Annotated in this window: 47 protein-coding genes, 1 pseudogene and 1 riboswitch (2 of these 49 running past the window's edge); of the genes and pseudogenes, 18 read left to right on the forward strand and 30 right to left on the reverse strand. The window is 62.9% G+C overall.

Annotated elements, in window-relative coordinates; all coding sequences use genetic code 11:
* The 3 genes in view from LMH93_RS24595 to asd are tightly spaced (at most 44 nt apart) and all read left to right on the forward strand, a layout consistent with a single transcriptional unit that may run on beyond the window.
* Positions 1-807, forward strand: partial view of an HDOD domain-containing protein gene (locus LMH93_RS24595; protein ID WP_003249505.1) — the 3' portion only. It extends 729 nt beyond the left edge of the window; only the last 807 of its 1,536 coding nucleotides appear in the window; its start codon lies off the left edge, out of view; it ends in the stop codon at positions 805-807.
* 44 nt (positions 808-851) lie between these two features.
* Positions 852-1,661 carry a rhodanese-like domain-containing protein gene (locus tag LMH93_RS24600; RefSeq protein ID WP_230064698.1) on the forward strand — a complete coding sequence of 270 codons (810 nt, stop codon included), beginning with the start codon at positions 852-854 and terminating at the stop codon, positions 1,659-1,661.
* A gap of 9 nt (positions 1,662-1,670) precedes the next feature.
* On the forward strand, positions 1,671-2,534 hold the full coding sequence (asd, locus tag LMH93_RS24605) for an archaetidylserine decarboxylase (protein ID WP_003249501.1): 864 nt from the start codon (positions 1,671-1,673) through the stop codon (positions 2,532-2,534).
* A 76-nt stretch (positions 2,535-2,610) separates the two neighbouring features.
* Here the strand turns inward: asd and serB are convergent, their stop codons facing one another.
* Entirely contained in the window at positions 2,611-3,825 is a 1,215-nt protein-coding gene (gene serB, locus LMH93_RS24610) for a phosphoserine phosphatase SerB (RefSeq protein ID WP_003249498.1), read from the reverse strand.
* Between the two features lie 134 nt (positions 3,826-3,959).
* Between serB and LMH93_RS24615 the strand changes: the two genes are divergently transcribed.
* Positions 3,960-5,417, forward strand: a complete 1,458-nt coding sequence (locus LMH93_RS24615; RefSeq protein ID WP_004576414.1) for an AhpA/YtjB family protein — start codon at positions 3,960-3,962, stop codon at positions 5,415-5,417.
* Between the two features lie 262 nt (positions 5,418-5,679).
* Here the strand turns inward: LMH93_RS24615 and LMH93_RS24620 are convergent, their stop codons facing one another.
* From LMH93_RS24620 to LMH93_RS24660, 9 genes are all read right to left on the reverse strand, one after another.
* Positions 5,680-6,390 carry a PqiC family protein gene (locus tag LMH93_RS24620; protein ID WP_003249494.1) on the reverse strand — a complete coding sequence of 237 codons (711 nt, stop codon included), beginning with the start codon at positions 6,388-6,390 and terminating at the stop codon, positions 5,680-5,682.
* 172 nt (positions 6,391-6,562) lie between these two features.
* Positions 6,563-8,821: a DNA topoisomerase IV subunit A gene (gene parC / locus LMH93_RS24625; protein ID WP_230064699.1), complete on the reverse strand. Its 2,259-nt coding sequence runs from the start codon at positions 8,819-8,821 to the stop codon at positions 6,563-6,565.
* Positions 8,822-8,831: 10 nt separating this feature from the next.
* A complete protein-coding gene (locus LMH93_RS24630; RefSeq protein ID WP_003249490.1) occupies positions 8,832-9,350 on the reverse strand; it encodes a retropepsin-like aspartic protease family protein in 519 nt (172 codons plus the stop codon).
* A complete protein-coding gene (locus LMH93_RS24635) occupies positions 9,347-10,333 on the reverse strand; it encodes an esterase-like activity of phytase family protein (RefSeq protein ID WP_019752632.1) in 987 nt (328 codons plus the stop codon). Before LMH93_RS24635 ends, LMH93_RS24630 begins: the two co-directional genes overlap by 4 nt.
* A complete protein-coding gene (gene parE, locus LMH93_RS24640) occupies positions 10,330-12,234 on the reverse strand; it encodes a DNA topoisomerase IV subunit B (RefSeq protein ID WP_003249486.1) in 1,905 nt (634 codons plus the stop codon). The genes LMH93_RS24635 and parE overlap by 4 nt, the downstream gene beginning before the upstream one ends.
* Positions 12,235-12,269: 35 nt before the next feature.
* Complete coding sequence (locus LMH93_RS24645; protein WP_230064700.1) at positions 12,270-12,878, reverse strand: YqiA/YcfP family alpha/beta fold hydrolase; 609 nt, start codon at positions 12,876-12,878, stop codon at positions 12,270-12,272.
* 240 nt (positions 12,879-13,118) lie between these two features.
* A complete protein-coding gene (cpdA, locus tag LMH93_RS24650) occupies positions 13,119-13,919 on the reverse strand; it encodes a 3',5'-cyclic-AMP phosphodiesterase (RefSeq protein WP_004577397.1) in 801 nt (266 codons plus the stop codon).
* A gap of 85 nt (positions 13,920-14,004) precedes the next feature.
* Complete coding sequence (locus LMH93_RS24655) at positions 14,005-14,457, reverse strand: DUF1249 domain-containing protein (RefSeq protein WP_003249480.1); 453 nt, start codon at positions 14,455-14,457, stop codon at positions 14,005-14,007.
* Positions 14,448-15,065: an NUDIX domain-containing protein gene (locus tag LMH93_RS24660; RefSeq protein WP_230064701.1), complete on the reverse strand. Its 618-nt coding sequence runs from the start codon at positions 15,063-15,065 to the stop codon at positions 14,448-14,450. The genes LMH93_RS24655 and LMH93_RS24660 overlap by 10 nt, the downstream gene beginning before the upstream one ends.
* Before the next feature lie 185 nt (positions 15,066-15,250).
* Between LMH93_RS24660 and LMH93_RS24665 the strand changes: the two genes are divergently transcribed.
* Positions 15,251-15,997 carry an RsiV family protein gene (locus LMH93_RS24665; RefSeq protein ID WP_003249476.1) on the forward strand — a complete coding sequence of 249 codons (747 nt, stop codon included), beginning with the start codon at positions 15,251-15,253 and terminating at the stop codon, positions 15,995-15,997.
* Here LMH93_RS24665 and cytX read toward each other — a convergent pair.
* Complete coding sequence (gene cytX, locus LMH93_RS24670; RefSeq protein WP_003249474.1) at positions 15,966-17,249, reverse strand: putative hydroxymethylpyrimidine transporter CytX; 1,284 nt, start codon at positions 17,247-17,249, stop codon at positions 15,966-15,968. The two genes, LMH93_RS24665 and cytX, sit on opposite strands and share 32 nt — an antisense overlap.
* Before the next feature lie 165 nt (positions 17,250-17,414).
* Entirely contained in the window at positions 17,415-19,295 is a 1,881-nt protein-coding gene (gene thiC, locus LMH93_RS24675; RefSeq protein ID WP_003249473.1) for a phosphomethylpyrimidine synthase ThiC, read from the reverse strand.
* A gap of 153 nt (positions 19,296-19,448) precedes the next feature.
* Positions 19,449-19,555, reverse strand: a riboswitch (TPP riboswitch).
* A 160-nt stretch (positions 19,556-19,715) separates the two neighbouring features.
* Between thiC and LMH93_RS24680 the strand changes: the two genes are divergently transcribed.
* Complete coding sequence (locus LMH93_RS24680) at positions 19,716-21,152, forward strand: TolC family outer membrane protein (RefSeq protein ID WP_064613788.1); 1,437 nt, start codon at positions 19,716-19,718, stop codon at positions 21,150-21,152.
* Between the two features lie 114 nt (positions 21,153-21,266).
* On the opposite strand, the gene waaA is transcribed toward LMH93_RS24680, so the two are convergent.
* Together waaA and LMH93_RS24690 are read right to left on the reverse strand one after the other, a co-directional pair.
* Entirely contained in the window at positions 21,267-22,538 is a 1,272-nt protein-coding gene (gene waaA, locus LMH93_RS24685) for a lipid IV(A) 3-deoxy-D-manno-octulosonic acid transferase (protein ID WP_003249462.1), read from the reverse strand.
* 11 nt (positions 22,539-22,549) lie between these two features.
* Complete coding sequence (locus tag LMH93_RS24690; protein ID WP_003249460.1) at positions 22,550-23,440, reverse strand: LysR family transcriptional regulator; 891 nt, start codon at positions 23,438-23,440, stop codon at positions 22,550-22,552.
* A gap of 86 nt (positions 23,441-23,526) precedes the next feature.
* On the opposite strand from LMH93_RS24690, the gene LMH93_RS24695 reads away from it, so the two are divergent.
* The 4 genes from LMH93_RS24695 (at position 23,527) to LMH93_RS24710 (ending at position 26,959) form a co-directional block, all read left to right on the forward strand.
* Entirely contained in the window at positions 23,527-23,859 is a 333-nt protein-coding gene (locus tag LMH93_RS24695) for a DMT family transporter (RefSeq protein ID WP_004577390.1), read from the forward strand.
* Positions 23,860-23,947: 88 nt separating this feature from the next.
* The gene (locus LMH93_RS24700; protein ID WP_003249456.1) at positions 23,948-25,123 is read left to right on the forward strand and encodes an NAD(P)/FAD-dependent oxidoreductase; all 1,176 of its coding nucleotides are present in this window, start codon (positions 23,948-23,950) and stop codon (positions 25,121-25,123) included.
* Positions 25,120-25,932, forward strand: coding sequence for an aldo/keto reductase (locus LMH93_RS24705; protein WP_100773442.1), 813 nt, complete (start codon positions 25,120-25,122; stop codon positions 25,930-25,932). The genes LMH93_RS24700 and LMH93_RS24705 overlap by 4 nt, the downstream gene beginning before the upstream one ends.
* A gap of 58 nt (positions 25,933-25,990) precedes the next feature.
* Complete coding sequence (locus tag LMH93_RS24710) at positions 25,991-26,959, forward strand: hypothetical protein (protein WP_003249451.1); 969 nt, start codon at positions 25,991-25,993, stop codon at positions 26,957-26,959.
* 81 nt (positions 26,960-27,040) lie between these two features.
* Here LMH93_RS24710 and hldE read toward each other — a convergent pair whose 3' ends face one another.
* The 3 genes from hldE to LMH93_RS24725 all read right to left on the reverse strand — a co-directional run bounded on the left by hldE (position 27,041) and on the right by LMH93_RS24725 (position 31,592).
* Positions 27,041-28,462: a bifunctional D-glycero-beta-D-manno-heptose-7-phosphate kinase/D-glycero-beta-D-manno-heptose 1-phosphate adenylyltransferase HldE gene (gene hldE, locus LMH93_RS24715; protein WP_003249449.1), complete on the reverse strand. Its 1,422-nt coding sequence runs from the start codon at positions 28,460-28,462 to the stop codon at positions 27,041-27,043.
* 130 nt (positions 28,463-28,592) lie between these two features.
* Entirely contained in the window at positions 28,593-30,401 is a 1,809-nt protein-coding gene (gene msbA, locus LMH93_RS24720) for a lipid A export permease/ATP-binding protein MsbA (protein ID WP_100773441.1), read from the reverse strand.
* Between the two features lie 15 nt (positions 30,402-30,416).
* A complete protein-coding gene (locus tag LMH93_RS24725; protein ID WP_004576601.1) occupies positions 30,417-31,592 on the reverse strand; it encodes an O-antigen ligase family protein in 1,176 nt (391 codons plus the stop codon).
* Positions 31,593-31,692: 100 nt separating this feature from the next.
* Between LMH93_RS24725 and LMH93_RS24730 the strand changes: the two genes are divergently transcribed.
* The gene (locus LMH93_RS24730) at positions 31,693-32,298 is read left to right on the forward strand and encodes a hypothetical protein (protein ID WP_003249444.1); all 606 of its coding nucleotides are present in this window, start codon (positions 31,693-31,695) and stop codon (positions 32,296-32,298) included.
* Between the two features lie 2 nt (positions 32,299-32,300).
* Here LMH93_RS24730 and LMH93_RS24735 read toward each other — a convergent pair whose 3' ends face one another.
* The 9 genes from LMH93_RS24735 to putP all read right to left on the reverse strand — a co-directional run bounded on the left by LMH93_RS24735 (position 32,301) and on the right by putP (position 43,055).
* Entirely contained in the window at positions 32,301-33,392 is a 1,092-nt protein-coding gene (locus LMH93_RS24735; protein ID WP_230064705.1) for a glycosyltransferase, read from the reverse strand.
* A 37-nt stretch (positions 33,393-33,429) separates the two neighbouring features.
* The gene (locus tag LMH93_RS24740) at positions 33,430-34,203 is read right to left on the reverse strand and encodes a glycosyltransferase family 2 protein (protein WP_033725379.1); all 774 of its coding nucleotides are present in this window, start codon (positions 34,201-34,203) and stop codon (positions 33,430-33,432) included.
* A gap of 65 nt (positions 34,204-34,268) precedes the next feature.
* Positions 34,269-35,225, reverse strand: coding sequence for a glycosyltransferase family protein (locus tag LMH93_RS24745; RefSeq protein ID WP_003249439.1), 957 nt, complete (start codon positions 35,223-35,225; stop codon positions 34,269-34,271).
* Positions 35,226-35,273: 48 nt separating this feature from the next.
* Complete coding sequence (locus tag LMH93_RS24750; RefSeq protein ID WP_230064707.1) at positions 35,274-36,677, reverse strand: PIG-L deacetylase family protein; 1,404 nt, start codon at positions 36,675-36,677, stop codon at positions 35,274-35,276.
* Complete coding sequence (locus LMH93_RS24755) at positions 36,674-37,570, reverse strand: antimicrobial resistance protein Mig-14 (protein ID WP_012053880.1); 897 nt, start codon at positions 37,568-37,570, stop codon at positions 36,674-36,676. The genes LMH93_RS24750 and LMH93_RS24755 overlap by 4 nt, the downstream gene beginning before the upstream one ends.
* On the reverse strand, positions 37,570-38,700 hold the full coding sequence (locus LMH93_RS24760) for a glycosyltransferase (protein ID WP_003249433.1): 1,131 nt from the start codon (positions 38,698-38,700) through the stop codon (positions 37,570-37,572). The genes LMH93_RS24755 and LMH93_RS24760 overlap by 1 nt, the downstream gene beginning before the upstream one ends.
* Positions 38,684-40,441, reverse strand: a complete 1,758-nt coding sequence (locus tag LMH93_RS24765; protein ID WP_003249431.1) for a carbamoyltransferase family protein — start codon at positions 40,439-40,441, stop codon at positions 38,684-38,686. The genes LMH93_RS24760 and LMH93_RS24765 overlap by 17 nt, the downstream gene beginning before the upstream one ends.
* A 192-nt stretch (positions 40,442-40,633) precedes the next feature.
* Positions 40,634-41,470: a 23S rRNA (adenine(2030)-N(6))-methyltransferase RlmJ gene (locus LMH93_RS24770; RefSeq protein WP_003249430.1), complete on the reverse strand. Its 837-nt coding sequence runs from the start codon at positions 41,468-41,470 to the stop codon at positions 40,634-40,636.
* A gap of 106 nt (positions 41,471-41,576) precedes the next feature.
* Positions 41,577-43,055, reverse strand: a complete 1,479-nt coding sequence (gene putP / locus LMH93_RS24775; protein WP_003249420.1) for a sodium/proline symporter PutP — start codon at positions 43,053-43,055, stop codon at positions 41,577-41,579.
* 355 nt (positions 43,056-43,410) lie between these two features.
* Between putP and putA the strand changes: the two genes are divergently transcribed.
* The gene (putA, locus tag LMH93_RS24780) at positions 43,411-47,364 is read left to right on the forward strand and encodes a trifunctional transcriptional regulator/proline dehydrogenase/L-glutamate gamma-semialdehyde dehydrogenase (RefSeq protein WP_003249419.1); all 3,954 of its coding nucleotides are present in this window, start codon (positions 43,411-43,413) and stop codon (positions 47,362-47,364) included.
* Positions 47,365-47,901: 537 nt separating this feature from the next.
* On the opposite strand, the gene LMH93_RS24785 is transcribed toward putA, so the two are convergent.
* Positions 47,902-48,585: a hypothetical protein gene (locus LMH93_RS24785; protein WP_279913276.1), complete on the reverse strand. Its 684-nt coding sequence runs from the start codon at positions 48,583-48,585 to the stop codon at positions 47,902-47,904.
* Positions 48,586-48,726: 141 nt separating this feature from the next.
* On the opposite strand from LMH93_RS24785, the gene LMH93_RS24790 reads away from it, so the two are divergent.
* Entirely contained in the window at positions 48,727-50,529 is a 1,803-nt protein-coding gene (locus LMH93_RS24790; RefSeq protein ID WP_185279783.1) for an acyl-CoA dehydrogenase, read from the forward strand.
* On the opposite strand, the gene LMH93_RS24795 is transcribed toward LMH93_RS24790, so the two are convergent.
* The 3 genes from LMH93_RS24795 to LMH93_RS24805 are packed head-to-tail and all read right to left on the reverse strand — an operon-like array spanning position 50,526 to position 53,422.
* Entirely contained in the window at positions 50,526-51,458 is a 933-nt protein-coding gene (locus LMH93_RS24795; protein ID WP_230064709.1) for a DMT family transporter, read from the reverse strand. The two genes, LMH93_RS24790 and LMH93_RS24795, sit on opposite strands and share 4 nt — an antisense overlap.
* 2 nt (positions 51,459-51,460) lie before the next feature.
* Entirely contained in the window at positions 51,461-52,417 is a 957-nt protein-coding gene (locus LMH93_RS24800) for a hypothetical protein (protein ID WP_047604643.1), read from the reverse strand.
* Between the two features lie 24 nt (positions 52,418-52,441).
* Positions 52,442-53,422 carry a hypothetical protein gene (locus LMH93_RS24805; protein WP_047604642.1) on the reverse strand — a complete coding sequence of 327 codons (981 nt, stop codon included), beginning with the start codon at positions 53,420-53,422 and terminating at the stop codon, positions 52,442-52,444.
* A gap of 125 nt (positions 53,423-53,547) precedes the next feature.
* On the opposite strand from LMH93_RS24805, the gene LMH93_RS24810 reads away from it, so the two are divergent.
* From LMH93_RS24810 to mdtD, 5 genes and pseudogenes are all read left to right on the forward strand, one after another.
* Entirely contained in the window at positions 53,548-54,405 is an 858-nt protein-coding gene (locus LMH93_RS24810; RefSeq protein ID WP_047604641.1) for a LysR family transcriptional regulator, read from the forward strand.
* An 8-nt stretch (positions 54,406-54,413) separates the two neighbouring features.
* Positions 54,414-54,515: pseudogene (locus tag LMH93_RS30005) on the forward strand (hypothetical protein); the annotation flags it as partial.
* Positions 54,516-54,546: 31 nt separating this feature from the next.
* Positions 54,547-55,989, forward strand: a complete 1,443-nt coding sequence (locus LMH93_RS24815; protein WP_004576608.1) for a TldD/PmbA family protein — start codon at positions 54,547-54,549, stop codon at positions 55,987-55,989.
* Entirely contained in the window at positions 55,989-57,308 is a 1,320-nt protein-coding gene (locus LMH93_RS24820) for a TldD/PmbA family protein (protein ID WP_230064710.1), read from the forward strand. The genes LMH93_RS24815 and LMH93_RS24820 overlap by 1 nt, the downstream gene beginning before the upstream one ends.
* Positions 57,309-57,417: 109 nt before the next feature.
* On the forward strand, positions 57,418-57,671 hold the 5' end (the start) of the coding sequence (gene mdtD / locus LMH93_RS24825; RefSeq protein ID WP_003249408.1) for a multidrug transporter subunit MdtD. Its footprint extends 1,174 nt past the window's final position; the window shows 254 of its 1,428 coding nt (coding positions 1-254); the start codon lies at positions 57,418-57,420; its stop codon lies beyond the right edge, outside the window.

The following is a 57,671-nucleotide window of genomic DNA, read 5'->3' on the forward strand; positions in this document are numbered from 1 at the left end:
GCCGAGCCCGGCCTGCGGCGCTGGTTCAACCAGCCGGCCAATACCGTACTGCTGGCCAACAACCTGGCCCTGGCGGCACAGGTCGGCTGGGACAACCCGCACCTGCTGCGCTGGCAACTGCTGACCGCGCTGTACCTGCAAACCTCGCTGGAAGATGTGCAGCAGCAGGTGCACCAGCAGGCTGCCGCCAGCGCCCGCCGCCACGCTCGGCATGCCCTGTTCCACCCGGCCGAGGCCTTGATCTGGCCGTGGCACCAACGCCGCCCTCACCCGGACATGCTGGCCCCGCCACCGCCCAGCAGCGACGACCTGGCTCGCTGGCGCACGCTGTGCCAGCACCTGCTGGCCCAACCCAGCCCGTTCACCAACACCGTGCACCTGGCCACGCAGGCCCGTGAGGCCCTGCTGGCCTGCGGCATGCAACGCATCATGCTGCTTAGCCTGGACAAGGCCAGTGACTACCTGCGCGTGCAGCAAATTGCCGGCCTGCCCAAGGAGGCCGGTGCCCTGGCCCTGCAGGTATCGCAGAACAAGCTGCTGCAAAAGCTGCTGAGTCAGGCCGGGCAGCTGCGCATCACACCGGAAAACCACAGCCAGTTCTCGGCGCTGTTGCCCGCCCCGCTGCGCACCTTGTTCCGCAGCGAACATGTACTGCTTCGCTCGCTGGCAGCCAACGACCAGGTGCTGATGCTGCTGGTGGCCGACCAGGGCTGCCGGCCTTTGGCCGATATCAGCGTGCAAGCCTTCGGCAAGACCGCGCAATGCATCGAGCGGGCCTTGTCGGTGTTTACCAACCGCAAGGGTTGAGCCTTGCGCTACAATCGCCCCTCTTTCCACACTGGAGACCGTGGATGACCGACTTTTCCGGCCTGCCCCTGGTGATCGAAGCTGCAGACCTGCTGCCACGCCTGGATTCGCCGCAGCTGATCCTGGTCGACCTGAGCAGCGCCAACCGCTATGTCAGCGGGCATATCCCCGGCGCGCGCTTTGTCGAAGGCAAGCGCACCCAGCTCGGCCAGCCCCCGGCGCCCGGCCTGCTGCCAGCCCTGGGCGAGCTCGAAAAACTGTTCAGCGAACTCGGCCACCGCGCCGATGCCGTGTATGTGGTGTACGACGATGAAGGCGGCGGCTGGGCCGGGCGCTTCATCTGGCTGCTCGATGTCATCGGCCACAAGCGCTACCACTACCTCAATGGCGGTATCCAGGCCTGGCCGGCAGACAAACTGTCCACCGAAGTGCCTGCCATTGGCAACGCCCCGGTGCACCTGCACATAGACAGCGCACCCACTGCCACCCGCGAGTACCTGCAAAGCCGCCTGGGCGCCGATGACCTGGTCATCTGGGACGCACGCGGCCCGCAGGAATTCAGCGGCGAAAAAGTGCTGGCAGCCAAAGGCGGCCACATCCCCGGCGCGATCAACTTCGAGTGGACCGCCGGCATGGACTTCAACGACCACCTGCGCATCCGCCAGGACATCGCTGAAGTCCTCAAGCAACTGGGCATCACCCCTGACAAGGAGGTGATCACCCACTGCCAGACCCACCGCCGCTCCGGTTTCACTTACCTGGTGGCCAAGGCCCTCGGTTACCCACGCGTCAAGGCCTACGCCGGCTCGTGGGGCGAATGGGGCAACCACCCGGACACGCCTGTAGAAGTCTAAGGAACCTGCATGAAATCCCGTCTGTTCATCATCAGCCAGTACCTGCTGCCGCACCACCTGCTGTCGCGGCTGGCCGGCTGCATCGCCGAGTGCCGCGTGCGCTGGTTCAAGAATGCCTTCACCGCATGGTTCGCCAAGCGCTACCAGGTGAACATGAGCGAGGCGCTGGTCGAAGACCTGAGCGCTTACGAGCACTTCAATGCGTTCTTCACCCGCGCCTTGAAACCTGGTGCCCGTCCGCTGGACGAAACCCCGGGCGCCATCCTGTGCCCGGCCGACGGTGCGGTCAGCCAGCTTGGCCCGATCGAGCACGGTCGTATCTTCCAGGCCAAAGGCCACGGTTTCAGCGCGCAAGAGCTGCTGGGCGGTGATCCGGCCATGGCCGCGCCGTTCATGGGCGGCGAGTTTGCCACCATCTACCTGTCGCCCAAGGACTACCACCGCGTGCACATGCCGCTGGCCGGCACCCTGCGCGAAATGGTCTATGTGCCGGGCCGCCTGTTCTCGGTCAACCAGACCACCGCAGAGAATGTCCCCGAGCTGTTCGCTCGCAACGAGCGCGTGGTCTGCCTGTTCGATACAGAGCGTGGGCCAATGGCTGTGGTACTGGTCGGCGCGATGATCGTCGCCTCGATCGAAACGGTATGGGCCGGGCTGGTCACGCCGCCCAAACGTGAGCTGAAGACCTTCCGCTACGACGAAGCCAGCCGCACGCCGATCCACCTGGAGAAAGGTGCCGAACTAGGCCGCTTCAAGCTGGGTTCGACCGCCATCGTGCTGTTCGGGCCGGAGCAGGTGAAGTGGGCTGAGAGCCTGGGTGCGGGTTCTGCAGTGCGCATGGGGCAGCAGCTGGCGGCGCCTGTGCAGGCTTGATTCGAGCCATATGAAAAAGGCCCTGCATATGCAGGGCCTTTTTCGTTGGGCCGCCATGCGGCCCCGGATTCGCGGATCAGCCGCGGGCGTCGCGATCACGCAGGCCCAGCAGATACAGCACCCCGTCCAGCCCCAAGGTGGAAATCGCCTGCTTGGCCGACTGGCGCACCAGCGGCTTGGCACGAAACGCCACGCCCAAACCGGCCAGCGACAGCATCGGCAGGTCATTGGCACCATCGCCCACGGCGATGGTCTGCTCCAGTTGCAAGCCTTCGTCACTGGCCAGCTTCTTCAACAAATCGGCCTTGCGCTGGGCATCGACAATCGGCTCAACAGCCACGCCCGTCACCTTGCCATCGACCACTTCAAGTTCGTTGGCGAACACATAGTCGATACCCAGGCGCGCCTGCACCTGACGAGCGAAATAGGTAAAGCCACCGGACAGAATCGCGGTCTTGTATCCTAGGCGCTTGAGCTCGGCAAACAGGTTCTCGGCACCCTCGGTCAGGCGCAGCGATGCCCCGATCTCGTCCAGTACCCCCACATCCAGGCCCTTGAGCAGCGCCATGCGCTCTTTGAAGCTGGCGCGGAAGTCCAGTTCACCGCGCATGGCGCGCTCGGTGATCGCCGCCACCTGCTCACCCACACCCGCCGCCTTGGCCAGTTCGTCGATGACTTCGGCCTCGATCAGCGTGGAGTCCATGTCGAACACCGCCAGGCGGCGGTTACGGCGGAACAGATCGTCCTTCTGGAAGGCGATGTCGACGCTCAGCTCTTCAGCCAGGGCAAAGAAGTCGGCACGCAGGGCCTGGGCATCGCTCGGTACACCGCGCACGGAGATCTCGACGGCTGCCTTACCCTTGTCGGTTTCGGCATCCAGTGCCACCCGGGCCGACAGGCGCTCGATACGCTCGATGGTCAGGCCGTACTGGCTGATCACCGCACTCACCCGCTGCAGTTGCTCGGGAGTGATCTTACGGCTGAGCAGGGTAACGATGTGGCGCGCTTCGCCATGCCCATCAGCCCAATGCTGGTAGTCCGCCTCGGAAATCGGCGTGTAACGGGCCTGCAGGTTCAGTTCGTGGGCTTTAGCCTGCACGCTTTGCAACAGCGCGGTAGCCACTTCGTTGTCCGGGATGTCGACCAGGATGCCAAACGACAAGGTGCCGTGCATGACCGCCAGGCCGATGTCGAGGATACTCACACCGCCCTGTAGCAGGACGCCGGTGATAGCCGCAGTGAGACCGGGACGGTCCTCACCGGTGATGTTGATCAGGACGATTTCGCGCACAACCTGGCTCCGACTTCGATGAAAAATGCGCATTCTACCGATTTTCCATGACCATCGGGCGCCAACGATACTTTGCCGACAAAACCCGGCTCGCTATACTCCCCCCACTTTCATGCCATTAAGAGCCGAGCTCTGTGAACCGGCCCACGCCAGTCAAACCAGACAATTTCTTCCTGATGATCTATCGCGCCCTGAGTCAACGTCGCGTGCCGCTGGCACTGCGCATCGCCTGCACCAACATTTTCCTGGTGGCGCTGGCGCTGGTGATCTACGCCTGCGTGATGGGCCTGCAGTTCAAGCAGGCCATGCATGAGCAGGCCGATGCCTTGGGCCAGAGCCTGACCACCCAGACGGCCACATCGGCCACCGAGCTGCTGGTGTCCAATGACATCCTCAGCCTCAACGTGCTATTGGGCAACCTGGTTAAAAACCCGCTGGTGGCCCATGCCGCAATCTACAGCGTGGATAACCGCATCCTCGCCGAAGCGGGCCAGCGCCCGCGCAACAGCCTGCTGGGCGAGGCCGAAGGCCTGTACCAGACCAAAATCACGTTCCAGGACGTGACGGCCGGGCAGCTGCGCATCAGCCTGGACATGAGTCAGTTCCAGCAACCGATGCTGATCAGCCTGCAGAGCATGGGCATTCTGGCCGCTATCCTGCTGGCCCTGGCCTTGGCCCTCAGCTTGCGTCAGGGCCGCTTCATCACCCTGCCACTGCTGCAACTGCGGGTATGGCTGCGCGACCCGCAGCCCTATACCCCGGCCACCGACCGCCAGGACGAAATTGGCGACATCGCCCGCCAGCTGCATGCACGCCTGGCCCCGCCTCCGCCCCCGGAGCCGGAGCCTGAGGAAGAAGACGACGAGCAGTTCGACGACCTGCCCGCCGCTGCCCCGGCACCCAAGGCCGTACCGCGCGCCAAGGCTGCCCTGGAAGACGAGGATGACGACGAGGCCTTCGCCGGCCTGCTGGACGACGACACTGCACCCAAGGCCGCCGCAGAGGTCGAGTCCGACGAGCCGCAGTACAGCGCCGTACTTGCCGTGCAGCTGGGCTCGCAGGAGCAACTGCGTCGCCTGCCACGCACACGCCTGGCCGAGCTGACCGAGCGCTACCGCGATTGCCTGGAGCACGCAGCCTCGCTCTACGACGGTGAAACCCACACGCTGAACGACGGCAGCACCTTGGTGCTGTTCCACAGCCGCGAGTGTGGCGAGGACTACCTGACCAACGCCATTTGCTGTGGCGAACTGTTGCGCGCCCTGGGCCACGCCCTGCAGATCGAGGTAGCCGACAGCGGCATTACCCTGCAACTGCAGCTAGGCCTGGTCTTGGGCAACGACCTGCATGGGCTGGAACTGGTTGACCTGTTGATGGCCGAGAAGGTCCAGGATGCCCTGGCACTGTCGCAGCACAGCCGTAACCTGTTGCTGGTAGAGCGGCAGATCAACGATGACGCCCTCATTCGCCAGCGTGCGCGTATTCGCCCGATCGCCAGCCCCGAAGGCGCCTGCTGTGTGGAGCGACTGATGGAGCCCTACCCGTCAATGCTGGAACGGCAACTGGCACGCATGCATGAGCACCGCGCCTGACAGGCATACGCTGCATCTACAGCGCATGTCTTGAGCCAGGCTGGTTTCCTTGCGATCACGTGCCTGGCGCAAGATCTAGCCAATAGCGCCCCCCGGTAGGAGCGGGTTTACCCGCGAATACGGTGGCGGCGGCAACGGTGAACGGCGGGTGGAAATTGGTCAGCAGGGCCGGCCTCTTCGCGGGTAAACCCGCTCCTACGAAGACCGGCAGATACAAAAAAGCCCGCAGCGAATGCGGGCTTTGTCGTATCTGGCCGTTTGATCAGAACCGATAAACTTCCATATCGGTGCGAATCGGCGAGGCCATCGGGATTTTGGGTTTCTCCGGCCCCTTCTTCACCTGCGTCGGTGCAGCGGGCTTTTTCGGTGCTTCTTCGGCAATCGCCGGCTGGTTGGCCAGCGGCTTCACCGCCGTGCTCAGCTGTTCCGCCAGCTTCTGCAGCAGTTGGCCCTGAGCCTGCACCTGCGACGACTCACTGCCCTCGTGCTGCTGCTCGAGGTGAATGATACGGTTGTCACGCACACGGCCACGGCGGTCAAGCAGACGCCACTGGGCATCCAGGATGGCCGGCTGGTTCTTGCCCGAGTCCAGGCGTGTAATCGACAACAGCACTTGCACGTCCGGGCTGAAGCCTGCGGTCGCCGGGGCCAGTACTACGCGTTGGCTGTCCAGGCGCCAGGCCAGTTGACGCACCAGCAGCTGGTCGATATCCGATGAAAGGCTGCCAGCCCAACGACCGTCGGTCGCCGCGCTCAGGCTGCCATCAGGTTGACGCTGCAGAAACGTCTCACGCTGAAGGTAATCGGCCACCGATACCGGGCCGAGTACCACGGCCATGCCCGCACTCTGCGACGGCTGGCCAGGATCACCACTGTCGAGCTGATACAGGGCAACCGGCTGATGCATGGTGCACCCGCCAAGGCCCAGCAGGCCAGTCATCAACAGCGCAAATGGAAGGCGCAGAAATTTCATCATCCCATCCAGGCGGCTGCCACAAGGCACACCGCAGTGATACATGTAGATTCAAACGGGCACACGGCCACGCCGGCACCGCAAGGGGCATATCATCCGCGAAATAACCGTCCGACTCCAGCATTTCTGCCCGAAACGGCGTTGAAATTGCCGTTCCAGACATTACAACCGGTTATGTCGGCACTTCCACCTGCAACCCATCGACGCGCTGGAACCCGCGTGGCAGCTTGCTGCCGCGCCGACCGCGCTCGCCCTTGTAGTGCTCCAGGTCGTCCGCCTTCAAAGACAGGGTACGCTTGCCGGCTTGCAATACAAGGGTCGCGCCTTCGGGAATCACCGCCAGATCGGTAACAAATTCTTCACGGCTGGCCACCCGGTCACCCGGCACGCCAATGATCTTGTTGCCCTTGCCTTTACCCAGCTGCGGCAAGTCGCTGACCTTGAACACCAGCAAGCGGCCTTCGGTGGTCACGGCCGCCAACCAGTCCTGCTCGCGATCAGCCACTGGACGCGGGGTCATGACCTTGGCCCGGTTGGGCAAGCTGAGCAGGCCTTTGCCGGCCTTGTTCTTGGCCTGCAGGTCTTCACCCTTGACCACGAAGCCGTAACCGGCATCCGAAGCCACCACGTACAGCGCATCGTCGTCAGGCAACAACACACATTCGAAAGTCGCCCCCGGTGGCGGCGTCAGACGTCCAGTCAGCGGCTCGCCCTGGCCACGCGCCGATGGCAGGCTGTGGGCCGCCAGCGAGTAGCTGCGGCCGGTGGAATCGATGAGCACGGCAAACTGGTTGGAGCGCCCGGCCGCGGCAGCCTTGAATCCGTCGCCGGCCTTGTAGGAAAGGCCAGTGGCGTCGATATCGTGGCCCTTGGCGCAGCGCACCCAGCCCTTCTCCGACAGCACCACGGTGACGGGCTCGGTCGGCATCAGCTCGTTTTCCGACAGGGCCTTGGCTTCGGCACGCGCTACGATCGGCGAGCGACGATCATCGCCATAGGTTTCGGCATCCTTGATCAGCTCGCTGCGCACCAGCTTGCGCAGTTTGGCCTCGCTCCCCAGCAAGGCCTGCAGCTTGGCTTGCTCCTTCAGCAACTCATCCTGCTCACCGCGGATCTTCATCTCTTCCAGGCGCGCCAACTGCCGCAGGCGGGTCTCGAGGATGTAGTCAGCCTGGATCTCGGTCAGCTCGAAACGTTCGATCAGGGCCTGCTTGGGGTATTCCTCAGTACGGATGATGTGGATCACTTCATCCAGGTTGAGGAATGCGGTGAGCAAACCGTCCAACAGGTGCAGGCGCCTCTCGACCTTATCCAGACGGTGCTGCAGGCGGCGACGAACGGTATTGGTGCGGAACTCCAGCCACTCCACCAAGATGGTTCGCAGGTTTTTCAACTGCGGCCGGCCGTCCAGGCCGATGATATTCACGTTGACCCGATAGGTGCTTTCCAGGTCGGTGGTAGCGAACAGGTGCTGCATCAGCTCGTCGACATCGACGCGGTTGGATCGCGGGATGATGACAATACGGCACGGGTTCTCGTGGTCCGACTCGTCGCGCAGGTCGGCGACCATCGGCAGCTTCTTGGCCTGCATCTGCGCGGCAATCTGCTCCAGCACTTTGGCCCCGGAGACCTGGTGCGGCAGCGCAGTGACGACGATGTCGCCATCCTCGACGCGGTACACGGCACGCATGCGGATCGAGCCGCGGCCGCTTTCGTACATCTTGAGAATTTCAGCCCGCGGCGTGACGATCTCTGCCTCGGTCGGGTAATCCGGCCCCTGGATGTGCTCGCACAACTGCTCGATGGTTGCCTTGGGCTCATCGAGCAGTCGCACACAGGCACTGGCGACCTCTCGCAGGTTGTGCGGCGGCACGTCGGTGGCCATGCCCACGGCGATACCGGTGGTACCGTTGAGCAGGATGTTGGGCAGGCGCGCAGGCAGCACGGCCGGCTCCTGCAATGTGCCGTCGAAGTTCGGCACCCAGTCCACGGTGCCCTGGCCGACTTCGCTGAGCAGCACTTCAGCGTAGCGTGACAGCCGCGCCTCGGTGTAGCGCATGGCGGCGAACGACTTCGGATCATCCGGCGCCCCCCAGTTGCCCTGGCCATCGACCAGGGTGTAGCGGTAGCTGAACGGCTGCGCCATCAGCACCATGGCCTCGTAGCAGGCCAAATCGCCATGGGGATGGAACTTGCCGAGCACGTCACCGACGGTACGTGCCGACTTCTTGTGCTTGGCATCGGCATCGAGCCCCAACTCGCTCATGGCGTAGACGATGCGGCGCTGCACCGGCTTCAGGCCGTCGCCGATATGCGGCAAGGCACGGTCCATGATCACGTACATGGAGTAGTTGAGGTAGGCCTGTTCGGTGAAGTCAGCCAGCGAGCGGCGTTCTACGCCGTCCAGGCTGAGTTCCAGTGAGTCGCTCATGCGGGCCTCGTCATTTCAGGTTCTGGCGCAGCAGCATGGTGCCACCGCGCTGGGTAAATTCAAGTTGTTGCAGGGCACTCATGCCCAGCAGTACGGTGGCCCCATCCAGGCCCGGCACCACGATGGCGCGTACGTTCTGCAGGCGGATATCGCCCAGTTGCAGGCTGGTCAGGCGCGTGCGGTAACCTTCAGTACGGCCATTGGCGGTGCTCAGTAGCACCGGGCTACCGCGCTCCAGGCTCAGTTCATGAGCCAATGCCTCCGGGATCGCCACATCGGTGGCGCCGGTGTCGAGCATGAAATGCACCACCTGGCCGTTGATGGCACCATCCACCACGAAGTGGCCCTGGCCATTACTCAGCAGGCGCACTTCGATAAAGCCTTGACCATGTTCGGATTGCACCTGGCTGTTGGGATTACGCTGGCTGTCTTCCCACTGGCCGAAAAAACGCGTGGCAAGAAACAGCGCCGCCGCCCAAGCGACGATCATCAGCAACTTGCCCGCGCGCTTGCCCGGCGCCTGGCTCATGGTTTGGCGCTCCAGCCACCTTCCGGTGCGTCGAAGCGCCAGACGACTGGGCGGGTTTCACCGTCGGCACGGGCGCCGTTGTTGTTGTCCAGGCCAATCCAGGCGCCCTTGGCATCGATCACCAGTGCTTCGGCCAGGCCAAACGGCTGCGCGTAGCGCCGTGACTCGACCAGCGCATCAGCAGCGAACGACCAGCAACGCTCGACCTTGCCACTGTCGACATCACGTCGGCACACCCGGTAGGCGTTGCGTTCGAGGGTAAACAGCTTGCCCTCGAACCAGGCCAGGTCAGCGAAGTCGCGCGACAGGGCCCTGGCATTGGGCATCTGCGCGGGTTGCATTTCGACCCCCGCCTCGCTCAGCAGCACGCAACCACGCCCGCAGGTCCAGACCGACTGCTGGCGCTCGATAGCCAGCAGGCCACGGCGCTCACGCTCGGCAGCCAGCCACAGGCGGTCACCCGCGGGGTTGATCGCCAGGCCTTCGAACAGGGCATTGAAGTTCAGCAGCATGCCGCTTGCCCGGGCCTGGCGCACCATGGCCGAGTCGATCCTCAACCAGTCCGGCTCGCCTTCCAGCGGCAATTGCAGCACCGCGGCATGCGCCTCGCTGACCAGATAGAGGTTACCCGCCTGATCACAGGTGATACCTTCGAAATCCAGCTCGCCACCGCGAATGTACGATGCCGCCCAATTGCGCGACTTCAACCCCCATGGGAGGCCGCTTTCCGGGACAGCCGGCGGGGTGAAGGTCAGCGGCTGCGCGCGCCAGGTGGGGTTCTGCTGATCGAAGCGGTAGATACGGTCGTCGTCACGGTCGGACACGCCCCACAACCCGCCCCGGCATTCCACCAGCCCCGACAGGTTGCCACCGCGCATACCGTCGATCGGGTGCTCGGCTGTCATCTTCAGCTCTGGCCAGTTGCCCGCCAGGGAAGGCAGGGCAACCAGCGCCAGGCAAACGGCAAGTACTTGCCGAATCAAACCATGACCTCGGCCAGGTTGCCCTTGGTTTCCAGCCAACTCTTGCGGTCACCGGCGCGCTTCTTGGCCAGCAGCTTGTCCATCAGCTCGCAGGTGGCTTCTACGTCGTCCAGGGTCAGCTGCACCAGGCGCCGGGTATTCGGGTCCATGGTGGTTTCGCGCAACTGCGGCGGGTTCATCTCGCCCAGGCCCTTGAAGCGTGTTACCTGCGGCTTGCCGCGCTTCTTCTCGGCCACCAGGCGGTCGAGGATGCCGTCACGCTCGGCTTCGTCGAGGGCGTAGTAGATTTCCTTGCCCAGGTCGATGCGGTACAGGGGCGGCATGGCCACGTAAACGTGCCCAGCTTCGACCAGTGCCCGGAAGTGCTGAACAAACAGCGCACACAGCAATGTGGCGATGTGCAGACCATCGGAGTCAGCGTCGGCGAGGATGCAAATCTTGCCATAGCGCAGCTGCGCAAGGTCGGTTGCCCCCGGATCGACGCCAATGGCCACGGCAATGTTGTGCACTTCCTGGCTGGCCAGGACTTCGCCACCGTCCACTTCCCAAGTGTTGAGGATCTTGCCGCGCAGCGGCAGGATGGCCTGGAACTCCTTGTCCCGCGCCTGCTTGGCCGAACCACCGGCCGAGTCACCCTCGACCAGGAACAACTCGGCACGCATCGGGTCCTGGCCCGCACAGTCGGCCAGCTTGCCGGGCAATGCCGGGCCCTGTGTGATGCGCTTGCGCTCGACCTTCTTGCTGGCCTTGAGGCGGCGACCGGCGTTGCTGATGGCCAGTTCTGCCAGTTGCATGCCCAGCTCGGGGTGGGCGTTGAGCCACAGGCTGAAAGCATCCTTGACCACACCGGAGACGAACGCGGCGGCCTCGCGCGATGACAGGCGCTCTTTGGTCTGCCCGGAGAACTGCGGGTCCTGCATCTTCATCGACAGTACGAAGGTGATGCGCTCCCAAACGTCTTCCGGCGCCAGCTTCACCCCGCGCGGCAGCAAGTTGCGGAACTCGCAGAACTCACGCATGGCATCCAGCAGGCCCTGGCGCAGGCCGTTGACGTGGGTGCCGCCCTGGGCGGTGGGGATCAGGTTGACGTAGCTTTCCTGAATGCTGTCGCCGCCTTCGGGCAGCCACAGCAAAGCCCAGTCAACCGCTTCCTTGTTACCCGCCAGGCTGCCACAGAACGGCTCGTCGGGCAGGCGCTGGAACTCGTTGACCGAGTCGACCAGGTAGGAGCGCAGGCCATCCTCGTAGTGCCATTCCACCTTTTCGCCGCTGGCCTTGTCCTCGAAGCTGACCAGCAGCCCCGGGCACAATACCGCCTTGGCCTTGAGCACGTGCTTGAGACGGCTGATGGAAAACTTGGGCGAGTCGAAGTACTTCGGGTCTGGGCTGAAGTACACGCTGGTGCCGGTGTTGCGCTTGCCGACCGAGCCGACCACTTCCAGCTCGCTGGCCTTGAAGCCATCGGCAAAGGTCATCTGGTATTCGTTGCCGTCACGCTTGACGCGCACACGCACCTGCGTCGACAAGGCGTTGACCACCGAGATACCCACCCCGTGCAGGCCACCGGAAAACTGATAGTTCTTGTTGGAGAACTTGCCGCCGGCGTGCAGCTTGGTGAGGATCAGCTCGACCCCGGACACGCCCTCTTCCGGATGGATGTCCACCGGCATGCCGCGGCCGTCGTCGCTGACTTCCAGCGAGTGGTCGGCATGCAGGATGACCTGCACCGAACGCGCGTGGCCGGCCAGTGCTTCGTCGACACTGTTGTCGATGACTTCCTGGGCCAGGTGGTTGGGGCGGCTGGTATCGGTGTACATGCCCGGCCGCTTGCGGACCGGATCAAGGCCCGAGAGGACTTCGATGGCGTCTGCGTTATAGGCGCTAGCGCTGGGATTGGCCATAGGGTCTCGTCGTCAGTCTGGTGAATGCAAAAAAGTCAAAATACAGAAAAATCGAGCGCCGCATACTGCCCACGGGCAATGCCGGCGAAGGCCAGCAGTGCCGGCAGGCGCTCGGCGAAGCCCTGGAAGCTGTGGTCGCCACCGGCCTGGATACGCAGGGCACAAGCACGGTAATAGCGCTCGGCGTGGCGATAGTCCAGGGTTTCATCGGCGGTCTGCAGCCACACTTGATAGCGGTCTGCATCGGCCGGGGCCGCGACTTCCAGTTCGGCCAGGGCCTGAACGTGATCGTGGGTCAGTTCCCAGGTTTCACCGCTGTAATGGTTGCGCTGGGTGCCCAGGTAACCGTCGAAATGCTTGTGCGGGGTTACCGCCGGGTTGACCAGCAGGGCCTTGAGGCCATGGCGCTCGGCCAGATGGGTGGCATAGTAGCCGCCGAGCGAACTGCCCACCAGCAGTGGCGCACCCAGTTCGGCGATGGCCGCTTCGAGCTGGACCATGGCTTGCCGTGGGTGGTGGTGCAGGCCCGGCACTCGCAGCTGGTCGGCCAGGCCGAGCTGCTGCATGACAGCCTCCAGCTGACGCGCCTTGGTCGAAAGCGGCGAGCTGTTGAAGCCATGGATATAGAGGATGGAACCCGACATGCTGCCCCCGGAATCTGTGGCTTCGCGCCTGATAATGCGGGCGCAGGGACGCGCAGTGTAGCGCGTTCGCCGGGTTTTGGCGCCGCACAGGGGTTTTAGCAACACATTCTTCAACAGCTTTGAGAGTGCCTGGGGCGCTTTGCGCCCTATCGCGACACAAGGCCGCTCCCACAGGGGTACGCGATCTCCTGTGGGAGCGGCCTTGTGTCGCGATAGGGCTGCGCAGCAGCCCCAAAATCATCAATAGCCAGGGCTATCGAAGTCGAGCTGCACCTCGAAATCCAGCGCCCGCTCCACCCCGGTTTCCAGCCGCCCGTCGGCATGCAGGCGCAACCAGCGGTACCCCGGATGCTCTTCGCTCACCTGAAAGTCTTCGCTGCGCGCCGCGAACTGAATGCAGGTCGACGGCGTGGCCAACAGGCGCCGCCCCCCTCGGACCTCATCCCATTCCTGATGCACATGCCCCCATAGCAAAGCCCGTACCTGTGGATATCCTTCAACGATATCGAACAGCGCCTGGGCATTGCGCAAACCGATCGGCGCGATCCAGGCGCAGCCGATGTCCACTGGCTGATGGTGAAAGCACACCAGGCAATGCCGTTCGCCAGCCTCTTTCAAGGCGGCTTCCAGCACGGCCAGTTGGTCATCTTGCAGAAACCCGTGGGTAGCACCGTGCACGGCGGTGTTGAGCATGACCACCCGCCACGCGCCGATATCAGTCACCGCCTGCACCAGCTCCGGCGCCACCTGCGCCATCACCTGAGCCTCGTCATGGTTACCCGGCAGCCAGCGCGTGGGCACGGCAAACGGTGCGGTCAGCTCACGAAACGCTTCATAGGATGCCACGCTGGCATCCTGGGACAGGTCGCCCGTGCACAGCAGCAAGTCGACAAGCGGCTGCTCGCGCCGCACCTGGGCCACCACGTGGCGCAGGCTGTCTCGGGTCTTGAGGCCCAGCATGCTGCCAGCCGGGTCGGCGAACAGGTGGGCATCGGTCAGTTGCACCACATGCACGGGGCGGGATTGGTCTGGCGGCGACAACGGCCATCTCCTCGAATGGATTCAGCGGGAATTATGGCTGTGCGACGGTGACGAGCAAACACCCGCAACCGACTCACGTCACAATTCAGCGAACACTTGCCAGTTCGTGGCCGCAGGCCAGGCAGTGGCTGAGCCATTCACCCAGGAACAGGTTGAGCTGGGCCTTTTCGTCCGGCTGGTGCATGGCATCGTTCGGATACGGGTAGATGCTGCGCAGGCGCCGGGTGTGTTCGGCGCTGACCACTTCGGCCATGCGCGCATCGTGATACACCTGCACTTCCAGGTGTGGCACTGGCAACCAAGGCAGGCTGTGTTCCTGGCGCACATGCAGGGTGGTGGTGTACGGGCAGGCCAGCACCACGTCGAGCACCAGCACGCCAAGCATCTGGTCACCCTGGGTCATGCCGATGCGGCGCGAGCTCTGGGTGGTGCGCATGTCGGGCAACAAGCGCATCAGCCGGGCGTAGTTGGCCTCGCAGGCTGCCTGCAGCCCGACCAGGTCGACTCGATAGCGCTCGCGCAGCAGGTTCACTTCCACATACCTCTTACTTCGTCACGGTTCAGCGCCAGCCATTGCAGGCCAATGATGGTGGCCGCATTGCAGATGCGCCCGTCGCGCACCGCCTGCAGGGCATCCTCGAACGCCCACACGCGTACGCGAATGTCTTCGCCCTCTTCCTCCAGGCCATGCAGCCCTCCCGCGCCCTCGCTGCTGCAACGGCCGAGGAACAGGTGAACGTATTCGTCACTGCCGCCAGGCGACGGGAAGTAGCGGGTCATCGGCCACAGGGCGCTGAACGTCAGGCCTGCTTCTTCTTCAGCCTCGCGATGGGCAACTTCCTCGGGCTGCTCGTCTTTGTCGATCAGCCCGGCAACCATCTCGATCAGCCAGGGGTTGGCGACCTTGTCCAGTGCGCCCACGCGGAACTGTTCGATCAGCACCACTTCATCGCGCGCAGGGTCGTACGGCAGCACGCATACCGCATCGTGGCGCACAAACAGCTCGCGACTGATCTCGCGCCCCATGCCCCCGGCAAATAGCTCGTGGCGCAGGCGTAACTTGTCGAGCTTGTAAAAGCCCCGGAAGCAATTGGCCCGCTCGATGATTTCGAAGCCCTTGGGCACAGCGTTCAACGCGTCTGACATGGAAATCCTCATTACCTCGAATACTGCTTCGCGCCATCCTACTCCGCACGCCTGTTGGTTTCACCCCTTTCCAGCAACCGCTGGCGCACTCGGGACAGCAGCCCTTCACTCTGTTAGCTTAGTGGCGAACTGAAGGCCGCGCAGACGGTCAAAGGCCGACTTTTCCCTGTTCTGCAAGGATCATCATGACACTTGTCAAACTGACTTCCGTGGCCGTGCTGGCACTCGCTCTGGGCGCCTGCCAGAGCCTGTTCACGCCCAACTACCGGGCCCCGCTCGAGGTCAAGCGCGACGCCTGGGAGCATGTCAAACCCGGCTGCAGCGAGAGCGACTGCCCGCTGGTGAACATCGACATGATCCACTTCCCGGCCCTGCCCAAGCTCGACGGCATCGTCGAAAAACGCCTGCTGCAACTGACCGAAGACAATCAGCATGGCACCGCACCAGCCACCCTGCAGGCCTACGAACAGCAATATCTGGCCAGTGCCGACAAACGTAACAGCAGCTACTTGCAAGCCAAGGTACGCGAGCAGCATGACGGGCTGGTGATCATCGAGTTGTCCAGCTACCTGGACAGCGGTGGCGCCCACGGCATGCCCGGGCGCGGCTTCATCAACTATTCACGCAAGCTGGACAAGGTGCTGACCCTGCAGGACATGCTGGTGCCCGGCCAGGAAGACACCTTCTGGAAAACCGTCGAAGAATCGCACCGTGCCTGGCTGATGAGCGTGGGAATGGACAAGGATGCCGAGTTCGTCAAGACCTGGCCGTTCAAGAAATCGCCGCACGTCGCCCTGACGTACGGCGCGGTAGTGGTCAAGTACGAGGTCTATGCCATCGCGCCCTATTCCATGGGCCACGTGGAACTGAAGATCCCCTACCCGCGCCTGAATGGCGTACTCAAGCCTGAACTGTTTCCCGGCCGCGGCTGAGGCTTAGCAGCCCATGCAGCACACCTGCCAGCAGCAATGCGGGCAGGGTAGCGCCCAGTTCCGGCGCCTTGGCGGCAATCAGGTGATAGGCCACCGCCCCGGCAAACCAGGCCACCAACGCCTGCCAGTGCAAGCCATTGACCTGCGCTGGCAGACGGCGTCGACGGACCACGTAGTGGTCCATCAGCACCACGCCGAACAGCGGTGCGAACACCGAGCCGATCAGCAACAGGAAGTTTTCGTACTGTGCCAGTGGCGCCAACAGGGCGATCAGGGTGCACAACACGCCGATGGCCAGCGCCAGGTGCTCGACCTTCAGCGGTAGCAGCACACCGGTGGAAACCGCCGCCGAGTGGATGTCGGCGAAGGCCTTTTCCGACTCGTCCAGCAGAATAAGCAGCAGCGGAATCCCCATGCCGGCGCCTGCCAGGGCCAGCAGCAGGGCATTGACTTCGCCACTGGCGGCGAACGCCAGCGTGTACGCCACGCCCAGGCTCATCAGCCAGGTGTTGCCGATGAAGTAGCCAACGACCGTGCCGCCGAACACATGCTTGCCATTGCGGGCAAAGCGCGAGTAGTCAGCGATCAGCGGCAGCCAGGACAGCGGCATGGCGATGACGATATCGAAGCCAACTGCCAGCGACATCGAACCATCCCCGGCACGGTTCCACAGCTCCGCCAGGTCAGCCTTGGCGAACAGGTTCCAGGTCAGCCACAGGCAAGCGCCCAGCAACAACCAGATCCCCCAGGCGCGCAGCACCTTGCGCACGAAGGCCAGTGGCCCGCTGACGGCCAGCAGGGTGGCCAGGGCACCGAAGCACAGCGTCCAGAGCATGGGGCTGTTCCAGGCACTGTCCTCACCGAACGCTCGCGCCCCCAGCAAGCTGGCAGCATCGCGCATGACGATAATCTCGAAAGCGCCCCAACCCACCAGTTGCAGCAAGTTGAGCAGCGCCGGCAAGCGCGCGCCATGGCTGCCCAGGCTGAGTTTCAGGGTGCCCATGGCGGACAGACCGGTGTCGCTGCCGATAACCCCCGCCGCACCCAGCAACAGCACACCGACACCGGTGCCCAGGGCGATGGCCAGCACGGCGCCAGCAAGGCCCAGGCCTGGCGCCAGCATGGCGCCGACCTGCAGCACCATCAGGCCGATGCCGAGGGAAAACCACAGTGAAAACAGGTCGCGAGCACCGAAGATGCGCTGCTGGATGGGGATTGGATGGTCGGGAGAGAACTGGCTGGGTGATGTCATGGTTGGCGCTCGCCGGCAATATTGTTGGTGTTCCTGGCGAGGACTTCGTCCTCGTATCGCGACGCAAGGCCGCTCCCACAAAAACCACGCAGGCTTCGAGGCTTGCGCGGTCCTTGTGGGAGCGGCCTTGCGTCGCGAAAGGGCCGCAAAGCGGCCCCAGCGTGCTTAGACTTTGTGGTACAGCTGGCTGCCTTCCTGGCGGAACCGCTCGGCCTGCTCACGCATGCCTTGCTCGACCGTCACATCCACGGCCTCGATCTTGGCAGCGTACTCACGCACTTCCTGGGTGATCTTCATCGAGCAGAACTTCGGCCCGCACATCGAGCAGAAGTGCGCGACCTTGGCCGATTCCTTCGGCAGGGTCTCGTCGTGGAAAGCGCGGGCGGTGTCCGGGTCGAGGCCCAGGTTGAACTGGTCTTCCCAACGGAACTCGAAACGCGCCTTGGACAAGGCGTTGTCGCGAATCTGTGCACCCGGGTGGCCCTTGGCAAGGTCGGCGGCATGCGCGGCGATCTTATAGGTGATGATGCCGGTCTTGACGTCGTCCTTGTTCGGCAGGCCCAGGTGCTCCTTCGGCGTGACGTAGCAGAGCATGGCGCAACCGAACCAGCCGATCATCGCCGCACCAATGCCCGAGGTGATGTGGTCGTAACCCGGCGCGATGTCGGTGGTCAGTGGGCCGAGGGTGTAGAACGGCGCCTCGTCGCAGCACTCCAGCTGCTTGTCCATGTTCTCTTTGATCAATTGCATCGGCACGTGGCCGGGGCCTTCGATCATGCATTGCACGTCGTGCTTCCAGGCAATCTTGGTCAGCTCGCCGAGGGTTTCCAGCTCACCGAATTGCGCGGCGTCGTTGGCGTCGGCAATCGAGCCAGGGCGCAGGCCGTCGCCCAGCGAGAAGCTGACGTCGTAGGCCTTCATGATTTCGCAGATTTCGTCGAAGTGGGTGTACAGGAAGTTTTCCTTGTGGTGCGCCAGGCACCACTTGGCCATGATCGAGCCACCGCGGCTGACGATGCCGGTGACGCGCTTGGCGGTCAGGGGCACATAGCGCAGCAACACACCGGCGTGAATGGTGAAGTAGTCCACGCCCTGTTCGGCCTGCTCGATCAGGGTGTCGCGGAACAGTTCCCAGGTCAGGTCCTCTGCCACGCCGTTGACCTTTTCCAGGGCCTGGTAGATCGGCACGGTACCGATCGGCACCGGCGAGTTGCGAATGATCCACTCGCGGGTTTCGTGGATATGCTTGCCGGTGGACAGGTCCATGACCGTGTCCGATCCCCAGCGGATGCCCCAGGTCAGCTTGGCCACCTCTTCCTCGATCGAGGAACCCAGGGCGCTGTTGCCGATGTTGCCGTTGATCTTCACCAGGAAGTTGCGACCGATGATCATCGGCTCTACTTCCGGGTGGTTGATGTTGGCCGGAATGATCGCGCGGCCACGGGCGATTTCCTGGCGAACGAATTCAGGGGTGATTTCTTTCGGGATGTTGGCACCGAAGCTGTGGCCGGCATGTTGCTCATTCAGCAGGCCGGCGGCGCGGGCCTCCTGCAGCTTCATGTTTTCGCGGATGGCCACGTATTCCATTTCGGCGGTGATGATGCCCTGACGGGCATAGTGCATCTGCGAGACGTTGGCGCCGGCCTTGGCACGACGCGGGTTGCGCACATGGGCGAAACGCAGCTTGGCCAGCTCTGCATCGTTCAGGCGCTGCTGACCGAAGTCGGAGCTCAGGCCTTCCAGGCGCTCGGTGTCACCGCGGGCTTCGATCCACGCCGAACGCACATCGGCCAGGCCTTTGCGCACGTCGATGATCACGTCGGGGTCGGTGTACGGGCCAGACGTGTCATACACCAGCACCGGGGCGTTGGACTCGCCGCCGAAATCGGTCGGGGTGTCATCCAGGCTGATTTCACGCATGGGGACGCGGATGTCCGGGCGCGAGCCTTCGACATACACCTTGCGCGAACGGGGGAAGGGTTGCACGGACTGCTGATCGACTTGTGCCGATTCGCTGAGGTTGATCGCTTTTTCTTGTTTGGTCATCACAGGCTCTCCTGACGGCTTCCTAGCAGTGGAATGTCGGGGTGAACCTGAAACGCGCGGACGCACCCTCTTTGGGTGCAGTGCCGGACATGGGGGTGCCTGAAGCTGTAGCAGCTGTGACAATCCCGGACCTGGCACAAGAGGCTCCCCGGGAAGGCGAGCAATCTTGTTCCCTACGCAGGCGCTAACCTGATCAGGTTCAACGGGATCCGCACCTCTGCGATCTCAGCCTTTGCTTCAAGGCACCCCGACAAGAACATGCGCAGTCTAGACTGGAGTGGTCAGCAAAGCCAAGCAGGTAAATGCGCGGATGATGAAAGGCACACCGAGCGATTGTTGCCGGGTGCGCATGGCACTACACTGGCCCATCGCTCGATACTCAACAGTTCAGTAATTAAATTTCGTACAAGGATTGCCTCTATGCTGCGCAAACTCTCACTGGCGATAGCCGTGTCTTGTGCGTCCAACGGAGTGGTCTGGGCAGCGGACGTGCCTTCGACAGTCAAAACCGATCTGGTCAGCGTCTACCAGGAAGCAGTGGACAACAACGCTGACCTGGCTGCAGCACGCGCCGATTACGGGGCACGCCGCGAAGTGGTGCCGCAGGCCCGCGCCGGGTTGCTGCCAAACCTGTCGGCCGGTGCCGAGATGATGAACACCCGCACCAAGCTGGACGAGCCGTCCATGACGTCCAATCGCAGCGGCAACGCCTGGAGCGCGACCCTGGCTCAGCCGATCTTCCGCGCTGATCGCTGGTTCCAGTTGCAAGCCGCCGAAGCAGTCAACGAACAGGCAGCACTGGAGCTGTCGGCGACCGAGCAAAACCTGATCCTGCAAACCGCGCAAAACTACTTCGCCGTCCTCCGCGCCCAGGACAACCTGGCCGCCACCAAGGCAGAAGAAGCCGCCTTCAAGCGCCAGCTGGATCAGTCCAACGAGCGTTTCGACGTGGGCCTTTCGGACAAGACCGACGTGCTGCAATCGCAAGCCAGTTATGACACTGCACGGGCCAACCGGATCATCGCCGAACGCCAGGTGCAGGATGCCTTCGAGGCCTTGGTGACCCTGACCAACCGTGAGTACACCTCTATCCAGGGCGTGGTGCATAGCCTGCCGGTACAAGTGCCAACGCCCAACGATGCGAAAGCCTGGGTCGAAACCGCCGGGCGCCAGAACCTCAACCTGCTGGCCACCAACTACGCGGTTTCTGCCGCAGAAGAGACCCTGCGTCAGCGCAAGGCCGGGCATGCACCGACCCTGGACGCCGTGGCCAAGTACCAGAAGGGTGACAACGACAGCCTTGGCTTCACCAACCCGGCGCCGCAGCAAAACGTGCGCTACGGCGGCGACGTCGAGCAGACCAGCGTTGGCCTGCAACTGAACATACCGATCTACAGTGGCGGCCTGACCAGCTCGCAGGTACGCGAGGCTTACCAGCGCCTGAGCCAGAGCGAGCAACAGCGTGAAAGCCTGCGCCGCCAGGTCGTGGAAAACACCCGCAACCTGCACCGCGCAGTGAACACCGATGTGGAACAGGTACAGGCGCGCAAGCAGTCGATCATTTCCAACCAGAGCGCGCTGGAAGCCACTGAAATCGGCTACCAGGTCGGTACCCGCAACATCGTCGACGTGCTTGATGCCCAGCGCCAGCTGTACACCTCGGTGCGCGACTACAACAATAGCCGTTACGACTACATCCTCGACAACCTGAGCCTGAAGCAGGCAGCCGGCACCCTGAGCCCGCAAGACCTGCAGGACCTGAAGCGCTACCTGAAACCTGACTACAACCCGGACAAGGACTTCCTGCCGCCGGACCTGGCGGCAGCAGCGGCCAAGAACTTCGAGCGCAGGCCTTGAGGTAGGGGCTGGACCATTCGCGGGCTCGCCCGCTCCCACAGGGATAGCGCAGCCCTCGAGCCATGCATCCATCCTGTGGGAGCGGGCGAGCCCGCGAAGGAGCCAATGCAAAAATCAGCGGATAAGCGCACCCAGCCCCTCGAGCAATCGCTGCAGCGCCCCCTGATTGGCCCGCATCACCGCCCTGCCCGCCTCGCCCATGCGCTGGGCGTCCTGCGGCAGTTCCACCAGACGGCGCACCGCACCGGCCAGCCCGTCAGCATCATCCACCTGCTGCAACGCACCCGCCTCGCGCAGCATCGCGCTGATTTCGAGGAAGTTGAACACATGTGGCCCCATGAGCACCGGCAAGGCCAGCGCCGCAGGCTCCAACGGATTGTGCCCACCGGTCGGCACCAGGCTGCCACCGACGAAGGCAATGTCGGCCAGGGCATACAGGAACAGCAGTTCGCCCATGGTGTCGCCCAGCAATACCCGCGTTTGCGCATCGACCAGCGTGCCGGCAGAGCGGCGCACGGTGGTGAACTGCTCGCTGCACAGCGCATGCACTGCATTGAAGCGCTCGGGGTGGCGCGGCACCAGGATCAGCAAGGCATCGCCATGCACCTGCAACAACTGCCGATGCGCCTGCAGGATCAAGGCATCTTCCCCTTCATGGGTGCTGGCGGCGATCCACACAGGGCGCTGGCCGCCCCCCCACTGTTCACGCAATGCCCTGGCGCGCGGCAGCAGCTGTTCGTCGATCGTCAGGTCGAACTTGATCGAACCGGTGACTTGCACGCGCTCAGGGCGTGCACCCAGGTCACGGAAGCGCTGGGCCTCGGTTTCGGTCTGCACGGCAATCAGGCTCATCTCGGCCAGCATCGGCCGGGTCAGCCTGGCAAAGCGCCCATAGCCACGGGCCGAGCGCTCAGACAAGCGCGCATTGGCCAGCGCCACCGGAATGCCGCGCCTGGCACACTGGTGAATGTGGTTGGGCCAAAGCTCGGTTTCCATGATGATGCCCAGCTTAGGCTGCACATGATCGAGAAAACGCCCCGCCGCCCAAGGCAGGTCGTAGGGCAGGTAGCAATGCTGCACGCGCGGTTCGTTGGCGAACAGGGCGCGAATGCGTTCGGAGCCGGTAGGGGTCATGCAGGTCAGTGTGATCGGCAGCTCCGGGTAAGCCTTGAGCAAGGCACGCACCATGGGTGCGGCAGCAATGCTCTCGCCCACCGATACCGCATGTACCCAGATACCACCCTGGCGCATGGCCGGCAGCTTGAAAGCAAAGCGCTCGCCGATGCGCTGGCCATAGGCCGGCGCCTTGCGCGCGCGCAGGTACAGGCGCAGCGCAACCAGCGGCAGGCCCAGGTGAAACAGCAAGGTATAGAGAGTTCTGTTCATGGCGGCTAAGTCTACCCGATCGCGCGAAGGTGCACTGCAAAGCGCTCGGCCAGCCACTGCGCGGCCGGGCCCAGAGGTTCATCGCGGCGCCAGGCCAGCTCTGCCACCAAGGCCGGCGGCCGCCAGTCGCTGTCCAGTTCGACCATGTGCGCCTGGTAGGTCGGGTACTGCACCACATGCCGGGGTAACCAGGCCCAGCCCAGGCCGCGCATCAGCAGTTCGGCCATGGCGTAGAAACTGTCGGCACGCCATACCTGCGGGCTGATCGCCTCGCCGCCGGGGTAACCGCTTTGTTGTGGCGTGATCAGCAACTGCCGGTGGCGGGCCAATTGTTGGCGGGTGACTCGGCCTTCGCCCGCCAGCGGGTGGCCGACCGCGCACACCGTGACCATCTCCACGCTACCCAAGGCACGGCGCTCCAAGGAAGCCGGGATGCTTTCGTGGAGGAAGAACAGGCCCAGATCGGCGCGCCGCTCCACCAGCTTGCGCGCCACATCGCCCTGGGCTCCGCTGGCCAGTTGCACCTCCAGGAACGGGTAGCGGCTCGCCAGTTCGTCGAGGCTGTCGATCACCGGCTGATACGGCATGGCTTCGTCCTGCGCGACCCGCAGCAAGGCCTCCTGCCCGCGCATCAGGGCCAGGGCGCGGCCATCCAGGCGTTCGCACTGGCGTAACAATTCGCGGGCGTCTTCCAGCAAGGCGCTGCCGTTTTCAGTCAATTTCGGTTGCCGGCCGCTGCTGCGCTCGAACAAGGTGACCCCTAGGTCGGTTTCGAGCAGCGCGATGGCACTGCTGATCGCCGACTGGGCTTTGTGCTGCTCACGTGCCACCGCGGAGAACGAGCGCAGTTCTGCAACGCGCAGAAAGGTACGCAATTGTTCAAGGTTCCACTGCTCGGCCATCAACCTATCTCCCACATTGATAGGTAATGACTTTACCCCATCCAGGCAACGTCTAGAATGCCCGCTCAGTAACGGAGGATCCCGCCATGAATGCCTACACCTACCTCGCCATTGCCATCTGCGCCGAAGTCATCGCCACCGCCTCGATGAAAGCGGTGAAAGGCCTGAGTACGCCGTTGCCACTGCTGCTGATGGTGGTTGGCTATGGCATTGCGTTCTGGATGCTGACGCTGGTAGTCCGCAGCATTCCGGTGGGGATTGCCTACGCCATCTGGTCGGGCCTGGGGATTGTGCTGATCAGTGTGGCGGCGCTGGTGATCTATGGGCAGAAGCTGGATATGCCGGCGATGCTTGGCATGGCCATGATCGTGGGCGGCGTGGTGGTGATTCAGCTGTTCTCGAAGACCGCTGGGCATTGAGAGCCCGTGTGCGGGGCTCGCCGACGATAGGGCCATCTCAGGTATAGCCTGTATACTTGCCAGCTGTCCCAGTCTTCGAGGTACCGCCATGCCATCTGCCATTTCCACTGACGTGCTGATCGTCGGCGCCGGGGTCGCAGGCCTCTGGCTCAATGCCCGCCTGCGCCGCCTGGGCTACTCGACAGTGCTGGTGGAGCGCGCCAGCCTTGGCGGCGAGCAGACCATCAAGTCGCAGGGCATCATCCACGGCGGCACCAAATACGCCCTACACGGCGCCCTGACCGGTGCCTCGGAAGCCATCGCCGACATGCCGCGCCGCTGGCGCGAGGCCTTGGCCGGCAACGGCGAACTCGACCTCGGGCGTACCCGCCTGCTCTCCGATGCCCACTACCTGTGGTCACCGGGCACCTTGGCCGGCAACCTCACAAGCTTCTTCGCCAGCAAGGCCGTGCGCGGCCGGGTCGACCAGGTCAAGGGTGACCAGCTGCCACCCGCACTGCAGGACCGCGCGTTCAAGGGCAAGGTGTATCGCCTGGCGGAACTGGTGATCGATGTCCCGAGCTTGCTGGCCAACCTGGCCGAGCTGGCCGGCGAGTCCTTGCTGGCAGGTGAACGCATCGAACCCTTGCGTGAAGGTAATGCGTTGGTCGGCCTGCGCGTGGACGACCGGGAAATCCGTGCCCAGCGCATCGTATTGAGTGCCGGAGCCGGCACCGAAGGCTTGCTGCAGGCGCTGGGCCTGGATCAGCCGGCCATGCAAACCCGCCCGCTACACATGGTCATGGCCAAGGGCCCGAACCTGAAACCTTTGTACGCCCACTGCCTCGGCGGCGGGCCCAAGCCGCGGGTAACGGTGACCACCCATCCGGCAGCCGATGGCCAGTGGGTCTGGTACCTCGGTGGGGACCTGGCCGAAGCCGATGGCGTGGCGCGCGAGCCTGCAGCGCAGATTGCTGCAGCGCAGAAGGAAATCGCCAACCTGCTGCCCTGGGTCGATCAGAGCCTGGTGCGCTGGGCCACACTGCGCGTCGACCGCGCTGAGCCTGCACAATCCGGCCTGGCACGCCCGGACAACGCCTTCCTTGCCGACCAGCAGCGCCTGTTGGTGGGCTGGCCAACCAAACTGGCACTGGCACCGGACTTCAGCGACCGGGTAATCAGCCACCTGGAGCGCGACGGCATTCGTCCACAAGCACAGGCCGACCTGGCCGACCTCCCACGCCCTCCACTGAGCGTACCGGCCTGGGAGCAGTTGCTGCCATGAGCCTGCCAACCCTGCACGCATTCCATCGCCCGCTGGGCAGCACTGGCCTCACGGTCTCTCCACTGGGCCTCGGCACGGTCAAGCTGGGCCGCGATCAGGGCGTGAAGTACCCCACTGGCTTCACGATCCCCGGCGATGAGGAAGCCCGCCTGTTACTGGCCCAGGCCCGCGAGCTTGGCATCAACCTGATCGACACCGCCCCGGCCTACGGCCGTAGCGAAGAACGCCTGGGCCCGCTGCTGCGCGGCCAACGCGATGAATGGGTAATCGTCAGCAAGGTCGGTGAAGAGTTCGAGGAAGGCCTGTCGCATTTCAACTTCAGCGCTGCCCACACCCGCCGCTCGGTGGAGCGCAGCCTGCGCCGGCTCGAAACCGACCGCATCGAACTGGTGCTGGTGCATTCCGACGGCAACGACCTGGCCATCCTCGAACAGCAGGAGGTCTACCAGACCCTGGCCGAACTCAAGCAGGAGGGCAAGATCCTCGGTTTCGGGCTGTCCGGCAAGACCGTCGCCGGCGGCCTGAAGGCACTGGAGCAAGGCGACTGTGCCATGGTCACCTACAACCTCAACGAACAGGCAGAACGCCCGGTGCTGGACTACGCTGCCGAACACGGCAAGGCCATCCTGGTAAAGAAGGCCTTGGCGAGCGGGCATATCTGCCTGGCCCCGGGCGTCGACCCGGTGCAGGCCAGCTTCGAGCTGCTGTTCGCCCACCCGGGCGTCAGCAGTGCTATTGTCGGCACCATCAACCCGTTGCACCTGGCCCACAACGTGGCCACCGTCGCCCGTATCCTGGGCCAGCATTGAGTTACCTCAGGCTCCCGATTCAGGGACTGGAGACTGACCCGACGCAAGGAGGAGCCTCGTGGCGCGAACGCTGATCCGCAAGAACCCGAGCAACTTCAAGACACTGCCACTGCATGTCGAGGCCACGCCCGAAGGCTTGATTTACCAAAGCATCGGCATGCCGCTGAACTTTGCCCAGACCCAGCAACGGCGCAAGGCCATCCAGTTACCCGATACACAACACTTCGTGGTCGAACTGGCCAACCTGGGCGTGTCAGTGCGCCTCACGCTGCATTGGCAGAACCGCGATTACTGGGTACTGGTGCGTCAGCGCCGACAAGACCGTGGCGATGTGGTACTGAAACTGATTTCCGGTTATGTACCGGCGCAGGAGCTGAACCTGCCGCTGCACACGGCCGTACAGGAAGTGGCCGAGGAGTGCCTGCTGGAAACCCCGGAAGGTTGGCTGGGCGGGCGCTTCAACGACACCTGGCTGCCCATCCCCTACGCCGCCGCCCTGCACTACCGCGAAACACCCCACTTCGTGCTGGCTCCAGAGTCCGGTGCCGCACGCCCGGTGCATTGCGGCAAGCTGATGCTCCTGGAGCGCCCACGGGCCTATGTGCACTTGCCCACCGCTTCGCTACAGCTGATCTATGACATGCGCCTGCAAGTGCCCCGGGACGCCAAGAAACTCAGCTTGTTCCACGTTGACGAGCGGCTGGAGGGCGACCAGCTGGTGGCGCGGCTCAACCGCAAACGCCCCGACCTGTACCTGATGCCATTGAAGGACGGCCAGCCACTGGCAGAGCTGTACACGCTGAAAAAGGATGAGCTGGTGCCGGCGAGTACGCGTGGGCTGTACCTGGCAGAAAGTTTTGCCCGGCAGGAAGGCTGGGTGGTGGCAGATGAACGGGTACGCTGGAAGGATTGGGTGAAGCAGCAGGGGTTGGTGGAAAGCAAGCCCGCAAGGGCGTCGCACTTGCAAAGGTTTGGCGACAAGGCGCGAGCGCTGCTGGAGCGGGCGCGGACCTCGCTGAACAAGTGACATCCCGGGAGCTTTCGCCTGCTTGCTGGGGCGGGTAAACCCGCCCCAGCCGAGGGCCGCCACAACGGCCCCAAGGTCAGATCAGTTTTTGCGAATTTTCTCGACAATCGCCGTGGTCGAGCTGTTCTCGACCAGCCCCAGCACCTTCACGGTGCCGCCATAGCCCTTGACGATATCAGCGCCAACCACCTGGTCGATGCCATAGTCTCCACCCTTGACCAACACATCCGGCTTGACCTGGCTCAGCAGGTTTTCCGGGGTGCCTTCCGGGAAACTGATCACCCAGTCCACCGCGCCCAAACCGGCCAGCACGGCCATACGCCGGTCAACGCTGTTGATCGGCCGGCCCGGCCCTTTCAGGCGGCTGACCGAAGCATCGTCGTTTACCGCAACGATCAGGCGATCACCCTGGGCCCGCGCCTGTTCCAGGTAGGTGACATGCCCGGCATGCAGGATGTCGAAGCAGCCATTGGTAAAGACGATCTTCTCGTTGTGCGCCCGCGCGTCATCAATGGCCAGCAGCAGTTGCTCAAGGCCCAGCACGCCGCGTTCGGAGCCTTCCTCACGCTGGATGGCCCGGCGCAGCTCAGGGGCGCTGATGGCAGCCGTACCCAGCTTGCCGACCACAATGCCCGCCGCCAGATTGGCCAGGGCCACCGCATGGGGCAGGTCCTCACCCGCGGCAATGGCTGCGGCAAGGGTGGAAATGACAGTATCGCCGGCACCGGTCACATCGAACACTTCGCGTGCTCGCGCTGGCAGGTGCAACGCCGGCTGACCAACGCGCAGCAGGGTCATGCCATGCTCGCCACGGGTGACCAGCAGGGCGCCCAGGTCCAGGTCCTGCAGCAACTGCAAGCCCTTGGCAACCAGTTCGGCCTCATCGACGCAACGGCCAACGATGGTCTCGAACTCGCTGAGGTTCGGGGTAATCAGGCTGGCGCCACGGTAGATGGAAAAGTCCTTGCCCTTGGGGTCGGCCAGCACCGGAATGCCCTTGGCCCGCGCCGCCTGGATCAGGTTTTGGTGATTCTTCAATGCACCTTTGCCGTAGTCGGACAGGACCAGCACCTTGACGCCTTCGAGCAGGCTGTCGACCTCCGCGCCCAGCGACAGTGGGTCGGTGGCGAACGGCTCTTCGAAATCGATACGCAGCAGCTGCTGGTGACGGCTCATGACCCGCAGCTTGACGATAGTCGGCTGGTGCGCGATGCGCTGGAATACCGAACGGACACCGGCAGCCTGCAGGCTGTTGGCCAGGCTGTCAGCAGCCTCATCCTGGCCGGTGACGCCGATCAGCGAGGCCGGCGCGCCCAGTGCAGCAATGTTCAAGGCAACGTTGGCCGCGCCGCCGGGGCGATCCTCGATTTGATCGACCTTGACCACCGGGACTGGCGCTTCAGGCGAAATACGCGAAGTACCGCCATGCCAGTAGCGGTCGAGCATGACATCGCCGACCACCAGTACCGGGGCTTGATCGAAACGCGGCATGGACAACTTCATGGGCAACCCATATGGAAATAATGAACAGGGGCAGGATATTAGCACAGGGTAGTCAATGGCTTTATGGCCAGATCATCCCTGGAAAATTCCCGTGACAATCGGGGCCATAACGGCCCCGATCAAGGAGGGTTCAGGTGATATCGGCCTTGGCCGGCTCATCCAGCCCCATGGCATGCAGACGGGCATAATGGCCATTAGCCGCAAGTAACTCGGTGTGAGTACCGCGCTCGACCAGGCGGCCCTGGTCCATGACCAGGATCTGGTCGGCCTTCTCGATGGTCGACAGGCGATGGGCAATCACCAGCGTGGTACGGCCTTGCATCACGTGGTCCAGGGCGGCCTGGATATGCCGCTCGGACTCTGTATCCAACGCCGACGTCGCTTCGTCGAGGATCAGCAACGGCGCGTTTTTAAGCAGCGCACGGGCAATTGCCAGGCGCTGGCGCTGGCCCCCGGAAAGCAGTACACCGTTCTCACCCACTTCGGTATCGAAGCCCTTTGGCAGCCGGTCGACGAATTCCTTGGCATAGGCATCGGCCGCGGCGGCTTCGATGTCTGCGCGCGGCGCGCCGGCCAGATCGCCATACGCGATGTTGTTGGCCACGGTGTCGTTGAACAAGGTGACATGCTGGGTGACTTGCGAAACATGGCGACGCAGGTTGCGCAGGCGATACTGCTCGATCTCCACGCCATCGAGCAGGATCTGCCCCTTGTCGTGGTGATAGAAGCGTGGAATCAGGGCCGCCAGGGTAGACTTGCCACTGCCGGAGCGGCCGACCAGGGCGATCATCTGCCCGGGCTCGGCGACAAAACTGATGTCGCTCAACACTTCACGCTCGGTACCCGGGTAGGTGAAGCTCAGGTTGCGCACTTCCAGGCGCCCTTCCACGCGCTCCTTCTCGACCGTACCAGTGTCCACTTCAGGCGCTTCGTCCAGCTGCTCGAAGATGCTTTCGGCACCTGCCAGGCCCTTCTGGATGGTCGAGCTGACTTCCGACAACTGGCGAATCGGCTTGGGCAGCAGGCCGGCAGCGGTGATATAAGCCACCAGGTCACCGGCAGTGGACTCACCGCGCAGGAACAGTACCAGGAACATCAGCGCAGCCATGGCGCTGTAGATCACCAGCTGAAGCATCGGCGTGTACAGCGAGCCGGTCTTGGTCATGCGCAGTTGCTTGTCGGTGTTGCTCTGGCTGGCCTGGCCGAATCGCTGCTGCTCGTAGGCCTCGCCACCGAAGCTACGGACCACGCGGTAACCCTGGATGGTTTCCGAGGCAACGTGGGTGACGTCGCCCATGGCTACCTGGATCTTCTTGCTCTGCTTGCGGAATTTCTTGCTGGCGATGCTGACCATAACCGCGATCACCGGCAAGATGGCAACCATCACCAGGGTCAGGTGCCAGTTCATCCAAAGCAGGTAGGCAAACAGGAACACCACGGTCAGGCCTTCGCGGATTACCACCTTGATGGCGTCGGTAGCGGCGCCAGTGACCATGGTCACATTGAAGGTAATGCGCGAAATCAGGTGCCCGGAGTTGTGGTTGTCGAAGTAGCGGTTGGGCAACACCAACAGCTTGTTGAACAACGCCACCCGCAGGTCATGCACCAGGCTCAGAGAGACCTTGGCCAGGAAGTAGTTGCCGAGGAACGAGCCCAGGCCCTGCCACGCAGCGATCAGGATGATCAGCAGCGGCACCGCCTGCAGCAATTGCAGGTCACGCAGGTAGGGGACGTTGGGGAACAATACCGCTTCGGGGTTGCTCAGCCCATCGACGAAGTACTTGAGAATGCCGGCCAGCATTGGCTGGGTCGAGGCAAAGATCACGAAACCGACAATGCTCAGCAGGAAAATGCCGACATAGGGTTTCACATAGCTCAACAGCCGGAAGTAGATCTTCAGGCTGGAGGTGTGCTCCGCTGGTCGCGGTGTTTCGGCCATTATCGAGCTCGCTGTTCAGGTTGAACCGGCAATTTTACCACAGGCGTCATTTTCGGCACGCCCCCATGGCAGCAACATGGCAAGGCCCACCGGCAGCCAGCTGATGAACCATTCGGCACGTGGCGTACCGGTGAGGCTGGCGGCATCGAACTGCATGGCCAGGGTCGAATAGACCCAGAAGCCCAGCAGGACCTTGCCGAGCAGGGTGCCACGGGCGCGCACGATTTCGCCCAGCGTGAACAGCCACACCATTACCCACAGCAACATGCCGGGCAAGCCCATCTCAACGGCAACATGGGTGAACATGTTGTGGGTGTGATCGAAGTGCATGCCGACGGCGCTCACTTCGTAAGCAGCCCCCAGACCAAGACCAGTCCAAGGGTGCGCGGCTATCATCTGGACCACGGCATGGAAAATTTCCGGCCGGTAGGACGAGCCCCGTTGGGCGATAACGTCGTACACGGCCAAAAAGGCCAGGCCGGTGGCAAGCAGTGCCAGAACAGAGAACACCCGGCTGTGGCGGTCACGGAACCACAACGGCGCCATCACCACGGTAATCACCAGTGCCAGAACCGCACCACGGCTCTGGCTGAGCATGGCGAAGGCCCCCAGGCAAGCCAGTGCCGCCAGCCACAACACCTGCAAGCCACGCCGCCGAGGTGGCTCGTAGAGCATCAAGAGCACAGCCGAACCAATGACATAGGCCCCCAGGATGGGGTGGGATATTTCGCCGATACCCGCCAGCCTGAACAGCAGAGGCGCACGCTGCACCCCATAGAACTTGATGATGGAGACTAACGCAGCGATGGCCAGCAGCGCGCTGCCGAGCAGCAATAACTGACGAATGCGGGCTTGGCCAAGCTGGGCCAACAGCGGAAACGCCAGCAGGAACACCAGGATGTAGAGCAAGCGCTTGAGCTCGCGCATGGGCTCCTCGGCGGGCGACCATGCCAGGCTCAGTCCGCTCCAGGCCAACAGCAGCAGCACACTCCCCCACAGCGCCGGTTGCCGCCTCCAGGCTTGCACCAGCACACCTCGGGCCGACCAGGCCAATACCAGCGTTGGCAGCCATAAGAACAACACCAGACCTTGCTGATAAACCTTGTTGCTGGGTGCCAGGGCAATCGCCGCCAGGAACCAGACCAGGCCCAAACCTAACCACGCTTGTGCCCAGTTTTTTTGATACAACATCCTTTCCCCCGATGAATCAGAAACACCATCCATGGTGCTACAGCATTATTTTCGGCATTATTGCCGGTCATTTTGATCGCCAGACGACAAGGCTCTATTCATGCAATGCTCCCGGCTCACCCAGGTCGACTTCGATCAGCTGACACTCGGCGCACAGGTGCTTGAGGCAGACAGCCATGGCGCCAAAGTCTACCTGCTCACAGATGGAAATTTCCTCAAGGTTTTTCGTAGGAAGCGGCTGATTTCATCTGCACTGCTACGTCCTTACTCGCAGCGTTTCGTCGATAACGCCGCGCGCCTGGCGCAACTGGGCATCCCTACCCTCGAAGTGATCAGCCAGCACAAGCTCGACCTGCCGGGCCGCACTGCGGTGCTGTATCGCCCGCTACCTGGGCGGACGCTGCTGCAGATGTCGCGCGATGACGGCTTCAGCTGGGACACTTACCTGCCACGCCTGATCGAACTGATCCGCCAGTTGCACCGCAGCGGCGTTTATTTCCGCTCGCTGCACTTGGGCAACGTGGTGGTCACCCCCGACCAGCGTCTGGGCTTGATCGACGTGGCCGACATGCGCTTTCTGCGCCCGCCACTGTCAGCCCGCATGATTCGACGCAATGTGCAGCACATGGTGCGCTATATCGAGCGGGAGAACCTGGGCGACCGGTTCCCCCTTGCCGCCTTCGAGGCAGCCTTGCTGACACGCTGAGCTCAACTGCGCAATAGGCTCTGCGAGCCGCTGCAGAACGCCTGCCAGGCCTGCTCCGGTGCCAGTGCCTGGCGCTGCTTCGCGGCGATCGTCGATGCACTGAGCACCGCACAGCGCTCGATCGCCTCAGCCCAGGCGCTTTCGTCGGCAACCGGCAGGTAGCCACCCGTGTCGCGCAACTGCTCGCGGAACACCTCCAGGTCGCTGCACACCACCGGTACGTCGGCCATCACCGCCTCTTGCACCACAAGCCCCAGGCCTTCGGAACGCGAAGGTACCAATAGCCAGTCGAATGCCCGATACAGTTGCTGCAGGTCTTCGCGGTGACCGCGCAGATGAACGCGCTCGGCCAGGCCCAACGCGTCGATACGCTGCTGCAGCACGGCATGCTGCGGCCCCTCGCCAATGATCGCCAGCTGCAAGCCCGGTTGCCGTGCACTGGCCCTGGCGAATGCCTCGATCAGCATTTCGAAGCCTTTGCTCTCTACCAATCGCCCTACCGCACCCAGCATCACCTCGGCGTCCTGAGGCAACTTCAGCGCCTGCCTGGCCTGATCCCGGTTCAGCAAAGGCTCGACGAATGCAAGCGGGTCGAGCGCCATGCGCAGCGTCTGCACCGGCCTGCCCAGGTCACGCTCCAGCGACTCGGCCAACGTCTGTGATACCGCCGCGATACTCAGACGCTCGGACGGAAAACTCTGCAACAAGCGGATATCGCTGGCATGCAGACGCGTCTTGCCATGGAACAGGACCTTGGCACGTACGTGCCCGATGCGCTGCAACAACGGCAGCACCAACCGGGCGACGCCAATACCATCGAGCAGCACCACTTCTGCCCCGGCCTCGGCCAATGCCTTGCGCAAGCGCATACGCAGCCACGGGCGCAGCAAGCGCCACAAGTGCCGCCCTTTGAGCGCACGTGAGGGCATATGCCATTCCCGGGTCGAACCGAGCCCACAGCAGAGCCCGCTCCCCAGCAGCAGCCAGTTACTGATCCGGGCATCGGCACCCGCGTTCGACAAGACCTGCCGGTGCACCTTGTGGATGGACATGTACGGCGTTCCACCCGCCCACATCATATTGACGATGTTCATGGGCCCTCTCCCGCTCAAGTCAGGTGGGACAGCGACTTCATTGAACAAAAATGGTGATTCCCATGCCGATCAAGGCCCCCGCAACCAGCGTCAATGCCAGCTTCAACCGATCACGCTGACGACGCTTGGCCTTACGCTCCACTTCAATGGGCAAGGTCACGTGATTGCCGAATCCAGTGTGCAATACTGCGTCACCCTCCAAGGTGACCGCTGTCAGATTTAACTCAGCGTAGCGGCGGGAAAGCGCCTTTTCTCCAGCATAGGCGGCAAATGGCGCACAGCGCTGGTAATCGCTCAATCGGCGCAGCCCAGGGTTGAGCGAGAACGCCTGCCACTCGGCCTTGTCGGACAGCAGCGGATAGCACGGCACCCCAGCGATCACCTGGCGATCGCCCAAGTGGATGTACGGGCTGTGGATGGCCAGGTCGTGGGCATGGCTGCGCAACCACACCTGCAAGATGTTGGGACTGACATCCAGGATGGCCTGCGAGTCTTCGACAAAGCCTTGGCGATAGAATTGCCAGTCGTCTTCGCAGTGAAAAATGTACGGCGTCTTGACCTGGCTGTAAGCCAGGTCGATAGACGGCAACTGGCCAAGTTTGGGCCGGTTGACGAACACCTTGCAGTACGGCTTCCAGTGCGCCGGCACAGCGGCATGCACAGCATCGTCGCCAGAGTCTTCGGTGATGAATACCTCGCGAATGGGCGCGGTGTTGTAGCGATCGAAACTCTCAAGGGTGTCTTTGAGCAGATCGAACCGCCCACAACTGGTCACGACAAGCGTGACGTCACTCTCATTTGAAAAGCGCACCGGATTCCCTCCGCATTACGACTGTCGGCCTTCAACAACCCGCTCCTGGGCGTGAAAGCTCTTATTTAGATGCCCAGCTTCAGACGCAGCCGCTGCCACGCAGACAGTGGCGGATGGGGCCTGAGCGCAGGGCGCATGTGGTCGACGATGCTACGTCCAACTGCGCCGAAACTAAAACGGGAAACCGCCAGATGGCGGCCATTTTCTGCAATCTGCCGTGCTAGCTCGGGGTTGGCGCGCAAGCGACGGAGTTTTTCCTGAAGGGTCGGGATGTTGTCATAGAACACCACGTTGTGCATGTCTTGCAGGCCCAGCGCACGGTTCTCTTCCTCGCCCTGGTCGTATGCCAGCAACACACAGCCACAGGCCATGGCTTCGAAGTTCTTGATCATGTACTCGCCCATGCCGACATCGGCACTGACGAAGAAACGAATACGGTTGAGCGTGTTGCAGTAGTCCTCACCCGACTTGGTACGGGTTACCAGCAGGTTCTCGACCTGCCCCAACTCGTCCAGCAGTGCCTTGCGGCCACTGTAGGCCACGCTGTTGACGCTGCCGACAAAGGCCAGTTCGATATCACGCTCTCGCCCTTGGTCGGCCAGCAACTGCTCGTCATAGCCCTTGGGCACGAACACCGCGTCAAAACCTTCCTGGCGCAAGCGCTCGCTGACCATGTAGCCGGAGCTGATCACCCGTGCCCATGGCAACTGACGGTAATGAGCGCTGAACTTGCCGGTGTACTTGCACGGGATGTAGTTCTGGTAGGCGTCGTGCTCGAGAATCACCAGGTTCGGCACAGTGCGGATGAAGGCCACCTGACGGATCTCCTGCTTGAAACGCAGGAAGAACACGATGCGGTCATAACGCTCGACCTGCACCTCACGCTTGAAGTAACGGCGCAGGTTGCGCTGATCCTGGCTGGTCAGCCAGCGCAGGTCGCACTCGCAGTTGGCCGCGACGCCATCGTACAGGCGGTCAAGAATCGCCCGCTGTTCCTTCTGCACCAGAAATAGGACTTTCATTGCTTTCCTTGGGCGCTCTGCGCCTTCGCGGTCAACCATGGGGCGTGCTTACAGCTCACGCCGCCAGAACAGTTCGTGCCGGCGCACGGCCTTGCGGAAGAATTCGTTCTCCCCATAAGGCGATGGCTGTCGCCCGGCAAGCCAGCGTTGCAGCAGGCGGCGCAGGCGGCGCTTGAACGGTGCCGGCGGCTGCAGGTCGTGCATCATGCCCAACGCCATGGCCTTGTCGCGCTGGGTCGCGCAGTCCAGCACCAGGCTGCAGGGTGCCCAGGCCTGGGCAGCGCTCAATTGCGGCGGCAAAGCCACGCCATCGCCACTGTCGCCCATCGGCCAGCGGTCGTTATCGTGCAGGTGGTTGGCGTAGCACAGCAAGGTTTGTGGCTGCCAGGTCATGCCTTGCAAGGCTTCCAATACCGCCGCCTGAGCGCAGATATGGTCCGGATGGGGGTCTAGCTGCGGGTGCGGCATCACCAGGACCTCTGGCTTGGCCCGCTCCAGCAAGGCTCGCAGGTCGGCCAGCAGGTTATGCCAGGTGGGTGCGCCATCACGGTCGCCCGGTAACGGGAACGGGTTGAACTGGCGGAATACGCGGATATCGGCCAGGTCGGCTTCACGTGAGGCGGCCGGCTGGTCGGGGGCGGCCTGCATGGCAGGCAGCTGCAGGCAAAAGTAGCCCAGCTGTATGCAATGCGACTCCGGCACCCCGGCCCAACGCGGCACGGCGATGCTGTCCCAGGCACGCAGGCGCCCCTTCAGGCACGCGGCCTCGGCCTTTGCCAGGCCCATCTGCTGGTAGTGCTCGGCCTCTATCTCACCGGCGGTCAGGGTCACCACCCAGCTTTCGTCGGCCTGGCTGTACAAACCATAAGCCGCCAACTCGGCGTCGTCGGCATGTGGTGCGATCACCATCACTCGGCGCCGCTGCAGCTCGACCGAGGGGGTTATCCACAGGCGCAGCTGACCCTGCAGCCGGCAATGCCGGCCGCGCAGTCGCAACGTACCGGCCTGCAGTGGCGCTGCAAGGCCGGTCAGGTTAAGGAAGCGCACCCCATCGACGCCACGCTCGAACGTTTGCAGATCGGCCTGTTCGCCAGCCAGCAGCTCGACCCGAGGGTCGAGAAAGCGCCCCAACCAGCTGCTCTTTAGCCGCAGCTCAAGCACCAGGGTTTCGTCGCCCTGCAACGTGCAATCAGCCTTGAGCCAGCCATCGTGCAGGCTGGCAGGAACCTGCCGCACCTGATCGCCGAAGTCGTAGGCATAGTCCTCACCCGGTGCATAGAACAGGTGGTCGGCAAACCAGGCCTCATGGGCAGCCCAGAGCAGCGGCAACAACAGCAGTGGCAACCACCACCAGCTGAATACACCGAGGGCGACCAGCGCAACCAGGCCCGCCAGCAGCCCCAGGCGTTTGTTGCGCCGGTGGCGCTTGAGCAACTGCTGCTTGCGGCTCACGCTTGATACACCGGCACAGGGTTGCACCAGCGGTCCTTGTACTCACGGTCAGCACGGCCGAATGAGAACCGCAGCGGCTTGTTGCGCGCCCGGGCGTCTTCCCAGGCGGCCTGGGTATTGAGGAAGCTCAGCACGCTGCCTGGGCTGAAGGCCTTGGTTTCAGGGTCGACACCGCCATTGATGTACTCGACGCTAATCCATTCCGGCGCTTCGACGCGGTACACCAGCTGGATGGCAATCGGTTTACCGTCCAGCAGCAGCACCGAGCCGATCAGCAGCTCGCGCAAGCGGCCCAGCACATCGGCCATACGCTCGGCACCGGTGGCAGGGAACCCCCAGCGGCGCAGGAACAGGTCGCAGTACATGCTGGCGATTTCCTGAGCACTGAAGTCGCTGATCGGGCGTACCACACCACCCGCTTCTTCCAGCAGGCGAAGTTCACGGCGCTGGTTGTAGCGGAACTTCTTCGACAGGTCTTCAGGCGCCCGAGCCATGGCCAACTGCTCCTTCTGCGCCTTTAGGCCGCTGAAGCGGCCCTGGTTCAGTTCGGACAGGTAACGCATTGTATGGCGCAACGGTGCAGCGGCATCAGACGCCGCCGGCAGAATGATCTCGGCATTACCGAGGTCGAACAGGGCCTTCTTGCCAGCACGCTTCAGCACGTCCTTGGACAGTGCCAGGTGACGCCCCCAGGCCGGGATGGCGGCTTTCAGCTCGCCAGCCTGGTGCCAGCCCAGGTAACGCACCGGGATCTGTGCCAGGTCCGCCAGTTGCTCGACCACCAGCGGATGGGTGGCAACACTGCCGCCAAAGCGCGCCCATGCCTGGGCATAAGCCTTGGCATCGATAGCTTGCCAACCGCGTTCGCGGAAGGCCTGGATACGATTGAGCATCAGGCCTGCCCCACCAACGCGCGCACCTGCGGGAGTTGCCAGAAGGCCTCGCGCACCGCCTGGTCAGAGAAACGCTCGCGCAGGCGCTGCAGCATGTGCCTGGCACAGGCTTGGCGCTGCTCAGCGTCCAGTACGGCCATGTGCTTCAGGCCCTGAGCCAGCTGCGCGGCGTCGCCCAGCGGGAACAGCACGCCAACGCCCTCGACCACTTCGCGGGCACCGCCACAGGCCGTGGCCAACACCGGTACACCGGCAACCATCGCTTCGAGCAGGACCATGCCGAACGGCTCGTGATCAGAACTCAACGCGAACACGTCGAACGCCTGGAAATAACGGCGCGCATCCGGTACCTGGCCAAGAAAGTCGACTTGCCCGGCAATACCAAGTTCGGCGGCCAACGCCTTGAGCTTGGCCTCCAGGCGCCCCTTGCCGAGGATTGCCAGGCGGGCGCCAGCCGGCAGCCCCGGCAATGCCTGGGCAAAACCGCGCAACAGGGTGGCCTGGTCCTTGTCCGGGTGCAGGCGCCCGACATTGCCGACGATCCACGCCTGAGCATCCAGGCCCAAGGCCTGGCGTGCGTCAGCGCGCGGCACCAGGGCTGCTTGCAGGGCGTCGATGTCGATGCGGTTGTACAGGGTCTGGATGCGTTCGGCCGGCCACTGCGGCAAGCAACGGCGCATATCGTCACGTACCGCGTCCGAAACACCCAGCAGGCTCAGACGCTTGCCGAACAGGTTCGCGAACAGACGGCGGCCTTTGCGCTGGTAGTCGCCAAAGGCATGGTGCACACCAATTACTGGCAGGCCGGTCCCCAGCAGGGCAACGTAGATCGGCTTGAAGCGATGGGCGATGCAGAAAGCGAAATTGCGCTCGGCCGCAATGCGCCGCAATGCGCGGATGGCGCCGAGTTTCAGGCCACGCACGGCCTTGGAGCTGAACTCAAGGAACAGCACCTCGTCCGACGCACAGCCAGCCGCCACCTGCGCGTCGGCGGCGCCGGTGAGGAACACCGTAGTCACCCGGTACCCACGCCCCTGAAACAGGCTGGCGTACTGACGGGCGCAGTCCAGGAACGGCCCGTCATAGCCATGGCAGAACTGCAGGATGCGCGGTTCAGAGCGGCTGGTCATACGGGGCCGCGCCGTCCTTCACAACCAGGATGTCTTCCATGATCAGGTACTGCAGGTCCGAGCCGAAGAACATGTTCAGGGCATCGGTCGGCGAGCAGATCATCGGTTCACCACGACGGTTCAGCGAGGTGTTCAGCGACACGCCGTTGCCCGTCAGGTCTTCCAGTGCCTTCATCATGTCGTAGTAGCGCGGGTTGTACTCGCGCTTGAGCACCTGGGCACGCGAAGTGCCGTCCTCGTGCACCACTTCCGGCACGCGGGTTTTCCACTCTTCAGCAACTTCGAAGGTGAAGGTCATGAACGGCGCGGGATGGTCGACCTTGATCATCTGCGGGGCGACAGTGTCGAGCATCGACGGGCAGAAAGGTCTCCAGCGTTCGCGGAACTTGATCTGGTGGTTGATGCGGTCAGCCACGCCTTCCACGCTTGGGCAGCCGATGATCGATCGGCCACCCAGGGCACGCGGCCCGAACTCCATGCGGCCCTGGAACCAGGCAACCGGGTTGCCATCGACCATGATCTGGGCGATCTGCTGCGGCATGTTCTCGAGTTTGCGCCACTTTGGCTGGTTCGGGTGACGGGCGCAGGCGGCGATCACGTCTTCGTTGGAGTACGACGGGCCGAGGTAGACGTGCTCCATCTTCTCGACCGGAACGCCACGGGCGTGGGACACATAGGCAGCGGCGCCAACGGCAGTCCCGGCGTCGCCGGAGGCCGGCTGAACGAACAGCTCTTTCACGTCCGGACGGGCGATGATCTTCTGGTTGAGCTTGACGTTCAGCGCACAGCCGCCGGCGAAGGCCAGCTTGCCGGTTTCACGCAGGGTGTCGCCCAGGTAATGGTCGATCATCTGCAGCGCCAGTTTCTCGAACAGCGCCTGCATGCTGGCGGCGTAATGGATGTACGGCTCGTCGGCGATGTCGCCTTCGCGCTTGGGGCCCAGCCATTCGATCAGCTTTGGCGAGAAGTAGAAGCCCTTGCCCTTCTCTTTATAGCGGCGCAGGCCGATAACGTTGGCGTACTCGGTGTTGATGACCAACTCGCCGTTTTCGAAGCTGGCCAGACGCGAGAAATCATACTTGCTGGCGTCGCCATACGGCGCCATGCCCATGACCTTGAACTCGCCATCGAGCATTTCGAAGCCCAGGAACTCGGTGATGGCACCGTAAAGGCCACCCAGCGAGTCCGGGTCGAAGAATTCCTTGATCTTGTGGATCTTGCCGTTTTCGCCATAGCCAAAGAAGGTGGTGGCGTACTCGCCCTTGCCGTCAATGCCGAGGATTGCGGTTTTTTCCTTGAAGCCCGAGCAATGATAAGCACTGGAAGCGTGGGCCAAGTGGTGCTCGACCGGCTCGATCTTGACCTTTTTCGGGTCGAAGCCCAGTTGCTCCAGGCACCAGACGATCTTCTTGCGATAGCGCTTATAGCGACGGTTGCCCATCAGGATGGCATCGAGTGCACGATCCGGGGCGTACCAATAGCGCTTGGCATAGTGCCACCGCGCCTTGCCGAACAGGCTGATCGGGGCGAACGGGATGGCTACCACGTCGACGTCGGACGGCTTGATGCCTGCCTGTTCCAGGCAGAACTTCGCCGACTCGTAGGGCATGCGGTTCTTCGCATGCTTGTCACGCACGAAGCGCTCTTCTTCGGCGGCGGCAATCAGCTTGCCGTCAATGTACAGGGCCGCGGAAGGGTCATGGCTAAGGGCGCCGGACAGGCCAAGAATCGTCAATGCCAAGGGATTAGCCTCTTCATTCGGTAAAAATGCGCCAGCGGCCTCTTGGGCGGATGGCGGCTAAAGGGCGGGATTATAACGCAAACATTGGAGGCACACCGCCCCCTTGTAGGAGCGGGTTCACCCGCGAAGCAGGCAACGCGGTGGATGGCACCGGCGTCGCCGGTGTTCGCGGGTAAACCCGCGCCTACAGGTTTACTCGGCGATCAGCCAGTCCATGCGGTAACTGCCGGCGGTCTGTGCCAGCTCTTTGGCCAGCCATGGCAGCAGCTCCTTAAGTTCATCCTCCAGCCCCCACGGCGGGTTGGCGATGGCCAGGCCAGAGCCGTTCAGCCCCTGAGGGCTGTCCTGGTGATGCACATACAGCTCAACCCGCAACAGTTTCGGCGCGCCAGTGCTGGTCAGATCCTGGTAATAGCGGGTCAGCGAACGCTGGTCTTTGATCGGGTACCAGATGGCCACAACCGTCTGGCGCATGCGGCCGATCGCCTCTTTCATGGCAGTGGTGCAGCGCTTGAGCTCATCGGCCTGCTCGAACGGCGGGTCGATCAGCATGATCGCGCGCTTTTCCTGCACCGGCAGCAAGGCCCGCGGCACATGCCAGCCTTCACCCAGGTGCACGGTCACGCGCGGGTCTTTTTTCATGTTTTCTTTAAGGAGCGGCCCGTCTTCGGGGTGCTTCTCGTTGAGCAGGGCGCGGTCCTGCTGGCGCATCAGGCGACGGGCCAGTTCGGGCGACCCCGGGTAGTAGCGCAGCTCGCCATCGGCATTCAGGCGCTTGATGATGCGCAGGTAGTCGTCGGCCATGGCCGGCAGGTCATCGCGATTCCACAGGCGGGCTACGCCTTCCAGGTACTCGCCGGTACGGCTTGCCTGATCGCCCTGCAGGTCGTACAGGCCGAGCCCTGCGTGGGTATCGATATAGGCGAACGGCTGTTCCTTGCGCGACATCAGGGCGATGAGGCGGGTCAGCACAATGTGTTTGAGGACGTCGGCGTGGTTGCCGGCGTGGAAGGCGTGACGATAGTTCATGGCAACTCCTGCGAAGGCGGCAAGTTTACCTTGCCTTGCAGGCGGAGTCAGGCCTGGCTGCTGATTGGCGGCACCCGCAAAGCAGGCACCGCCAATTCAACGGGTGTTACTTGTCGGCGTGATACGCCGCATCAGCTGCTTCGAAGCGCTTGACCATCGCCTGCGAAGGGCTGCCCAGCTTGCTCACCAGAACAATGGCGATGCTGGCGAACAGGAAGCCCGGGATGATTTCGTACAACCCGAGGGTGTCGAAGTTCTTCCACAGGATCACCGTCAGCGCACCCACCACGATACCGGCCAGCGCACCGTTACGGGTCATGCCTTTCCACAGCACCGAAATCAGCACCACCGGGCCGAAGGCGGCACCGAAGCCGGCCCAGGCATAGGCCACCAGGCCCAGCACGCGGTTTTCCGGGTTGGAGGCCATGGCGATGGCGATCAGGGCCACGGCCAGCACCATCAGACGGCCGACCCACACCAGTTCGACCTGCGAAGCATTCTTGCGCAGGAAGGCTTTGTAGAAGTCTTCGGTCAGGGCACTGGAGCACACCAGCAGCTGGCAGCTCAGGGTACTCATGACTGCGGCCAGGATGGCCGACAGCAGGACACCCGCAATCCATGGGTTGAACAGGATCTTGGCCAGCTCGATGAACACACGTTCGTGGTTCTCGCTAACCGGGCCTGCCAGTTCAGGATGAGCCGAGAAGTAGGCGATGCCGAAGAAGCCAACGGCGCAGGTACCCGCCAGGCACAGGATCATCCAGGTCATGGAAATGCGGCGCGCCTTGGCGATGGACTTCACCGAATCAGCGGCCATGAAGCGCGCCAGGATATGCGGCTGGCCGAAGTAACCCAGGCCCCAGCCCATCAGCGAGATGATGCCGATGAAGGTGGCACCCTTGAGCATGTCGAAGTTCGCCGGGTTCACCGCCTCGATAGCGGCGAAGGTCTGGTCGAAGCCACCGGTGGAGATCAGCACGATTACCGGGGTCAGGATCAGCGCGAAGATCATCAGCGAAGCTTGTACGGTATCGGTCCAGCTCACCGCCAGGAAGCCACCCACGAAGGTGTAGGCGATGGTCGCCGCTGCACCAGCCCACAAAGCGGTTTCGTACGACATGCCGAAGGTGCTCTCGAACAGACGGGCACCGGCCACGATGCCGGAGGCACAGTAGATGGTGAAGAACACCAGGATGACGATGGCGGAAATGATACGCAGCAGCCCGGTATTGTCTTCGAAACGGCTGGAGAAGTAGTCCGGCAGGGTCAGCGCGTCACCGTTGTGCTCGGTCTGTACGCGCAGCCGGCCGGCCACGAACAGCCAGTTCAGGTAGGCACCCACCGTCAGACCGATGGCGATCCAGGCCTCGGACAGGCCCGCGAAGTAGATGGCACCGGGCAGGCCCATCAGCAGCCAGCCACTCATGTCGGAGGCACCGGCAGACAGCGCGGTAACCACGCTACCGAGGCTGCGACCGCCCAGAATGTAATCGGAAAGGTTGTTGGTAGCGCGATAGGCGGCGAAGCCGATCAGCACCATTGCTGCGATGTAGATCACGAAGGTGATCGTTAGTGGATTGCCCATGCGTGCGCCCTGGCGTTTGTTTTTATCATGCGCAACCACAGCGATGGCGGTTGCACCCAGGCGGCGAATGCTATGCAACAACGCAAAGAAGGTGCAACCATTTTTCTTTTGCAAGTTGCACCTGCCCGTGCATTTTCCGACAAAGCCCGCTTCTTGCTCCTTTCGGGAGCAAAAAACCGACTTTTCAGAATAAATCGCACCGAAAACGCCCCTTTTCAGGGTATGGGAATAGCTGTCGGACGAGTTGCACCTTCCACACGAAAAATTAGGGTTGCACCTGGTTGCACCCGAATTGTCCTACAGATACTCTTGACGCCAGCTTAGGCCACAACCGTGGCAATAACGAGGATAAGAAATGGCGACTACCACCCTTGGGGTCAAACTCGACGACCCGACCCGTGAGCGACTCAAAGCAGCTGCGCAGTCCATTGACCGCACGCCGCACTGGTTGATCAAGCAAGCGATCTTCAACTACCTGGAGAAGCTCGAGGGTGGCGCCACCCTGACCGAACTCAACGGTCATGTCAGCAACCTGGCCGACGATGCCGGTGAAGTCCAGGCCGACCACAGCCACCAGTGCTTCCTCGAATTTGCCGAAAGCATCTTGCCGCAGTCGGTACTGCGCTCGGCGATCACCGCTGCCTACCGCCGACCGGAGCAGGAAGTGGTGCCGATGCTGCTGGAGCAGGCGCGCCTGAGCGCGCCACTGGCCGAAGCCACCAACAAGCTGGCCGCGGGCATTGCCGAAAAGCTGCGCAATCAGAAAAGCGCCGGCGGCCGTGCCGGTATTGTCCAGGGCCTGCTGCAGGAATTCTCGCTGTCGTCTCAGGAAGGCGTGGCGCTGATGTGCCTGGCCGAAGCCCTGCTGCGTATCCCCGACAAAGGTACCCGTGATGCGCTGATCCGCGACAAGATCAGTACCGGCAACTGGCAGCCGCACCTGGGCAACAGCCCGTCACTGTTCGTCAACGCCGCCACCTGGGGGCTGCTGCTGACCGGCAAGCTGGTCAGCACCCATAACGAGACCGGCCTCACCTCCTCGCTCACCCGCATCATCGGCAAGAGCGGCGAACCGATGATCCGCAAGGGCGTCGACATGGCCATGCGCCTGATGGGTGAGCAGTTCGTCACCGGCGAGACCATTGCCGAAGCCCTGGCCAACGCCAGCCGTTTCGAGGCCAAAGGCTTCCGTTACTCCTACGACATGCTCGGCGAAGCCGCACTGACCGAGCACGACGCGCAGAAGTACCTGGCGTCCTACGAGCAGGCCATCCACTCGATCGGCAAGGCCTCGCATGGCCGTGGCATCTATGAAGGCCCAGGTATCTCGATCAAGCTGTCGGCACTGCACCCGCGCTACAGCCGCGCCCAGTACGAGCGCGTGATGGAAGAGCTGTACCCGCGCCTGCTGTCGCTGACCCTGCTGGCCAAACAGTACGACATCGGCCTTAACATCGACGCCGAAGAAGCCGACCGCCTGGAGCTTTCGCTGGACCTGCTCGAACGCCTGTGCTTCGAGCCATCCCTGGCTGGCTGGAACGGCATCGGCTTCGTTATCCAGGCCTACCAGAAGCGCTGCCCGTACGTGATCGACTACGTCATCGATCTGGCCAAGCGCAGCCGCCACCGCCTGATGATCCGCCTGGTAAAAGGCGCCTACTGGGACAGCGAGATCAAGCGTGCCCAGGTCGAAGGCCTGGAAGGCTACCCGGTCTATACCCGCAAGGTGTACACCGACGTGTCCTACGTCGCCTGCGCCCGCAAGCTGCTGGCCGTGCCAGAAGCCATCTACCCGCAGTTCGCCACCCACAACGCCCACACCCTGTCGGCCATCTACCACATTGCCGGGCAGAACTATTACCCGGGCCAGTACGAGTTCCAGTGCCTGCACGGCATGGGCGAGCCGCTGTACGAGCAAGTAGTCGGCAAGATTGCCGATGGCAAGCTGAACCGCCCGTGCCGCGTGTATGCACCGGTCGGCACCCATGAAACGCTGCTGGCCTACCTGGTGCGCCGCCTGCTGGAAAACGGCGCCAACACCTCGTTCGTCAACCGCATCGCCGACCACTCGATTTCCATCCAGGAACTGGTCGCCGACCCGGTGGCCAGCATCGAGCGCATGGGTACCCAGGAAGGCAGTATCGGCCTGCCGCACCCACGCATTCCCCTGCCGCGCGACCTGTATGGCACCGAACGGGCCAACTCGGCCGGTATCGACATGGCCAACGAACACCGCCTGGCATCGCTGTCCTGCGCCATGCTGGCCACCGCTCACAATGACTGGAAGGCTGCCCCGCTACTGGCCTGCGCCGCCAGCGAGAGCGCTGCCGCACCGGTGCTGAACCCGGCTGACCACCGCGACGTCGTCGGCCATGTGCAGGAGGCCACCGTTGCCGACGTGGACAACGCCATCCAGTGCGCACTGAACGCCGCACCGATCTGGCAGGCCACCCCACCAGCCGAGCGTGCTGCCATTCTGGAGCGCACCGCCGACCTGATGGAGGCCGAGATCCAGCCGCTGATGGGCCTGCTCATCCGCGAGGCCGGCAAGACCTTCGCCAACGCCATTGCCGAAGTGCGTGAAGCCGTGGACTTCCTGCGCTACTACGCGGTGCAGGCACGTAACGACTTCAGCAATGACGCCCACCGCCCACTGGGCCCTGTGGTGTGCATCAGCCCATGGAACTTCCCGCTGGCGATCTTCACCGGCCAGGTGGCCGCAGCCCTGGCTGCCGGCAACCCGGTACTGGCCAAGCCTGCCGAGCAAACCCCACTGATCGCCGCCCAGGCCGTGCGCCTGCTGCTGGAAGCTGGCATCCCAGAAGGCGTGCTGCAGCTGCTGCCTGGCCGCGGTGAAACCGTCGGAGCCGGCCTGGTCGGGGACGAACGCGTCAAAGGTGTGATGTTCACCGGCTCCACTGAAGTGGCCCGCCTGCTGCAGCGCAACGTCGCTGGCCGTCTGGACAACCAGGGCCGCCCGATCCCGCTGATCGCCGAAACCGGCGGCCAGAACGCGATGATCGTCGACTCCTCGGCACTGACCGAACAGGTCGTGATCGACGTGGTGTCCTCGGCCTTCGACAGTGCCGGCCAGCGTTGCTCGGCCCTGCGCGTACTGTGCTTGCAGGAAGACTCCGCCGACCGCGTAATCGAGATGCTCAAGGGCGCCATGGCTGAAAGCCGCCTGGGCTGCCCGGACCGCCTGGCCGTGGACATCGGCCCGGTGATCGATGCCGAAGCCAAGGCTGGCATCGAGAAGCACATCCAGGGCATGCGCGAGAAAGGCCGCCCGGTCTACCAAGTCGCTATTGCCGATGCTGCCGAGATCAAGCGTGGCACCTTCGTCATGCCAACCCTGATCGAGCTGGACAGCTTCGACGAGCTGAAGCGCGAAATCTTCGGCCCCGTACTGCACGTGGTGCGCTACAACCGCCGCAATCTGGATCAGCTGATCGAGCAGATCAACAACTCCGGCTACGGCCTGACCCTCGGCGTGCACACCCGTATCGACGAGACCATCGCCAAGGTGGTGGAAACCGCCAACGCCGGTAACATGTACGTCAACCGCAACATTGTGGGTGCAGTGGTGGGCGTGCAGCCGTTCGGTGGTGAAGGCCTGTCGGGTACCGGCCCGAAAGCCGGCGGCCCGCTGTACCTCTACCGCCTGCTGTCGACCCGCCCGGCCGACGCCATCGGCCGCCACTTCCAGCAGCAGGACGGCGAAGGCAAGCCGGATCGCACCCTGCACGAACAGCTGGTCAAGCCACTGCACGGCCTGAAGGCCTGGGCCGAGAACAACCAGCTGGCCGACCTGGCCGCGCTGTGCAGCCAGTTCGCCAGCCAGTCGCAGAGCGGCATCGCCCGCCTGCTGCCTGGCCCGACCGGCGAGCGCAACAGCTACACCATTCTGCCGCGTGAGCACGTGCTGTGCCTGGCCGACAACGAAACCGACCTGCTGGCGCAGTTCGCCGCAGTACTGGCCGTTGGCAGCTCGGCGGTGTGGGTTGACGGTGAACCGGGCAAGGCCCTGCGCGCCCGCCTGCCGCGTGAGCTGCAGGCCAAGGTGAAACTGGTCGCGGATTGGAACAAGGATGAAGTGGCGTTCGACGCCGTGATCCACCATGGCGACTCGGACCAGCTGCGCGGCGTATGCCAGCAGGTGGCCAAGCGTGCCGGGGCGATCGTTGGGGTGCACGGGCTGTCCAGCGGTGATCACCAGATTGCGCTGGAACGCCTGGTCATCGAGCGCGCGGTGAGCGTGAACACTGCGGCGGCAGGCGGTAACGCCAGCCTGATGACCATTGGCTAATGGCTGAGGGTTGTTGAAGAAGAAGGAGAGCCTCGGCTCTCCTTTTTTATGCGTGCATGTCCTGAAGCAGGGGCTGGACTAACAGGTGCTCACCAGAACGTGGTCATGCCAACGGTGACTTGGGTGTCTTCTGTTGTTACCGTTTATCCCCTGGAAATTCTCGGCTGACTGGGCCGGTCCTTTCTCGGGTAAACCCGCTCCTATACACCTGCACAGGCCGTCGTGTAGGAGCGGGTTCACCCGCGAAGAGGCCGGACCTGCCGGCCAGTTTCTACCCGTCGTTCACCGTCGCCGCCACCACCGTATTCGCGGGTAAACCCGCGAATACACCGGATCAGTGCCGGACACAGGTCGGGGGTTGGACACAGGCCGCTGTAGGGTTTACCCGCGAAAGGACCCGTCCAGACAGACCTATCAAAAAAGCCTTGCAGCAGGCTTCTACCCCAGCATCGTATTGTCTTCAAGGAAAGCGGAAGCGCGGTGTGGATCGGGGACTATCCGGAGCTCCCCTCCGACAGAGCTTCGGCCAAAAATTGCTCAAACCATTGGTGAAAGCGCAATCAAAGCAAACAGCTGTGCTGCCATAAGCGCAATACCCAGCAGCATCCAAAGCCAATTGGCCAGCGTGAACCGGCTGTTGGCCTTCCCTTCTTTGTCACCCGCACAGAAATTGATGCCCTTCTGCATGAACACCAGAATGATCAGCCAAGCTGCCTGAATGGCTAAACCCGCAAAATAGGCCGGCCACAGCTGGTCTTCCAACACGACGCTGGCAACCACCCAGACAACGCAAAAACCGTAATAGCCCAGCGTGAGCCCTAGGATGGACCATGGATAGGTTTTACCTGAGTCGCGAATATGGTCATTTACCCTTCTCAATAATGGATAGATGAAGAACACTGCAAAAGCGCTTCGCCAGAACGGACTTACGCGCTCTCCCGTTTTCTCTCTATGCAGACTCCAACTTTGATAGAAGCAATAAACCCAGTAGAAGCCCAAGGTAAAGAAATTCATTACACCAAATTTCATGGGTGAGACTACGAAGAAGGGAACCTGGTTGCCGTTGGCCTCAGCCAAGTCAGCGTGGTGGGCATCACTCATCTGAAACGTTTCCTTGTGAACACCAAAACGCACATTCAAGGCCAACTGATCTTCGATCCGCAGCAGTCCATTTCCGATCTGGATTGTGGGAAACGTCTCCATATTCTCCCGAGCAGGCATTACACGACCTGACCTTGCGTGGTTTCACCAGTAACCGGCAGGCTTCCCGGCGTTCTCAACCCATATCACGCAAACCTATTAACCTGTCCCCAGTCTCACCACGCTCCTACACTCGCAGCATCCCGCCTCAGGACCGCCACCATGCCCGAGACCTTGCTCAGCCCCCGCAACCTCGCCTTCGAGCTCTACGAAGTCCTCGACGCCGAAGCCCTGACCCAGCGCCCGCGCTTCGCCGAGCACAGCCGTGAAACCTTCGATGCGGCACTGACCACCGCCCGCACCATCGCCGAAAAGTATTTCGCCCCGCACAACCGCAAGGCCGACGAAAACGAACCACGCTACGTGGACGGCCGCGCCGAGCTGATTCCCGAGGTGAAGCCCGCCGTCGATGCCTTCCTCGAAGCCGGCTTCCTCAACGCCAACCGGGACTTCGAGGTCGGCGGCATGCAGCTGCCCAGCCTGGTCTCGCAAGCCTGCTTCGCCCACTTCCAGGCCGCCAACGCCGGCACCACGGCCTACCCGTTTCTGACCATGGGCGCGGCCAACCTGATCGAGAGCTTCGGCTCCGATGAACAGAAGCGCCTGTTCCTGCAACCGATGATCGAGGGCCGCTACTTCGGCACCATGGCGCTGACCGAACCCCACGCCGGCTCGTCGCTGGCCGACATACGCACCCGCGCCGAACCAGCAGGCGACGGCAGCTACCGGCTCAAAGGCAACAAGATCTTCATTTCCGGCGGCGACCACGAACTGTCGGAAAACATCGTGCACATGGTGCTGGCCAAGCTTCCGGACGCCCCGCCCGGGGTCAAAGGCATCTCGCTGTTCATCGTGCCCAAGTACCACGTAAACCCGGACGGCAGCCGTGGCCCGCGCAACGATGTGCTGCTGGCCGGGCTGTTCCACAAGATGGGCTGGCGCGGTACCACCTCGACCGCGCTGAACTTCGGCGACAATGGCCAGTGCGTCGGCTATCTGGTCGGCCAGCCGCACCAAGGCCTGGCCTGCATGTTCCAGATGATGAACGAGGCGCGGATAGGCGTAGGCATGGGCGCGGTGATGCTGGGTTACGCCGGCTACCTTTACTCCCTGGAATACGCTCGCCAGCGGCCGCAGGGCCGGCTGCCAGACAACAAGGACCCACACAGCCCGGCGGTGCCGATCATCGAGCACACGGATGTGAAGCGCATGCTTCTGGCGCAGAAGGCCTACGTAGAAGGCGCCTTTGACCTGGGCCTGTACGCCGCGCGCCTGTTCGACGACACCCATACGGCCGCTGACGAAAACACCCGCAAACTGGCGCAGGACCTGCTCGACCTGCTGACCCCGATCGTCAAATCCTGGCCCTCGGCGTTCTGCCTCAAGGCCAACGAATTGGCGATCCAGATTCTTGGCGGCCACGGCTACACCCGCGAATACCCGGTGGAGCAGTACTACCGTGACAACCGCTTGAACCCGATCCACGAAGGTACCGAGGGTATCCAGTCGCTCGATCTGCTCGGTCGCAAGCTGGCACAGCACAATGGTGCCGGCCTCAAGCAGCTGATCCGCCTGATCGCGACCACCTGCGAACGTGCCAGCCATCACCCGAACCTTGACCCACTACGTCAGCCGCTGGAGCAACTGGCCAACCGCCTGCAGGGGGTCACCCTGGTCCTGCTCGGTGACCTCGCCCAAGGCAAAGTCGCTGGTGCCTTGGCCAACTCTGCCTTGTACCTCAAGGCCTTCGGCCACTGCGTGATCGGCTGGCGCTGGTTGGAGCAGGCGGTTCACGCCGAACTTGGTCTGCTCAAGGGAACCGCTGCTGATCGCGACTTCTACCTCGGCAAGCTGCAAGCTGCGCGTTATTTCCTGACCTGGGAAGTACCGGGCTGCCACCACGAACTGGCTCTGCTCGAGGCGCGCGACAACGCCTGCCTGATCATGCAAGAAGCGTGGTTCTAAGGGGTGCCTCCATGTTCGACGCCCGCTTCCTGCCCCGACCTGCGTGGGTTACGCGTAATAGCGAGGCCTGTCGCGACCACTGCGATGCCCACATAGGTCGTCCAGTGGATTGCGTCGCCGAACATCAGCGCGGCCCACAGCAGCGTGACCGGAGGCTCCAGATAAACCAGCGCCGACACGCGGGTCGCCGACAGTTTTGTCAGCAATATCCAAAGGCTCAAGTAGGCGATGAAAGTCGAGAACAACGTCAGCCAGGCAACTGCCGCCCACACCTGCGTACTGGCAGGCACTTCGATCAAGCCCAGCGGCAAGCCTGTGGCAGTGAGCAATACCAGCGTCGCAGTGGACTGCAGAAACAGCGGCATCAGCAAGCCATCCTTGCTGTGTTCTGTTGCCATGACCGATTGCCGCCGCTGATAGAGAGTGGCGATGGACAGCGTGATCGCGGCGATCAGCGGCAGCGCGTACAGCCAGAGGTCCAGCCGGGTGGTGGAGAGGTTGTACTCACCGAAAATGACCACGCTCACGCCAGCAAAGCCAACCCCAAGCCCCACCCACTCCTGGCGGCCGCTGCGTTCTTGCTGGCCCCTGTTGCTCATGGATGCCGTGATCAATGGCTGGAGCGCGCAGATGATGGCGGCTATTCCTGCCGGCAGCCCGCTCCGGATGGCGATATATACGCTGACCAGATAAGCGAACTGGGCTAAAAAGCCTATCACCGTGTTGTAGCGCACCTGCGCCCACGACAGCGTACGCAAGCGATGCACCACGAAAGGCAGCAGGCAGATGCTGACCAGCAGAAACCGCCAGAACAGCAGGTTTATTGCGCCAGCCTCCTCCGTGCCCAGGCGGGCACCAATGAAGCCTGAACTCCACGAAAGAACAAAGATGACTTGCAGCAGAATCAGGTATGGCGCACTGCTTGGCATGATCACGCCCCTGTGTTGTGCAGTTCCTCGAACGTGATCGGCTCGATACCGATACGTGCATATTGTCGGGCGGCCGACCGCCGCAAGGCCCAGTGCAACCCCAGCCAGTTGGGGATGGTCGTCGCAATGCCATCGTCGGAGGCCAGGTGCCAGAAGCGGTTGGAATCGTCACTGAAGCAGGGGCAGTGGAAGGACAGCACCAGCGACATGCGTCGGCCACTGAGGACAGGGCGAACACCGTGGAACAATCGACTGCCGTAGATGAACAAGGCATCACCCGGCTGGTCCAGCCGGGCGGTTTCAAAAGTTCGGTAATCCAGGGCGTCAAAGGTATCGACGGTACCGTTATGGAACAGAAACTCTCCCCCGCTGTAGTCGGAGCGATCCGATAGCACGATGTTCAATACATAGTTGGTGCCGTCTGTGTGCCACATACCCAGTTGCTGCTGTTGCTCGGCTGGCTTTGGATAGAAGTAGTTGATCTGCGAGCGGGCATTAAGCATGGGGTAAGGTACAAGCGGCACGCCCGCAATACGCGAGACCGCCAGCAGGAATGCGCGGCTGCACATCATGTCGTTGAGAAACGGCGACAGTGCGGTCACCCCTCGCGTACGCCGGGATATGATCCAGTCACTGTCCCCGGCCCCCTGCTCCAGACGAGAACAGATGTCTTGCAACACCGCGACACCCTCGGCAGTGAACAAGCGTTGGACCACTGCCACCCCGGTGATGGTATCCACCGCAATTTTTTTGTGCGGGCTGTGGGCATAGCCCAGCTGATCAAGTGTCCTGGTGCCGCTGACGTTGCAGCCTTGACTTAGCAGGTCGTCACGCCAGGCTGGCTGCTCGCCCAACCAGGTCGGTGAAGACCTTGGTGCGCGTTTCAACGTCGACTTGAGTGCCAGCTTCACGCGGCCAAAGCCGCGTTCGAACAGGGGTAAGCTGTCTGAGTGATTCATGATCTGTGTGTCCCCGTGAAGTTGCTACTGGAGGTACTTCGCGATCTGGTAGCGCACCGAGCCATCACCACTGGCGAACTCGTCCACCACACGGCAGTTGCAGTGCCGGGCTCGAATGCGACGAAACTGTTCGGGCGTGTATTTGAGGCAGATGTTGGTCAGCAGGTAACCCTGCTCCTGCAGGCGCTGCACAGGCTGGAGGGTCACGGCCACGTGAACCGACTCATCCAGAATGCGAAGGGGGACGAGGATCGCCTCGTGATCGCCCGAAGGGACGAACCCTTGTTGAAGCGCGACCATCCTGGAGAACTGGAGCATATTGCGGTTGGCATAGAACGCGAGAATGGCACCTTCCAGGCCTTGTTCGTATACCTGCATTTCCGAAAGGATGTAGGTCGAGTCACCCGCCAGGCTGCGTATCAGCCTGCCCGTGCTCACTGGCAGCTCGTTGCCTTCCTGGAAACCCAGCAGTGTGATCAGGGTGACCTCCTGATCGTGCCGCAAAGCCTCGTGAGTCACTGTGCGATAGTCGGCGGCGATGTAGTTGAAGCTGCCATCTGCTTGCACGATGGGCCGCAAGGCATCTCTCATGGCAGCTTCGGAAGTCTGGTTGATATCGATCGCGGTGTAGCGAATGGAGCTGGAGGTCTCTGCCATGCGCTTGAGCAAGCAGGTGCTTTTGATCGGCTCGGGGCCCAGCTCGACATAATGCACGCGGCGCCCGCTAGCTAGCGCCGCCAACCGCTCGGCAACGTTGGCGATGACGCTTTTGAGCGCTCCGTGCCCTCGCGTGTCGGCACATAACCCCTCCTCACCAATACCTTGCTCATTCAAGGCTCGCATGAGCAGAAATATCTCGTGATTGAAATGATGCTCACCGTCTGGCCCAGAGTCAGGCTGAAGCAGGGTCGAGTACTTCTCATGGTTCTCGACAGTCCAAAGCCGTGCGTTCTGGTAGCTGGGGGTGTGTACAAGTGCATCTACAACGAAGTCGTTCAGGCTCATCCGTATCATTCCATTGCATTTTCGAAGGGCAACCGTGCTGTAGCCACACAGTAGGAGGGGGTATAAAGCCTGTACAGTTGATTAAATCGAAGTGCTGGTTCGATCCGACCAAATCAGGTGGTTACATGGGTAAAGCCCTCGACATAGACGTATTGAGAACCTTCCAGGCAGTCGCCCGGCTTGGTCGCTTCAAGGATGCAGCCGACTACGTACACCGCAGCCCATCGGCAGTGACGACGCAGATCCAGAAGCTGGAGGAGAAGGTCGGCCAACAATTGTTTGCCCGCAGCAACCAGTCGGTGGAGCTGACCCCGGCAGGCCGGCACTTGCTGGGTGAGGCAACCCGCTTCTTGATGGCCCATGACCGGCTGCTGGCTACGCTGTCGTCGCAGCAGATCACTGGCAAGGTCCGCCTGGGTGTACCGGACGGTTATGCCGCCAACCTCATGAGCGATTTCTTACCGGTGTTCGTCGCCAGCAACCCGAAACTGGAACTGGAAGCGGTGGCATGCTCCAGCGCAGAACTCATCGACCTGTTTGCGCGACAACGACTGGACCTGGCAGTGGCGGTCAGCAGCGAACACTGGCAGCAAGGTGAATGGCTTCGCACCACCCAGCCGCGCTGGGCCGCTGCGCCTGGGTTCGAGTACGATGCCAGTCGCCCCTTGCCGCTGGCACTGCAGCTGAAGGGCTGCCCATATCGAGAAGCGGCCCTGCAGGCGTTGAAGGCTCACGGCATTGCCTACCGTATCCTGCTTGAAAGTGCCAACTGGCATGCGGTGCTGGCATGCATGCGCAGTGGCCTGGCCGTCGGCATTGTCGAAGGGCTGGAAAGCGGCGATACATCGCTCGCGTTCATGGAAGGGAGTGACCTGCCCGCCCTCCCCGAGCATCACCTTTACCTGCTGACGGATACCTCCCACCATGTCGCGTTGCAACTGAACGAAATGTTGAAAGCCGCCATTCAGAAAGATGGGCTGTGAGCAACCGGCGTTATTTCCTGACCTGGGAAGTACCGGGCTGCCATAATGAGCTGGCATTGCTCGAGGCACACGACGATACCTGCCTCGGCATGCAAGACGGGTGGTTCTAGGGGGAGCCACCGTGTACACGGAGGCATCCGCATGTTCGATTCCAGCGCCCTGCTGCGCCAGCGCTTTGCTGCGCTGCGCAGTACGGCCGAGTTGTTTTCCCTGCGCCATGTGAAACAGTCGCACCAGGCGCTTTCGGTTCGCCGCAACGTCGCCGAACCACCCTTCTTCAGCCAGGATGAGGGCGCCATGCTCACCGTGCGGGTCAATGGCGTGGAGGCCTACGCTGCCACCGCCGACCTGTCCCAGGCTGGCCTGCAGCGCGCCCTTGAGCAAGCCGAGGCGCTGGCGCGGCAGATCGCCCGGCACAGCCTGCTGGACCTGCGCGAACAAGCCGTGACCAGCGCACGCCACGACCATGTTTCGCCCAACTTCGACCAACCCGTGCCCAGCCTCGCCGACTGCCTTGGCCTGCTCGCCGCCGAATCGGCCAGCGTGCCCAAGGACAGCCGTTTGGTGGACTGGCAGGCCAGCCTGGGGCTGAGCCTGGTCGAGCAAACCTACCTGAACTCGGCCGGCGCCGAACTGCGCCATGCCCAGCGCTTCCTGTTCCCGGGCCTGGGGGTGACCGCCAGCGACGGCCAGGACAGCCAAAGCCGCAGCCTGGGCCGCGACAACTTCGGCCAACAGGGTGGTTTCGAGATCATCGAGCGCTGCGGCCTGGTCGGCGCGGCCAGCCGGGTGGCCGACGAAGCACTGCAACTGCTGCTGGCACCGAACACCCCCAGTGGCCCGCGCGACCTGCTGTTGATGCCGGACCAGATGATGCTGCAGATTCACGAATCCATCGGCCACCCGCTGGAGATGGACCGCATTCTCGGCGACGAGCGCAACTACGCCGGCACCAGCTTCGTCAAAACCAGCGACTTCGGCCACCTGCAGTACGGCTCCAGCCTGCTGAACGTGACCTTCGACCCGACCATTGGCGAAGAGCTGGCCAGCTACAGTCATGACGACGACGGCACCCCGGCCAGCAAAGCGTTCCTGATACGCGACGGCCTGCTGCTGCGCCCGCTGGGTGGCGCGCTGTCGCAGTTCCGCTCTGGCCTGGACGGCGTGGCCAACAGCCGTGCCTGCGGCTGGAACCGCGCGCCGATCGACCGCATGGCCAACCTCAACATCGAGCCGGGCGACCAGTCTTTCGAGCAACTGATCGGAGGCATCGAGCACGGCATCCTGATGCGTACCAACCGTTCCTGGTCCATCGACGATGCACGCAACAAGTTCCAGTTCGGCTGCGAATGGGGCCAGTTGATTGAAAATGGCGAGCTCAAGGGCATCGTCAAGAACCCCAACTACCGCGGCATCTCCGCGCAGTTCTGGCGCAACCTGTCGGCGGTTGGCGACCACAGTACCTTCCAGGTGCTGGGCACGCCCAACTGTGGCAAGGGCGAACCCAATCAGGTGGTGCGGGTCGGCCACGCCTCGCCGGCCTGTGTGTTCCGCCAGATCGATGTATTCGGAGGAGACGCGTGATGAAACAGGCTTTCGAAACCCTGGTCGGGGAGGTGCGCACCGCCCTTCAGGCGGGCGAGCAGTTCACCCTCGGTTACAGTGCCGAGCAATCGCAGTTCGTGCGTTTCAACCATGCCAAGGTGCGCCAGGCCGGCGAAGTCAGCCAGGCCAGCGCGCAACTGCGGCTGGTGCGCGATGGGCGCCAGGCGGAGCAGCAGGTAACCTTGAGTGGCGACCTGCAACTGGATCGCCAGCGCCTGAACGTTGCGCTCGAGCAGCTGCGCCAGACCTTGCCGCTGCTGGCACTCGACCCTTACCTGCGCCTGGACGAAAATGCCTGGCACAGCCATAGCCTGCAGAAACACCCCCTGCCCGCACTGAACGAAGTACTGGCCCTGCTCGAGCGTGAAGCAGGCGACCTGGACCTGGTCGGCATCTACGCCGCCGGCCCGGTCTGCCGTGGTTTCGCCAGCTCGTTCGGCGCCTTCGGCTGGCACCAGGCCAACAGTTTCAACGTCGACTGGAGCCTATTCCACGATAATGGCCAGGCAGTGAAGGCCAACTATGCCGGCCAGGTCTGGAGTGCCGACGACTTCGCCGCACGCCTGCGCCAAGCACGAGAGCAGTTGGGTTTCCTCGGCCGCCCGGCAGTTACCCTCAAGCCCGGCACCTACCGCGCCTACCTTGCACCTGCGGCCATGGACGAAGTCGCCGGCATGTTGTGCTGGGGCGGCTTTTCCGCGCAGGCCCTGGCCACTGGCAACAGCGCTCTGCAGCGCCTGTACAACGGCGATGCACGGCTCAGCCCGCTGGTCAGTTTTACCGAGCAGGTCAGCGGCTCGCTTAGCCCGGCATTTTCCGATGAAGGTGCGCCGCGCCTGGATGTGCCGCTGATCCAGCAAGGCGAGGCCCGGCAGCGGTTGATCAGTGCGCGCAGTGCGGCCGAGTTCGAGCTGCAGGCCAATGGCGCCGACGGCTACGAGTCGCCCTGTGCGCTCAGCCTGGCGCCGGGCAGTCTGGCCAGTGCGCAGATCCTTGAGCGTCTAGGCACCGGGCTGTACATCAGCAACCTGTGGTACCTGAACTACTCGGACCTGCCAGCGGCGCGCATGACCGGGCTGACCCGCTTCGCCACTTTCTGGGTAGAAGATGGGCAGATCCAGGGGCCGGTGAGTACCATGCGCTTCGATGACAGCCTGTACAGCTTGCTGGGCAGCCAGCTGGAGGACCTGACCCAGGAGCGCGAGATGATCCTGTCGACCAATACTTATGGACAGCGCAGTACCGGGTCGAGTCATTTGCCCGGGGCACTGGTCAAAGGCCTGACCCTGACATTGTGACTGGACTTGCCGGCCCTTTCGCGGCTAAAGCCGCACCTACAAGGAACGCGTAACCCTTGTAGGAGCGGCTTTAGCCGCGAAAGGGCCGGCACTGACAAACGAGGACGTCATGCCCGAACGCACCCCGCTGGACCCCGTCACCGCCCGCTGGATCCCTTGGGTGGTGGCCATCGCCTTCTTCATGCAGTCCCTGGACGGCACCATCCTCAACACGGCGCTGCCGGCCATGGCCCGCTCGTTGGCCGAAGACCCCTTGCGCATGCAAGGTGTGATCATTGCCTACATGCTCACCGTGGCCCTGCTGATCCCTGCCTCAGGCTGGATCGCCGACCGTTTCGGCACCAAGCGCATCTTCTTCAGCGC

It is taken from the genome of Pseudomonas sp. CIP-10 (assembly GCF_020911845.1).
Classification (GTDB): domain Bacteria; phylum Pseudomonadota; class Gammaproteobacteria; order Pseudomonadales; family Pseudomonadaceae; genus Aquipseudomonas; species Aquipseudomonas alloputida.

What these genes read in the sequence shown, in the direction of transcription:
- LMH93_RS24600 (WP_230064698.1), top strand. Translation starts at nt 852, where the DNA reads ATGACCGACTTTTCCGGCCTGCCCCTGGTGATCGAAGCTGCAGACCTG.
- asd (WP_003249501.1), top strand. Translation starts at nt 1,671, where the DNA reads ATGAAATCCCGTCTGTTCATCATCAGCCAGTACCTGCTGCCGCACCAC.
- LMH93_RS24620 (WP_003249494.1), bottom strand. Translation starts at nt 6,390, where the DNA reads ATGAAATTTCTGCGCCTTCCATTTGCGCTGTTGATGACTGGCCTGCTG.
- parC (WP_230064699.1), bottom strand. Translation starts at nt 8,821, where the DNA reads ATGAGCGACTCACTGGAACTCAGCCTGGACGGCGTAGAACGCCGCTCG.
- LMH93_RS24630 (WP_003249490.1), bottom strand. Translation starts at nt 9,350, where the DNA reads ATGAGCCAGGCGCCGGGCAAGCGCGCGGGCAAGTTGCTGATGATCGTC.
- parE (WP_003249486.1), bottom strand. Translation starts at nt 12,234, where the DNA reads ATGGCCAATCCCAGCGCTAGCGCCTATAACGCAGACGCCATCGAAGTC.
- LMH93_RS24645 (WP_230064700.1), bottom strand. Translation starts at nt 12,878, where the DNA reads ATGTCGGGTTCCATCCTCTATATCCATGGCTTCAACAGCTCGCCGCTT.
- LMH93_RS24660 (WP_230064701.1), bottom strand. Translation starts at nt 15,065, where the DNA reads ATGTCAGACGCGTTGAACGCTGTGCCCAAGGGCTTCGAAATCATCGAG.
- LMH93_RS24665 (WP_003249476.1), top strand. Translation starts at nt 15,251, where the DNA reads ATGACACTTGTCAAACTGACTTCCGTGGCCGTGCTGGCACTCGCTCTG.
- cytX (WP_003249474.1), bottom strand. Translation starts at nt 17,249, where the DNA reads ATGACATCACCCAGCCAGTTCTCTCCCGACCATCCAATCCCCATCCAG.
- thiC (WP_003249473.1), bottom strand. Translation starts at nt 19,295, where the DNA reads ATGACCAAACAAGAAAAAGCGATCAACCTCAGCGAATCGGCACAAGTC.
- LMH93_RS24680 (WP_064613788.1), top strand. Translation starts at nt 19,716, where the DNA reads ATGCTGCGCAAACTCTCACTGGCGATAGCCGTGTCTTGTGCGTCCAAC.
- waaA (WP_003249462.1), bottom strand. Translation starts at nt 22,538, where the DNA reads ATGAACAGAACTCTCTATACCTTGCTGTTTCACCTGGGCCTGCCGCTG.
- LMH93_RS24690 (WP_003249460.1), bottom strand. Translation starts at nt 23,440, where the DNA reads ATGGCCGAGCAGTGGAACCTTGAACAATTGCGTACCTTTCTGCGCGTT.
- LMH93_RS24695 (WP_004577390.1), top strand. Translation starts at nt 23,527, where the DNA reads ATGAATGCCTACACCTACCTCGCCATTGCCATCTGCGCCGAAGTCATC.
- LMH93_RS24700 (WP_003249456.1), top strand. Translation starts at nt 23,948, where the DNA reads ATGCCATCTGCCATTTCCACTGACGTGCTGATCGTCGGCGCCGGGGTC.
- LMH93_RS24705 (WP_100773442.1), top strand. Translation starts at nt 25,120, where the DNA reads ATGAGCCTGCCAACCCTGCACGCATTCCATCGCCCGCTGGGCAGCACT.
- hldE (WP_003249449.1), bottom strand. Translation starts at nt 28,462, where the DNA reads ATGAAGTTGTCCATGCCGCGTTTCGATCAAGCCCCGGTACTGGTGGTC.
- msbA (WP_100773441.1), bottom strand. Translation starts at nt 30,401, where the DNA reads ATGGCCGAAACACCGCGACCAGCGGAGCACACCTCCAGCCTGAAGATC.
- LMH93_RS24725 (WP_004576601.1), bottom strand. Translation starts at nt 31,592, where the DNA reads ATGTTGTATCAAAAAAACTGGGCACAAGCGTGGTTAGGTTTGGGCCTG.
- LMH93_RS24730 (WP_003249444.1), top strand. Translation starts at nt 31,693, where the DNA reads ATGCAATGCTCCCGGCTCACCCAGGTCGACTTCGATCAGCTGACACTC.
- LMH93_RS24735 (WP_230064705.1), bottom strand. Translation starts at nt 33,392, where the DNA reads ATGAACATCGTCAATATGATGTGGGCGGGTGGAACGCCGTACATGTCC.
- LMH93_RS24745 (WP_003249439.1), bottom strand. Translation starts at nt 35,225, where the DNA reads ATGAAAGTCCTATTTCTGGTGCAGAAGGAACAGCGGGCGATTCTTGAC.
- LMH93_RS24755 (WP_012053880.1), bottom strand. Translation starts at nt 37,570, where the DNA reads ATGCTCAATCGTATCCAGGCCTTCCGCGAACGCGGTTGGCAAGCTATC.
- LMH93_RS24760 (WP_003249433.1), bottom strand. Translation starts at nt 38,700, where the DNA reads ATGACCAGCCGCTCTGAACCGCGCATCCTGCAGTTCTGCCATGGCTAT.
- LMH93_RS24770 (WP_003249430.1), bottom strand. Translation starts at nt 41,470, where the DNA reads ATGAACTATCGTCACGCCTTCCACGCCGGCAACCACGCCGACGTCCTC.
- putP (WP_003249420.1), bottom strand. Translation starts at nt 43,055, where the DNA reads ATGGGCAATCCACTAACGATCACCTTCGTGATCTACATCGCAGCAATG.
- putA (WP_003249419.1), top strand. Translation starts at nt 43,411, where the DNA reads ATGGCGACTACCACCCTTGGGGTCAAACTCGACGACCCGACCCGTGAG.
- LMH93_RS24785 (WP_279913276.1), bottom strand. Translation starts at nt 48,585, where the DNA reads ATGCCTGCTCGGGAGAATATGGAGACGTTTCCCACAATCCAGATCGGA.
- LMH93_RS24790 (WP_185279783.1), top strand. Translation starts at nt 48,727, where the DNA reads ATGCCCGAGACCTTGCTCAGCCCCCGCAACCTCGCCTTCGAGCTCTAC.
- LMH93_RS24795 (WP_230064709.1), bottom strand. Translation starts at nt 51,458, where the DNA reads ATGCCAAGCAGTGCGCCATACCTGATTCTGCTGCAAGTCATCTTTGTT.
- LMH93_RS24800 (WP_047604643.1), bottom strand. Translation starts at nt 52,417, where the DNA reads ATGAATCACTCAGACAGCTTACCCCTGTTCGAACGCGGCTTTGGCCGC.
- LMH93_RS24805 (WP_047604642.1), bottom strand. Translation starts at nt 53,422, where the DNA reads ATGAGCCTGAACGACTTCGTTGTAGATGCACTTGTACACACCCCCAGC.
- LMH93_RS24810 (WP_047604641.1), top strand. Translation starts at nt 53,548, where the DNA reads ATGGGTAAAGCCCTCGACATAGACGTATTGAGAACCTTCCAGGCAGTC.
- LMH93_RS24815 (WP_004576608.1), top strand. Translation starts at nt 54,547, where the DNA reads ATGTTCGATTCCAGCGCCCTGCTGCGCCAGCGCTTTGCTGCGCTGCGC.
- LMH93_RS24820 (WP_230064710.1), top strand. Translation starts at nt 55,989, where the DNA reads ATGAAACAGGCTTTCGAAACCCTGGTCGGGGAGGTGCGCACCGCCCTT.